The organism is Halorubrum salinarum (genome assembly GCF_013267195.1).
GTDB classification, from domain to species: domain Archaea; phylum Halobacteriota; class Halobacteria; order Halobacteriales; family Haloferacaceae; genus Halorubrum; species Halorubrum salinarum.
Genome location: NZ_CP053941.1, coordinates 276,122 through 332,591, shown reverse-complemented (window position 1 = coordinate 332,591; position 56,470 = coordinate 276,122). Strand labels below are relative to the sequence as shown.

At 65.2% G+C, this 56,470-nt stretch carries 53 protein-coding genes, 2 tRNA genes and 1 pseudogene (1 of these 56 only partly in view); 32 read left to right on the top strand and 24 right to left on the bottom strand.

What is annotated here, in order from left to right; all coding sequences use genetic code 11:
* Window positions 1-318: the 3' end of a metal-dependent hydrolase gene (locus HPS36_RS01740; RefSeq protein WP_173228272.1), read on the top strand. Its footprint begins 360 nt before the window's first position; 318 of the gene's 678 nt are visible here — the last part of the coding sequence; its start codon lies beyond the left edge, outside the window; the stop codon is at window positions 316-318.
* Window positions 319-403: 85 nt separating this feature from the next.
* Window positions 404-1,981, top strand: a complete 1,578-nt coding sequence (locus tag HPS36_RS01735; RefSeq protein ID WP_173228271.1) for a phytoene desaturase family protein — start codon at window positions 404-406, stop codon at window positions 1,979-1,981.
* Between the two features lie 24 nt (window positions 1,982-2,005).
* Here HPS36_RS01735 and HPS36_RS01730 read toward each other — a convergent pair whose 3' ends face one another.
* Window positions 2,006-2,542, bottom strand: a complete 537-nt coding sequence (locus HPS36_RS01730; protein ID WP_173228270.1) for a PAS domain-containing protein — start codon at window positions 2,540-2,542, stop codon at window positions 2,006-2,008.
* 168 nt (window positions 2,543-2,710) lie between these two features.
* On the opposite strand from HPS36_RS01730, the gene HPS36_RS01725 reads away from it, so the two are divergent.
* Complete coding sequence (locus tag HPS36_RS01725; RefSeq protein WP_173228269.1) at window positions 2,711-4,222, top strand: Ig-like domain repeat protein; 1,512 nt, start codon at window positions 2,711-2,713, stop codon at window positions 4,220-4,222.
* A gap of 15 nt (window positions 4,223-4,237) precedes the next feature.
* Here HPS36_RS01725 and HPS36_RS01720 read toward each other — a convergent pair whose 3' ends face one another.
* The 4 genes from HPS36_RS01720 to HPS36_RS01705 all read right to left on the bottom strand — a co-directional run bounded on the left by HPS36_RS01720 (window position 4,238) and on the right by HPS36_RS01705 (window position 7,044).
* The gene (locus HPS36_RS01720) at window positions 4,238-4,558 is read right to left on the bottom strand and encodes a hypothetical protein (protein WP_173228268.1); all 321 of its coding nucleotides are present in this window, start codon (window positions 4,556-4,558) and stop codon (window positions 4,238-4,240) included.
* A 95-nt stretch (window positions 4,559-4,653) separates the two neighbouring features.
* Entirely contained in the window at window positions 4,654-5,793 is a 1,140-nt protein-coding gene (locus HPS36_RS01715; protein WP_173228267.1) for a PAS domain-containing sensor histidine kinase, read from the bottom strand.
* A gap of 172 nt (window positions 5,794-5,965) precedes the next feature.
* Window positions 5,966-6,050, bottom strand: a tRNA-Leu gene (locus HPS36_RS01710).
* 295 nt (window positions 6,051-6,345) lie between these two features.
* Window positions 6,346-7,044, bottom strand: coding sequence for an endonuclease III domain-containing protein (locus HPS36_RS01705; RefSeq protein WP_173228266.1), 699 nt, complete (start codon window positions 7,042-7,044; stop codon window positions 6,346-6,348).
* Window positions 7,045-7,144: 100 nt separating this feature from the next.
* Between HPS36_RS01705 and HPS36_RS01700 the strand changes: the two genes are divergently transcribed.
* The 3 genes from HPS36_RS01700 (at window position 7,145) to HPS36_RS01690 (ending at window position 8,205) form a co-directional block, all read left to right on the top strand.
* Window positions 7,145-7,453, top strand: a complete 309-nt coding sequence (locus HPS36_RS01700; protein WP_121561973.1) for a transcription initiation factor IIB family protein — start codon at window positions 7,145-7,147, stop codon at window positions 7,451-7,453.
* A gap of 144 nt (window positions 7,454-7,597) precedes the next feature.
* Entirely contained in the window at window positions 7,598-8,014 is a 417-nt protein-coding gene (locus tag HPS36_RS01695; RefSeq protein ID WP_173228265.1) for a DUF2178 domain-containing protein, read from the top strand.
* Window positions 8,011-8,205, top strand: a complete 195-nt coding sequence (locus HPS36_RS01690; RefSeq protein WP_137715451.1) for a helix-turn-helix transcriptional regulator — start codon at window positions 8,011-8,013, stop codon at window positions 8,203-8,205. Before HPS36_RS01695 ends, HPS36_RS01690 begins: the two co-directional genes overlap by 4 nt.
* On the opposite strand, the gene HPS36_RS01685 is transcribed toward HPS36_RS01690, so the two are convergent.
* Window positions 8,206-8,844, bottom strand: coding sequence for a fibrillarin-like rRNA/tRNA 2'-O-methyltransferase (locus tag HPS36_RS01685; RefSeq protein WP_173228264.1), 639 nt, complete (start codon window positions 8,842-8,844; stop codon window positions 8,206-8,208). It abuts the gene before it with no gap.
* Window positions 8,837-9,742, bottom strand: a complete 906-nt coding sequence (locus HPS36_RS01680) for an NOP5/NOP56 family protein (RefSeq protein WP_173228263.1) — start codon at window positions 9,740-9,742, stop codon at window positions 8,837-8,839. Before HPS36_RS01680 ends, HPS36_RS01685 begins: the two co-directional genes overlap by 8 nt.
* A gap of 338 nt (window positions 9,743-10,080) precedes the next feature.
* Here HPS36_RS01680 and HPS36_RS01675 point away from each other — a divergent pair, with 338 nt between their 5' ends.
* Window positions 10,081-11,298: a hypothetical protein gene (locus HPS36_RS01675; protein WP_173228262.1), complete on the top strand. Its 1,218-nt coding sequence runs from the start codon at window positions 10,081-10,083 to the stop codon at window positions 11,296-11,298.
* Between the two features lie 9 nt (window positions 11,299-11,307).
* On the opposite strand, the gene HPS36_RS01670 is transcribed toward HPS36_RS01675, so the two are convergent.
* Window positions 11,308-12,933: an HNH endonuclease gene (locus HPS36_RS01670; protein WP_173228261.1), complete on the bottom strand. Its 1,626-nt coding sequence runs from the start codon at window positions 12,931-12,933 to the stop codon at window positions 11,308-11,310.
* 174 nt (window positions 12,934-13,107) lie between these two features.
* Window positions 13,108-13,830, bottom strand: a complete 723-nt coding sequence (locus HPS36_RS01665; RefSeq protein WP_235681725.1) for a site-specific integrase — start codon at window positions 13,828-13,830, stop codon at window positions 13,108-13,110.
* A 3-nt stretch (window positions 13,831-13,833) separates the two neighbouring features.
* Between HPS36_RS01665 and HPS36_RS01660 the strand changes: the two genes are divergently transcribed.
* Genes HPS36_RS01660 through HPS36_RS01650 form a run of 3 tightly spaced genes read left to right on the top strand, consistent with a single transcriptional unit; the run spans window position 13,834 to window position 16,747 of the window.
* Window positions 13,834-14,601, top strand: a complete 768-nt coding sequence (locus HPS36_RS01660; RefSeq protein ID WP_173228260.1) for a thioredoxin domain-containing protein — start codon at window positions 13,834-13,836, stop codon at window positions 14,599-14,601.
* A gap of 49 nt (window positions 14,602-14,650) precedes the next feature.
* Window positions 14,651-15,847: a restriction endonuclease gene (locus HPS36_RS01655; protein ID WP_173228259.1), complete on the top strand. Its 1,197-nt coding sequence runs from the start codon at window positions 14,651-14,653 to the stop codon at window positions 15,845-15,847.
* A gap of 3 nt (window positions 15,848-15,850) precedes the next feature.
* Window positions 15,851-16,747 (top strand): hypothetical protein, encoded by an 897-nt coding sequence (locus HPS36_RS01650; RefSeq protein ID WP_173228258.1) that lies wholly within the window; start codon window positions 15,851-15,853, stop codon window positions 16,745-16,747.
* Between the two features lie 14 nt (window positions 16,748-16,761).
* Here HPS36_RS01650 and HPS36_RS01645 read toward each other — a convergent pair whose 3' ends face one another.
* Together HPS36_RS01645 and HPS36_RS01640 are read right to left on the bottom strand one after the other, a co-directional pair.
* Window positions 16,762-18,072: a hypothetical protein gene (locus HPS36_RS01645; RefSeq protein ID WP_173228257.1), complete on the bottom strand. Its 1,311-nt coding sequence runs from the start codon at window positions 18,070-18,072 to the stop codon at window positions 16,762-16,764.
* Window positions 18,073-18,199: 127 nt separating this feature from the next.
* A complete protein-coding gene (locus HPS36_RS01640; protein ID WP_173228256.1) occupies window positions 18,200-19,945 on the bottom strand; it encodes a DUF2254 family protein in 1,746 nt (581 codons plus the stop codon).
* A 98-nt stretch (window positions 19,946-20,043) separates the two neighbouring features.
* Between HPS36_RS01640 and HPS36_RS01635 the strand changes: the two genes are divergently transcribed.
* Window positions 20,044-21,918, top strand: a complete 1,875-nt coding sequence (locus tag HPS36_RS01635) for a hypothetical protein (protein WP_173228255.1) — start codon at window positions 20,044-20,046, stop codon at window positions 21,916-21,918.
* Between the two features lie 388 nt (window positions 21,919-22,306).
* On the opposite strand, the gene HPS36_RS01630 is transcribed toward HPS36_RS01635, so the two are convergent.
* The 7 genes and pseudogenes from HPS36_RS01630 to lonB form a co-directional block, all read right to left on the bottom strand.
* On the bottom strand, window positions 22,307-24,247 hold the full coding sequence (locus HPS36_RS01630; protein WP_173228254.1) for a sensor histidine kinase: 1,941 nt from the start codon (window positions 24,245-24,247) through the stop codon (window positions 22,307-22,309).
* A 132-nt stretch (window positions 24,248-24,379) separates the two neighbouring features.
* Window positions 24,380-25,045 (bottom strand): sensor histidine kinase, encoded by a 666-nt coding sequence (locus HPS36_RS16845; RefSeq protein WP_235681724.1) that lies wholly within the window; start codon window positions 25,043-25,045, stop codon window positions 24,380-24,382.
* A gap of 165 nt (window positions 25,046-25,210) precedes the next feature.
* Window positions 25,211-25,816 carry a PAS domain-containing protein gene (locus HPS36_RS16840; RefSeq protein WP_235681723.1) on the bottom strand — a complete coding sequence of 202 codons (606 nt, stop codon included), beginning with the start codon at window positions 25,814-25,816 and terminating at the stop codon, window positions 25,211-25,213.
* A gap of 268 nt (window positions 25,817-26,084) precedes the next feature.
* Window positions 26,085-26,363: pseudogene (locus tag HPS36_RS01620) on the bottom strand (NOP5/NOP56 family protein); the annotation flags it as partial.
* Window positions 26,364-26,436: 73 nt separating this feature from the next.
* Window positions 26,437-26,679, bottom strand: a complete 243-nt coding sequence (locus HPS36_RS01615) for a hypothetical protein (RefSeq protein ID WP_173228252.1) — start codon at window positions 26,677-26,679, stop codon at window positions 26,437-26,439.
* A 57-nt stretch (window positions 26,680-26,736) separates the two neighbouring features.
* Window positions 26,737-27,519, bottom strand: a complete 783-nt coding sequence (locus tag HPS36_RS01610; RefSeq protein WP_121561979.1) for a CBS domain-containing protein — start codon at window positions 27,517-27,519, stop codon at window positions 26,737-26,739.
* Window positions 27,520-27,667: 148 nt separating this feature from the next.
* Window positions 27,668-29,944: an ATP-dependent protease LonB gene (gene lonB, locus HPS36_RS01605; protein ID WP_173228251.1), complete on the bottom strand. Its 2,277-nt coding sequence runs from the start codon at window positions 29,942-29,944 to the stop codon at window positions 27,668-27,670.
* 170 nt (window positions 29,945-30,114) lie between these two features.
* Here lonB and HPS36_RS01600 point away from each other — a divergent pair, with 170 nt between their 5' ends.
* Entirely contained in the window at window positions 30,115-30,645 is a 531-nt protein-coding gene (locus tag HPS36_RS01600) for a nicotinamide-nucleotide adenylyltransferase (RefSeq protein ID WP_173228250.1), read from the top strand.
* Between the two features lie 123 nt (window positions 30,646-30,768).
* A complete protein-coding gene (locus HPS36_RS01595) occupies window positions 30,769-31,602 on the top strand; it encodes an SAM hydrolase/SAM-dependent halogenase family protein (protein ID WP_173228249.1) in 834 nt (277 codons plus the stop codon).
* A 39-nt stretch (window positions 31,603-31,641) separates the two neighbouring features.
* Here HPS36_RS01595 and HPS36_RS01590 read toward each other — a convergent pair whose 3' ends face one another.
* A complete protein-coding gene (locus tag HPS36_RS01590) occupies window positions 31,642-32,121 on the bottom strand; it encodes a DUF5793 family protein (RefSeq protein ID WP_173228248.1) in 480 nt (159 codons plus the stop codon).
* A gap of 171 nt (window positions 32,122-32,292) precedes the next feature.
* Here HPS36_RS01590 and HPS36_RS01585 point away from each other — a divergent pair, with 171 nt between their 5' ends.
* The 4 genes from HPS36_RS01585 (at window position 32,293) to HPS36_RS01570 (ending at window position 39,472) form a co-directional block, all read left to right on the top strand.
* Window positions 32,293-33,990, top strand: a complete 1,698-nt coding sequence (locus HPS36_RS01585) for a type II/IV secretion system ATPase subunit (RefSeq protein ID WP_173228247.1) — start codon at window positions 32,293-32,295, stop codon at window positions 33,988-33,990.
* A complete protein-coding gene (locus HPS36_RS01580) occupies window positions 33,987-36,188 on the top strand; it encodes a type II secretion system F family protein (protein WP_173228246.1) in 2,202 nt (733 codons plus the stop codon). The genes HPS36_RS01585 and HPS36_RS01580 overlap by 4 nt, the downstream gene beginning before the upstream one ends.
* A 101-nt stretch (window positions 36,189-36,289) precedes the next feature.
* A complete protein-coding gene (locus tag HPS36_RS01575) occupies window positions 36,290-36,958 on the top strand; it encodes a class I SAM-dependent methyltransferase (protein ID WP_173228245.1) in 669 nt (222 codons plus the stop codon).
* A gap of 60 nt (window positions 36,959-37,018) precedes the next feature.
* The gene (locus HPS36_RS01570; RefSeq protein WP_173228244.1) at window positions 37,019-39,472 is read left to right on the top strand and encodes a methyl-accepting chemotaxis protein; all 2,454 of its coding nucleotides are present in this window, start codon (window positions 37,019-37,021) and stop codon (window positions 39,470-39,472) included.
* Window positions 39,473-39,534: 62 nt separating this feature from the next.
* Here HPS36_RS01570 and HPS36_RS01565 read toward each other — a convergent pair whose 3' ends face one another.
* On the bottom strand, window positions 39,535-39,819 hold the full coding sequence (locus HPS36_RS01565; protein ID WP_137715462.1) for a hypothetical protein: 285 nt from the start codon (window positions 39,817-39,819) through the stop codon (window positions 39,535-39,537).
* Window positions 39,820-39,833: 14 nt separating this feature from the next.
* Entirely contained in the window at window positions 39,834-40,358 is a 525-nt protein-coding gene (locus HPS36_RS01560; RefSeq protein WP_173228243.1) for a DoxX family protein, read from the bottom strand.
* A 218-nt stretch (window positions 40,359-40,576) separates the two neighbouring features.
* On the opposite strand from HPS36_RS01560, the gene HPS36_RS01555 reads away from it, so the two are divergent.
* Window positions 40,577-40,647, top strand: a tRNA-Gly gene (locus tag HPS36_RS01555).
* A gap of 225 nt (window positions 40,648-40,872) precedes the next feature.
* Here the strand turns inward: HPS36_RS01555 and HPS36_RS01550 are convergent.
* Window positions 40,873-41,946 carry an NAD(P)/FAD-dependent oxidoreductase gene (locus HPS36_RS01550; RefSeq protein WP_173228242.1) on the bottom strand — a complete coding sequence of 358 codons (1,074 nt, stop codon included), beginning with the start codon at window positions 41,944-41,946 and terminating at the stop codon, window positions 40,873-40,875.
* Between the two features lie 162 nt (window positions 41,947-42,108).
* Between HPS36_RS01550 and HPS36_RS01545 the strand changes: the two genes are divergently transcribed.
* Together HPS36_RS01545 and HPS36_RS01540 are read left to right on the top strand one after the other, a co-directional pair.
* Complete coding sequence (locus tag HPS36_RS01545; protein WP_121561992.1) at window positions 42,109-42,426, top strand: hypothetical protein; 318 nt, start codon at window positions 42,109-42,111, stop codon at window positions 42,424-42,426.
* A gap of 131 nt (window positions 42,427-42,557) precedes the next feature.
* Window positions 42,558-44,714 (top strand): prolyl oligopeptidase family serine peptidase, encoded by a 2,157-nt coding sequence (locus HPS36_RS01540; protein WP_173228241.1) that lies wholly within the window; start codon window positions 42,558-42,560, stop codon window positions 44,712-44,714.
* 1 nt (window position 44,715) lies between these two features.
* Here the strand turns inward: HPS36_RS01540 and HPS36_RS01535 are convergent, their stop codons facing one another.
* Entirely contained in the window at window positions 44,716-45,396 is a 681-nt protein-coding gene (locus tag HPS36_RS01535) for a metallophosphoesterase family protein (RefSeq protein WP_173228240.1), read from the bottom strand.
* A 385-nt stretch (window positions 45,397-45,781) separates the two neighbouring features.
* Window positions 45,782-46,321 carry a peptide-methionine (S)-S-oxide reductase MsrA gene (gene msrA / locus HPS36_RS01530; RefSeq protein ID WP_173228239.1) on the bottom strand — a complete coding sequence of 180 codons (540 nt, stop codon included), beginning with the start codon at window positions 46,319-46,321 and terminating at the stop codon, window positions 45,782-45,784.
* Between the two features lie 459 nt (window positions 46,322-46,780).
* On the opposite strand from msrA, the gene ribH reads away from it, so the two are divergent.
* The 12 genes from ribH (at window position 46,781) to HPS36_RS01470 (ending at window position 56,456) form a co-directional block, all read left to right on the top strand.
* Window positions 46,781-47,185 (top strand): 6,7-dimethyl-8-ribityllumazine synthase, encoded by a 405-nt coding sequence (ribH, locus tag HPS36_RS01525; RefSeq protein WP_121561996.1) that lies wholly within the window; start codon window positions 46,781-46,783, stop codon window positions 47,183-47,185.
* 25 nt (window positions 47,186-47,210) lie between these two features.
* Complete coding sequence (locus HPS36_RS01520; protein WP_173228238.1) at window positions 47,211-48,365, top strand: pyridoxal phosphate-dependent aminotransferase; 1,155 nt, start codon at window positions 47,211-47,213, stop codon at window positions 48,363-48,365.
* A gap of 130 nt (window positions 48,366-48,495) precedes the next feature.
* Entirely contained in the window at window positions 48,496-48,999 is a 504-nt protein-coding gene (locus HPS36_RS01515) for a universal stress protein (protein WP_173228237.1), read from the top strand.
* Between the two features lie 94 nt (window positions 49,000-49,093).
* On the top strand, window positions 49,094-49,522 hold the full coding sequence (locus HPS36_RS01510) for a DUF5788 family protein (protein ID WP_173228236.1): 429 nt from the start codon (window positions 49,094-49,096) through the stop codon (window positions 49,520-49,522).
* A gap of 77 nt (window positions 49,523-49,599) precedes the next feature.
* Complete coding sequence (gene gatC, locus HPS36_RS01505) at window positions 49,600-49,902, top strand: Asp-tRNA(Asn)/Glu-tRNA(Gln) amidotransferase subunit GatC (RefSeq protein WP_053772279.1); 303 nt, start codon at window positions 49,600-49,602, stop codon at window positions 49,900-49,902.
* Window positions 49,903-51,201, top strand: coding sequence for an Asp-tRNA(Asn)/Glu-tRNA(Gln) amidotransferase subunit GatA (gene gatA, locus HPS36_RS01500; RefSeq protein ID WP_173228235.1), 1,299 nt, complete (start codon window positions 49,903-49,905; stop codon window positions 51,199-51,201).
* Window positions 51,198-51,704: a DUF5797 family protein gene (locus tag HPS36_RS01495; protein ID WP_173228234.1), complete on the top strand. Its 507-nt coding sequence runs from the start codon at window positions 51,198-51,200 to the stop codon at window positions 51,702-51,704. The genes gatA and HPS36_RS01495 overlap by 4 nt, the downstream gene beginning before the upstream one ends.
* 78 nt (window positions 51,705-51,782) lie before the next feature.
* A complete protein-coding gene (locus HPS36_RS01490) occupies window positions 51,783-52,232 on the top strand; it encodes an SHOCT domain-containing protein (protein ID WP_173228233.1) in 450 nt (149 codons plus the stop codon).
* Between the two features lie 95 nt (window positions 52,233-52,327).
* Complete coding sequence (locus HPS36_RS01485) at window positions 52,328-52,573, top strand: YhbY family RNA-binding protein (RefSeq protein WP_173228232.1); 246 nt, start codon at window positions 52,328-52,330, stop codon at window positions 52,571-52,573.
* The gene (locus tag HPS36_RS01480; protein ID WP_173228231.1) at window positions 52,573-53,487 is read left to right on the top strand and encodes a mechanosensitive ion channel family protein; all 915 of its coding nucleotides are present in this window, start codon (window positions 52,573-52,575) and stop codon (window positions 53,485-53,487) included. The genes HPS36_RS01485 and HPS36_RS01480 overlap by 1 nt, the downstream gene beginning before the upstream one ends.
* A 123-nt stretch (window positions 53,488-53,610) precedes the next feature.
* Entirely contained in the window at window positions 53,611-54,948 is a 1,338-nt protein-coding gene (gene trkA, locus HPS36_RS01475) for a Trk system potassium transporter TrkA (protein WP_173228230.1), read from the top strand.
* A 5-nt stretch (window positions 54,949-54,953) separates the two neighbouring features.
* Window positions 54,954-56,456, top strand: coding sequence for a TrkH family potassium uptake protein (locus HPS36_RS01470; RefSeq protein WP_173228229.1), 1,503 nt, complete (start codon window positions 54,954-54,956; stop codon window positions 56,454-56,456).
* The last annotated feature ends 14 nt before the right edge of the window (window positions 56,457-56,470 follow it).

Here is a 56,470-nt window from a genome sequence, read left to right as displayed (position 1 = left end):
CTCCGCGACCGCTTCTTCCGGCTGGACGGCGAGGTCCTCTACTCGACGGCCGACGGGCTCGTCCAGACGTTCGTGGACGTGCGGATCGACCCGGAGACGGGGAGCCGGACCGTCGACGCGGGCGCGGGCGGCACCAGCGAGTCGGTCCACGTCGACAACCCGGTCCAGCCGCGCGACCCCGACCTCGACGTCGCGGAGCCGGTCGACCGCCGGTTCCCGGTCGCGAACAGCGGGTGGCGGCTCTACCTGATCGGGCTGGGCCTGTTCGCGCTGGGCGCCCGGCGGCTCCAGGGCGACGGCGTCGGAGACGACGCCTGACGGACGCGCTGGATCCGACCGACGGCGACGCCCCTAACATGGTATGACCGCAGGGTAAACGTGGTCGGCCGCTTATCACGACGTAATGTCACCCCAACCGGACGCGGGGCGGTCGGACGCGGGCGAGCCGCTCGCCGGGGAGTCCATCGCGGTCGTCGGCGCCGGCTTCGGCGGCCTCGCCGCGGCCAGCCACCTCGCCGACGCGGGTGCGGACGTGACGCTCTTCGAGCGGAACGACCACCCCGGCGGGTACGCCGGGCGGATCGAGCGCGACGGGTTCCGGATCGACACCGGGCCCTCGTGGTACCTCATGCCGGAGGTGTTCGACCGCTTCTTCGAGCACTTCGGGCGCTCGACCGACGACTACTACGACCTGATCGAACTCGACCCCCTGTACGAGGTGATCTGGAAGGACGGCGACCGCGCGTCGATGCCCGCCGACCGCGAGGGGCAGAAGGCGCTGTTCGAGTCCTACGAGTCGGGCGCGGGGGAGGTCTTAGACGACTACCTCGCGGACGCGGCGGAGGCGTACGAGCTGGGCATGGACCGGTTCGTCTACCCGAGCCGCTCGCGGCTGCGCGACATGGTCGACGCCGACGTGCTCCGGTCCGGCCGCGCGCTCCCGAAGCTCCGGGAGATGGACGACTACGTCGGCGACTACTTCGACAGCGAGAAGCTCCGACAGATCGCGGAGTACAAGCTCGTCTTCCTCGGCGGCTCGCCGTACAACACGCCGGCGATCTACACGCTGATGAGCCACGTCGACATGAACCTCGGCGTCTACCACCCGGTCGGGGGGATCGCGAGCGTCGTGGACGCGATGGCCGACCTCGCCGCGGATCTCGGCGTCTCGATCCGGACGAGCGAGCCGGTGGCCGCGATCGAGCCGTCGGTCCCGAAGTTCACCGTGGAGTCGGCGCCCCGCGAACCGGGCGCGTCGCCCCGCTCGGCCCGCTTCGACCGCGTCGTGGCGAACGCCGCCCCGCCGCACGTCGAGCGCGAGCTCCTCCCCGCGGGGACCGTCGACCGCGAGTCGTACTGGGAGTCGCGGACGTACGCGCCCTCGGCGTACCTCTCTTACATCGGCGTGGAGGGCGAGGTGGACTTGGACCACCACACGCTCGTGTTCCCGACCGACTGGCGGCCGCACTTCGACGCCATCTTCGACGAGCCGGGGTGGCCGGACGACCCGGCGTACTACGTCCACGTCCCCTCGAAGACGGACCCGGAGGCGGCGCCCGAGGGCCACGAGGCCGTCTTCCTGCTCGTGCCGCTGGCCGCCGGGCTGGAGGACGACCCGGAGACCCGCGAGCGGTTCCGCGACCTGGTGTTCGACGACCTCGCCGAGCACGCCGGCGTCGACTTCCGCGACCGGATCGTCTTCGAGGAGACGGCCTGCGTCTCCGACTTCCGGCGGCGGTTCAACGCGCCCCGCGGCACCGCGCTGGCGCTGTCGCACACGCTCGACCAGACCGGGCCGCTCCGGCCGGCGCACCGCGCGCCCGGCGTCGACGGCCTCTACTACGTCGGCGCGTACACGAACCCCGGCATCGGGATGCCGATGTGCCTGCTCAGCGGCGAACACGTCGCCGAGGCGGTCGTCGAGGACGCGACCGGGAGCGGCGCGTTCCCGTCGGTCGTCCCCACGTCGACGCTGCGGTGAGCGGCGTGCGCGGCGGTCGCTCGCTCACTCGACGCCCGCGTCCGACCCCTCGATCGGCCGCGGCTCCTGCGCGGCGACCCAGTGCGTGACCGTGCCCGCGTCGCCGAACAGCGGCCGCAGCGTGACGCGGTTCGCGAACGGGGTACCGTCCCGGCGGCGGTTGCGGAGGTCGACGGTGACCGCCGACCACGTCGACAGCGCCTCGCGGAAGTCCGCACGGGCGTCCGCGTCGGCGTCGGCGCCCTGAAACAGTCGAGGGTTCCGGCCGCGGAGGTCGTCGAGCCGGTAGCCGGTCCGCTCGCGGAACCAGCGGTTGACGTAGACGATCGGGGTGTCGCGGTACGCCGGACCGGTGAGCGTGAGCCCGATCGGCGCGTCGTCGAGCGCCCGGAGTCGGTCGACGAAGCGCGCCTCGCGCTCCGTTCGGTCGTCGGGGTGCTCGACCGGCGTCGGAGTCCTCCCGAGCGCGAGGTCGTACTCGTCGAGAAGCCCCCAGAGCGCGGGCCGGAACGAGCCGCGGTCGGCGTCGATCGCCGCGAGCACGTCGCGTCGGAGCGTCACGGATCCGGTTCGCGACCGATCGACAAGGCGGTGTCGTTCCGGCGACCAGCGCGCCGCGCGCGGAGTCAATATCGGAGCGCGCCGGCACGGGACGAGCCCGCCCGACCGGACGTGGTCGTCGCCTGAAACGAAGGTTATGTGTCTCCGGTCCCGAGGTTCCGGTAACCGATGCGTCACGCCAGCGCCGCCCTCGTCGCCGCGCTCCTCGTCGTGCTCGCCGGCTGCGGCGGCCTCGGCGGGCAGTCACTGACCGACGCCTCGCCGACCATCGAGTCCGTCGACGCGCCCGCGTCGCTCGGCCACGACGAGCGCGCGACGGTCCGGGCCACCGCGCGGTGGGCCGCCCTGGCCGACGGCAGCGGCGCGGCGGGCTCGGACGCGCCGAACGCGAGCCTCGATCCGGTCCGGGTGACGGTCCGGATCGGCGACGCGACGCTGCTCGCGGAGAACCGGTCCGTCCCCGCGAACGGGACGATGACGGTGACGACCGTGGTCGACGCCGCGGCGCTCGACCCCGGCGAGCACGAGCTCACAGTGACCGTCGGAGAGGCGAACGCGACCCGGTCGATCGTCGTCGAGGAGGCGCGGGCGGCGACGTTCGCGGTCTCGGGGATCGAGGCCCCGGAGCGCGTCGCGTACGGCGAGGACCTCTCGGTCACGGCGACCGTGACCAACCGCGGCGACCTGGCGGGCGCACAGATGGTCTCGTTCCGGTACGGGACCGCCGCGAGCGCGAACCGGACGGTGACGCTCGACGGGGGCGGGGAAACGCGTGTCTCCGTCACGTTCGCCGACGTGCGATTCGACGGCGGCGACCACCCGGTCGTCGTGACGACCGCGAACCGGACGCGCGAGCTGGCCGTCTCGGTGATCCACCCGAGCCCCTACGGGAAGACGACGCTCGGCCTCTACGTCGACGACGAGGCGGTCGACCGGAACGTCTCGGGCGTCGTCGCGGCCGCGACGGGCTACTGGGAGCGGAACGACGAGCGCTACCTGGGCTACCCGGTCGCGTACGAGCGCGTCGCCGACGCCGACGCCGCGGACGTGATCCTCCGCTTCGAGCGCGTCGAGCGGTGCGGCGTCGAGGACGACGACGCGCGGTACTTCGGCTGCGCGGACCTGCTCGTCGACGAACCGCGGACCCCGATGACCGCGACCGTCGATCCCCGGATCTCCGACGCGGAGATGAACTCGACGATCATCCACGAGCTCGGGCACGTCCAGGGGCTCGAACACGGCGACGAGCCCGCCGGGCTGATGAACGCGACGAGCACGCTCGCCACCAATAGCCCGGTGAAAGTCCACCTGCGCGGGGACGACGGCGCGGTCACCGGCCCCGTCGAAGACGAGGTGGCCGCGGCGCTCGACCACTTCGCGGCCCGCGACGACGTCGTCGGCAACGACGGGTTCGCGTGGGAGTTCGTCGACAGCGCGCGCGACGCGCACCTCCAGATCACCTACGACGAGCGCGGCGAGGTCTGTTTCGCCGACGGCGGCGGGTCCTGTACGGTCGACGGCGAGTACTACGGGCAACAGGACGTGCGGCTGGAGGAGCTCGACGAGGAAGTCGTCGCGTGGCACGTCGGCGCGTCGCTGGCGCCGGTGCTGCTGGACGAGGTCCCGCCGGAGCTCACCGGCGAGGCGGACAGACGCGAGCGCGAGGCCTGGCCGGAATAGCGGTCGAGCGGCGAGCTACTCTCGATACTTCGCTTCGAGCTTCGCGGTGAAGTGGACGTACCGACGCTCGACGCGCTCGAAATCGGTCCCCGGTATGCGGAGCGAGTCCTCGACGGAGCCGGCGTCGCGGACCGTCTCCTCGACCGGTTCGGTGGCGACCAGCCCCTTCGCTTCGAGGCTCTCGATGACCGCCTCGACGTCTCCGTCGCCTCCGAGGACCTGGAGCTGCTCGGCCGGCAGCCCCTCCGCGATCATGAACTCGAACGTGTCACGCTCGACGGCCTCGCCCGCGTCGAGGATCCCCTCGACGAGCCGTTCCTCGGCGTCGGTCAACACGGTCGGCCGGTCGTCTCTCGTGTCGCTACTTCACGGTTCGGGAGGTCTGGTGCCCCCGTCTCGCCGCGGCGGGGTCGCCGAGCGGGCCCACGTCCCTACGACGCGCTCTCGACGCCGGTGACCTCGAACCTCGCTCCGCCGTCGGCGCCGTCGGTCACCCGTACGTCCCACCCGTGCGCGTCGGCGATCTGCGCGACGATGCTCAGCCCGAAGCCGGTGCCGTCGGCGTTCGACGAGAACCCGACGTCGAAGACGGCGTCCCTGTCGTCCGCGGGGATGCCTGCCCCGTCGTCTTCGAGGTAGAACCCGCCGTCGAGGCCGCCGACGGCGATGGCAACGTCGCCGCCGCCGTGTTCGACCGCGTTCCTGAGCAGGTTCTCCAGCAGCGTGCCCACCCGGCTGCGGTCGGCCCGGATCGTGGGGAGGTCGCCGACGAGCGAGACGGCGGCGCCGTCGACCTGCGCCTCGCAGTCGCGGACGACGGCCGCCAGCGGGATGTCGTCCAGGTCGCCGATCTCACTGCCCGCGCGGGCGAGGGAGAGCAGATCGTCGATCAGTTCGAGGCTCCGATCGATCGACCGGGCGGCGGGCGCCAAGTGGGATAGGTCTCCGTCCGCTCGGGCGAGCGCGATACGACCCTGCGCGACGCCCAACGGGTTGCGAAGGTCGTGCGAGACGATGCTCGCGAACTCGTCGAGCTTGTCGCGCTCCCGCTGTAACTCGCGTTCGCGCTCTTTGAGGTCGGTGATGTCGGTCCCGGTCATGTACACGCGCTCGTAGGTCTCGGCGTACGCCTCGGGGACGTACAGTTGGAGGATCTGGTGCCGGCGCTTCCCGTCGAACGTGTTAGCGACCGTCTCGCCCCGAAACCGCGTCTTCCCGGCGGCGATGCCGGCCCAGAGTTCGACGGTGAGATCCCACGCCTCCTCGTCGAGGACCTGATCGACGTTGTCGAGGAGGTGCTCCTTCGAACGCGCCCCGTAGTACTCCACCGCGTTCCGGTTCACGTCGACCGTTTCGACCTCGTCGAAGAGCGCCGCCACTTCCGAGGGGTGCGAGTCGAGAAACGCCGCGACCTCCGTCGGGTCGACTCTCAGCGAATTCAGATACGACTTCGCCGCCGAGAAGTCGTGCTCCCAGATGACGATCGGGTTGTTCTCGAACAGCATCCGATACCGATCGCCGGCAGCGCCGGTCTCCCGGTGGACATCGGCGTCGCCGGGGTCCCCTCCCATGGCTACTCAACGCCCCTGTTAGTATATAACTACTAACACGGATTCGGATGCCGAGGGAATTCGAACCTGCGCCAAAAATGTCTCTCATGTTCGTTCGAGGCAGTATGCGCGGGACCGGATTCGAACCGCGAGGACTCGCTTCGCTCGTCCTCTGGGTTATAAATCCGCTCAGTGCGCGGGACCGGATTTGAACCGGCGGACCCCTACGGGATAGCGTCCTAAGCGCTACGCCTTTGGCCTGGCTCGGCAACCCGCGCGCAAACCAGCGTACGCGAAACCGAGTCAAGAACCTGACGGACCGACAGCGGCGATATGATTTATAAATATCGTGCGCGGCGCGTGCCTGCGAGCGGCCGGAGCGAAGCGGAGGTCGCGAGAGCCCGCGCGAGGGAGTCGCTGGCGCCATCGGCGCCAGCGACGAGGTTGGGGAGGTCTGAGGTGCTGTGCGGGGCGGGACTCAAAGGAGCGGCCGGGGCTTTGGGAGGCGGTCGCCACCGAGCGACCAGCAGAATTCACTCCGAACCGGTCACGAATCGCTCCTTGCTCACCGTATCAGCAGTACTCGCAGTCGCAGTACGCCTCGCAGACAGGGTTGTCGCAGTCCGCGCCCCGCGCGGAACAGTGCTCCCGCCCGTGTCGGATCAGGAGGACGTGAAGCGGGTAGATCAGCTCGTCGGGCACCTGCGCGTCCAGCACCTCGTGGGCGCGCTCGTTCGAGGCCGACTCCGGCACCAGTCCGAACCGCTTCGAGACGCGCTCGACGTGGGTGTCGACCGCCATCGTTGCCTTCCCGAAGTGGAAGTTCAACACGACGCTGGCGGTCTTCGGCCCGACGCCTTTGATCTCCGTCAGCCACGCCTTCGCGTCGTCGGTCGCCATCGCGTCGAGGAACGCCAGCGAGTACGCGCCGCCGGTCTCCTCGCGGATCGCGGTCAGCGCGCGCTGGATCCGCGCGGCCTTCTGGTCGGGGAGGCCGGCGACCCGGATGGTCTCGGCCAGTTCGTCGTGGTCGGCGGCCTCGATGGCCGCGAAGTCGTCGTACCGCTCGAACAGCGCCTCCGAGGCGCGCCGCGTGTTCTCGTCGGCGACGTTCTGCGAGAGGATCGTCGTCACCAGTTGCCTGACGCCCTCGCCCGGCTCCGCGGTCGGGTCCGCGCCGTGTTCGGCGACCCGGTCGACCGGCTCGTACAGCTCGACGAGATCGTCGTGAAGCGCGCGGACCCGCGTCTCGTCCCACGTCTGCGTCGACATACGCGCGCTACGTGCGCGTGCGACTTGAGACCGGCGACCGCGGGGAACTCCGAGCGCGCCGACGCGGGCGTTTATGTCCCTCCCGCGACTACCTCGCCGCGTGTACCGCGCGAGCGACCGAGTCGACAACGAGGCGTGGATCGAACTGCTCGATGAAGCGTGCCGCTCGCTCGACCTCGACGACGAGACGCGCTCGACCGCGGTCGACCTGTTCCTCTCGCGCGCCCCCGACGACGACCGCGGGAAGCGCGTCGCGGCCGCCGCCAGCCTCTACGCCGCCGGACTGATCCGCGGCGAGGAGCGCTCGCAGTCGGCGGTCGCCGACGCGATGGACGTCTCGCGGCTCTCGGTCCAGAAGCGCTGGAAGCCGATCTTAGAGGACGCCGGCTTCTCGCCGCCGTCGTGGTAGCACGGCGGAGCGGCGGCGAACGACTGTCTCGACCCTCGTGAGCCACCGGTGACCTCGCCGGCGACAGTTTTATTATCTAACGTAAAGTGTCCTTTACTGTAAAGCGAGCTTTACACACGGTTCCCGCTCGCTTTACCCCCTACCATGAGCGAACACACCGCCTCCGCGACGACTCGGCCCTCCACACGGAAACGCTACAAGCGCATCGCCTACGGACTGCTCGGCGCCGGCATCGCCGCGCTGTTCGTGGCCATCGCCCTCGATAGGTTCGTCCTCGGCGTCGCCCTCTACTGGGCCGGCGGCCTCGGTATGGGGCTGGTCCAACGGTTCAGCCCCGTCGAACTGTACGACGAGCGCGACAGCACCATCGACCGAAAGGCGAGCCAGGTCACGCTGAACGTCTTCGCGTACGTCTTCGTCCTCGGGCTGCCGGGCGGCCTCGTGCTGGCCGAGACCGGCGCGGTCACGCTCCCCGGCTGGTTCCACGGCGCGACGTGGACGCTGTTCGCGATATACGTCGTGTACGGCGTTGCCGTCGGCTATCACAAGTACCGGTCATGAGGAACGACATCGCCGACAGACGCGCCGAGACCGGCGAGAGCCAGGCCGACCTCGCCGCCGCGGTCGGCGTCACCCGACAGACCATAAACGCCATCGAACGCGAGCGCTACGACCCCTCGCTGGAGCTGGCGTTCGCGCTCGCGGCCCACTTCGACTGCCGGATCGAGGACATCTTCGAACCGGCCGAGTGATCACTTCGGCGTCGCCACGACGCCGAGGTGGTCCTCGTGGAACCGGTCGAGCCGCCGCGTCTCCAGGACCTCGTACGCCTCCCGAAGGCGGTCGAGCGCGTCATCGAACACCGCGTCCGGCGCCGCGGTCACGTCCTCGCTGCGCGCCTTGATCGCGAGCAGCAGTCGGCCGTCGTCGGCGAGGAACCGCGCGTTGCGCACGGCCACGTCGGCCTGCCCGCGCGTGGCCACGTCCTGAACGACCGCGTCGACGTCGGCCTCCACCACGTGCGCGTACGTCTCGGGCCTCCGAGCGTCCTTGAGCAGCGGGAAGAGCCTGTCGCGCGGTTCGGCGGCGTCGAGCAGGTCGCGCGCCGGCCGCGGGGCGAACTCGACCGCGTACGTCGGCCCGGCGAAGTCGGCGACGTGGCTGACGGTCGTCCCGCTCGCCGCGCCGAGGTAGAGGACCGTCTCCCCGCCCGCGAGCCCGGTCTCCAGCCCGAGCTCCAGCATGCCGCCGAGCTTCGACCGCTCGGGGTCCCACGCGCGCCAGCCGTCCGCGGTCGGCTCGCCGTACACCGGCTCGCCGCGGGTCGCCAACCGCTCCTCGCCAGCTATCTGGCGGCGCTCGACCCCGTCGGGAAGGGACGGCTCACTCATCGTCGGCCTCCCCCTCGCTCGCCGCTCCGTCGCCGTCGCGGTCGCTCCCCGCTTCCTCGTCTGCGCGGGCGCGAATCGTCGCCATCCGCTCCCGGAGGTCGTCGTGGAGCTGCGCCCGTCGCTCGCCGGCGTAGTGGTCGGCCCGCGCCGCGAGCGTCAGCTTCCCGGCGAGCGCGCGCGCCGCCGAGCCGCGGTCCGCCGGTCGCGTGCCGCGGACGAACTCGTGCGTGTAGATGATCCCGTGTTTCGGCGAGGGGGCCCGCCCCGAGAGGTGCGCGAACAGCGCGTCCTCGGCGCCGAGCACCTGAACCGTGCCCGAGGGCTTCTTCGCGAGCGACTCCAGGCCGCCCGCGAGCGCGATCAGGCGCGCGGCGAGCTCCGGCCCGGCCATCTCGGTGAGGTTCGGCGCGACCGCGGGCGCGATCCGACCGATCGTCGCCGCGAGTTCGGCCCGCTCGTCGTCCAAGTCGGCCGCGCGCGCCGCGAGCGACACCGCCCGCCGCTCGACCTCGCTCTCCGGCTCGCGGGCCGCGATCGCCCGGGCGCCCTCGACGCCGGACCCCACGTCGTCGAAGAGGCTCCCGGCCCACTCGACGGCGCGTTCGGCGAGCTCGTTGGCCACGCGCTCCGCGTCGTCCATGGCACGAATACTATGTTTTAACTGTTGGTCATCTGATCTTTCTCTTTCTTGTACGGCTCCTCGGGTGGCGTAAATTGTTGCTTCATGGAGTCTATCGTAATATTCCTCTTGGTCTTCCGCGAAGTCAGCCTCAACAGCCTTTGTGGGCCAATCTTTTGGCGTTTCTGTGCTACCGTTTTCAATGGCCTTTCGGGCGGCTTCGAGGTCGTCAGGTGGAACCGATTCAAACCAACCTGAGTCGGGGCCGGCGTCAGTCATATACTGAGTTGTGGACTCGAATTCGTATATGTATCCCGATGTGGCAGTCTTTGAATTCGTCTCAAAAAACGACTGTGTTGAAATATTCCTCATCTAATATTCGGCACAAGTCGGTGACTGAAGCAACTAATGACGAATGTAATATATAAATTTTCCTTCAAGAGTTGGATGGGGGTAAACAGCAAGGAAATTACAATTACTAGAACTACGAGCATGAGCCCTAGAGGAGGGGGCGAGATCTGGTTTTTGAGACGTACAGTTTTGTCTGATTAACAGGATTGGTCAGCATTCCATTGTGTGGGGAAGAATCAATATGTTGGACTGGCGAATCCCGGGTAATGGGAAGGAACAGAGGCACTCTATTCTGTGATTACAATTTCCACGATTTGAAGCGTGAGAAAATGGGGGAAATGGAGGACGAGATTTCATCCCTCACCTCGGGAGAACTGGATGAGAACAGTACAGACTCTCTAGCGATAATTTTCTCTTCCAAATATACGCCTTCTCAAATCCACCTTTATGACGTTATAAAGGAGGACGTAGGGCAGGTTGAGAAAGAAGTTCAAAACCAGACCGGGATCCCAAGCCTTGGTCGAGGCACACCAACGAGAAAATACGAGAGGCTGAAGGTGAAGTTCCAGTTTGACGGAAATAAGGAATTATTCCGTTACAAGCCTAGCAGCTACAACTTCAACCCTCCATTGTACGACAAGCTCAAAAGCAGTGAGGTTGTGAGGTACTTCGATTACCGGACGCAGAATCGTGATGCGGAAGAGGTAGGTGAGGAACTTCGGTCTGATATTGAGGGGTGGAGAGATGATGTCCGCTCGTGGGTTGAGAACCTGAATTCAGATATCAGGCAGATGCGGGAGAAGGCTGAGACCAAGGCTCGTTCAGCGATTGAACGGCGTCGGGGAGAGATTGAAACCAAGACGCAGGTGATGGAGGAACTTGGTGTCGAAACGGAAGGGTCAGGGGATCAGGGATTTGTAGTCCCAGAGAAGAAGCGGAGTATTGAACTTCCAAAACCTGACGACAGCAGTTCTCCGAGTATTATCCCGGACAACCACTATTTGGAGATTCTGAATCTTATCGACGATCTCGGAGTAAATATTGAGCGGTCAGTTGATACGGTGCGTGATCTGGATGAGGAGTCTCTACGTGATATTTTCCTTATTGGCATCAACTCTCACTACGCCGGGATTGCACAGGGTGAGTCTTTCAATCGGAGCGGAAAGACGGATATTCTGCTTCCGTATGAGAACTGGAATCTGTTCGTTGCGGAATGTAAGTTCTGGTCAGGACAGGCCCAGTTCATAGATGCGATGGATCAGCTTTTGGGGAATCTAACAGTCCGTGACTCTCACGCGTGTTTGATGATGTTCTCTAGGAGATCAAGGTTTAACGAGATCCAGGAGAAGGCTAGGGAGGCTACGAAGAGTCACGAACGATTTGAGACAGAGTTACCGGGCCACGACGACCACAATGTGTACCGATTCCAGATTGATTCAGGTACTCCGGTCAAGGTCGCTGTCAAACTATTTGATCTCCAATAGTCGAGTTTTCTAATTTCTGTCCTCCTCAAGCCGCTGAACCTTTTCTAGCAACTCTTTGTTGAACTCGTCACCGTTCTTACCATGGTGAACTCGATAATGGCAGTTGGGGCAAAGTGCTGTAACCGTATCAGGTGTATCTGAGCCTCCGTCGCTCAATTCGTGGATATGATGGGCATGTAGATAGGGTTCTCCAGTCTTGCTAGTGAATGGAGCAGGGTTGTTACATCCCTCGCATGTTCCATCTGCACGAGCCATTACATATTCGCGGATTTCGGATGAACGGGAATACTGAGAGGTCGAATTCGTGGTAACTGCTCCCTGAGATACTTCCTCAACAGCACTTTCTTGTGCTTTCTCTCGAAGCTCGTCTAGATCCTTACTGCCTGATTCTGGAGACGAGGTATTCCTCTGCTGGTCCTGCGATCGACTGGATTCTTCTTCATCTGTGCTAGGTGAATAACGTGAGTTGGTTGCCTCCGGGTTTGTCTGATCTGTAGCTGTTGAAGCATTCAGATCACTAGAATTTATTTCAGAACCGCTGTTTAAATGTGTCCGATATTTATTTGGAGAGTCGTCGTTGGCTATCACATCTTCTGGTTCACTATTATCTACTTCACCGCCTGATTCGTTGGAATCGAAATGGCTAGGATGTGACGAATCTACTTGAGAAACAGTTCCCGGATCTATCTGTTCTGAATCTTCAATTGCTTGTGAAAGGTAATCCCCGGTTGGTTCCAGACGCTCTGGAGGAAACGTGTAATGGTCTGTATTACCGCTGGAGAGAGTTTCCAACGGTATTGGTTTGTCGCCAGTAAAATCTGGATACTCCTCGGTTAGGGTCTTTTCATCGACGACGATGACAACAGAGGCAAATTGGTCATACTGAGGGTTGTCTTCGGCAACCGAAATCTCTGTTTGACTGCCGTGATATACGATGTAGTCTTGGGCCGGGATTGGAGGAAGATTGACGACAACAAAATTTTTTGAATCATCCGCCTCACGGTCTCGGACCTTCATACCAATTTTAAAATTATCTGTAGTGTCAATTAGATCTTCATCTATGGATTTCGGCAGGTTTTTGAAATAGTTCTCTGCTCTTACGGAGATGGTCTTACAGACACCGACTGACGGCCCAACCAGAATCACCGTGATATCAGAGCCTGTAACACCTTCTCGAACCGGTCCAATATTCACAGAACGATCATCTATGTAGACGATTCCATTGCCAGCGTTGCTTCTCCTATCAATTGTGGCTTCATGTAATTCATTAGTCTCCCATGGCGGCACGTACTCGAGGATTCCGTATCCCTTCTCGTGATAATCTAAACCCTGTTTCCCGATAGTTCCGTATGCGTCACCGTAGTCAATAGAGAAATCGTATGGCACGAGATCCTGAAGTTCTTCAATATAATTTGAAGGAAGTATTTTTCTAGGTCTCTTGATTCTCGCATATGGTCCAGGCAGCTTCATTGCTTCAATCCGTTCGCCGACTGCGTCCTGGTCAACCGGACCGAGAATTATGTCGTTTTTACCGGCGGTTTCGATAACTCCCTTCCCAGCGCTGTCAATTTTGTGTATCCGAGAATCGAAGGTTTTCCCGTTACGTGGGGCAGATCCTACAGTATCTCGGTCCATGGAAGTCCTCTAGGAAGTCTTGTGTCAAATAGTTTGGTCGCCAATCATCAGATACGATTGGGAGAATAATTCATTCCCTTCGTCTTATTTGAGAAGTTCAGAATGTAATCATTAGTCGACATTTCATAAATGACCATCGATTATAAATAATCATTTCAACCGAGCTTAGCGTGGCTATATCACCAGTTTGTAAATTCGTTCTCGATAGAGTGGTTCAATATCCTCATAGTAGCTATGGATGTAGTGGTCGATCCCACCAGCAGGATCAGTAGTCCCACCGGCTGAAGTATCACCGCGCATATATTTGATCAATTCTCGGTTCAAGTCTTGCTCAACGCGCCAGAACGTAGTGAACCGGTGACGGCCATAGTGCGATGTTACAGCCCGGTACTGCTGTGTCTCTTCATACTCTGGATGGAAGTGGCGCTTCCAAGCGAGGTTAATCGCCTCATCGTCTACCTGTGAGTTGCTCGTACGAGAGAGGAACAACCATGGCTGCTCGTTGTCAGGCCGGATGAGTAGATAGTTCATCCAAAGTCGGCGAAGTTCCTCGTCGACAGGGAGAATTCGGGGGCGTTTTGATTTATTCCCTTCACGATCGTGAGGGATGTAGACGGCGTTCTCAAACCGAGAGACATGCGGTGAGGTTCCCATTTCCGGGTAATGCTCAGCCACTTCGCTGTTGGTGATGTTCAGTTCGCTTATCTTGATGTTTGCCATCTCACTGGCGCGCAGGCCCAGTTTGAGCTGCGTTACGATGAACGCGCGGTCCCGAATGTGCTTCACGTCCCGGACTACGTCCCGTAGATCCTCAACCGGAATTCGGGGTGGTTCCTTCACCCGCCGAGTTGAGAGAGACATTTTCTTTTTCGCGATCATGAACGGATTGTAGTCCACGGGGTGCGGAAACTCGGCCCCGTTCTGCCAGTACTTGTAGAAGATGACGATCAAGAGCCACAGGAAGGCGAACTGGTCGTCTACACCGACGCCTGGGACGCGACAGGCTGGGGTATCGAACCCGTCCTCAAGAAGTTGGAACAGGACTTCGGCCTGAGTTTTGACCTCTCCTACGAGCCCTTCACACCACGTGAACTCGACAGCAACGACTGGGGAGAAGTGTCTTCCCGGTACGACATGCCCTACGCTCAGGTCGTTGAACTTCCCGACAACACGAAGCTGTCAACGAGTGCGCTACACGTCGCCCAAGAACTGGATCCGGATCTCTTCCGGGATTACCTTCGGCGCTTACGGATCGTTGCGTTAGCCGAAGGTCGAAATATTGAGGATCGTGAGCTGCTCGTCGAACTCGCAGGCGAAGTAGGCTTTGACACCTACGAGTTTGAGGAGAACTGGTACGGGGATATCGACGATATGGGTGAGTCCGAGGCAATACCGATCATGCATGTAACGATCGGAGACCACGAGATCCCGTGGAGCGGTCACCTCGAATATGGTCTTGCTTATGGCGTCTTACTCGACAACGATGTCCTGCCTGTCGGCGACCCATCGACTTACGACCAGCTCGTTGGCGAATACGGCCCGATCACTACCACTGAGATTGCGGACATCACGGGAGACGACCGAGAACAGATCAAGACAGAACTCGAAGAATGTGAGGACGTAGTCCGAGTCGAGTACGGCGACGCCGGCTTCTGGGACCAAGCCTAACGCTTCTGTCTCCCGAGTGATTATACGCTAGAGTTCATCAATACCAGACATGGACGAGCTCGAGTTTGCCCTCGAAACTATCGACGGGCAGCGTTTCGAGGATTTCTCGATGGCGTTTCTCCGTGAGGAAGGGTATGAGGTCCACGAAAGTGGCGGGGCCGGAGCTGATGGTGGCTGGGACGCCCGTATCGAACTCGGTGAGCGGAACGGAATCGCCCACGCGAGTAAGCGGAAGGACTGGAAACGGAAACTACGGGATGACGCCGAGAAGGTCGAACAGTTAGAGGAGAACCGTGACGAGGAGTACGACCTCCTGCTGTTCGTGACTAACCAGCGGGTTACGGGACAGCAAGAGCTGGAGATGGAGGACGAGATTCAGAGCGAATACGGTTGGCGGTTGAAACTCCTCCACCGGGACAATATCCTCGGAGAATTACGTCAGAATCACCAGCAATTAGCGGAGAAGTACCTCGACGCCGATCTTCAACGGGATAGTGACCACATCGAAGAGATCGAGGAGTTGGTTCAGGATCGGCTCAAGCAAATTCGGAATCGCGACGGCGACGCCAGTGAAATTAAATCAGGACCAGCTGTCGTCCTACATATCATCCCCAACGGAATATTTTCGAAGAGAAAGGTCAAGTCAGCAGGGAAGATTCCTGATCCACCGATTCTCTATGAGCGACACAGTTACCCTGAGACTCGAGGGAAGTCCACTATCGCTTACGGGAATCATCTCGGTAGTGATGAAAAGCACTCATACGGACTCTTTCAGAATGATGGGCTATACGAGTCCGTTTCAACATCGGCCATCATAGCCGGGAATGGTGGTGATCAATGGATTCGTGGAGCAATCCAAAGTGGTGCTGGGATAGGACTTGACGCACACATCGTCTTGACTACAAGGGATGTCGTATCCAAGTTAGCAAAGATGGGATTTTCGGGGAGTGCATTCGTTTTCCTCTCATTCTTAGACGCCAGCGAAGTGAAACTTGACCGACCTAACCAAGGCAGAGGTATTCGACTTTCTCATCCGTCGACCTTTGGAACTGACTTCTACACCACAGAGTACGGGACGGTTCAGATTAGATCTGAAGAAGTGATCGGTGACTTGGAGCCTATTCTATCGGAAATATGGCGACAGTTTGGTCACGAAGCCGGTACAGAGAACATTGAGAATGGAAAATGGGATCGGGGTAGTTACACAGTGAATGGAGACACGCTTCTTGAAGAGGGGGATCGCTGACCAATGGTTACGGGGTTCTATGCGGCACTTGCTGGGGCAGCCAGCGTCTTCATTGGTATCCTCACGGCGCTGCTGGCGAGTAACCTATCAAACCTCAACGCGCAACGAGAACGAATCGAGCGACGTATAGAGACAATCGATGCCCGTATTGGGAACTTAGATACTCAGTACGAGCATTTCCAAGATACCCTCGAACAAATTCGGGAACAAGAGGAAGCCAACCAACGTCGCGAGGAAGCAGCAGATCAGGTTGACGAGTTCATCGAGGATCATGTCGGAACCGAATTTGACATCGATCCTGACGACCTCACACCACGAAGGCTACAGCAGGAGTTTGCCGACTACCTTGGAGTAGATCGATTAAACGAAGAACAGCATAACGTCCTTCAGGAACACTTCGAAGATATCCAAGAAGCCCTCACGCCGTCTTCGAGTTGGATGGGGCCCAACATTGACCCTGGCACCTTCACTGACTCAGCGGTCATCGCGAGTAATAATCAGATAGAACATATGTGGCAAATGTATACCAACGAGCGGTACAACCGAAACTATCGTCGCTGGATTCAGACGATGACCGAGATCAGGTCACTACAAGATGAGCGAGAACGGCTCGTTGATCGTCACGAGTCGTTAGATCCGTCACGTATTCGAGGAAGTCTCCGAGCGACGGTTGTAACGATCGTTCTCTCTGTCGGGGTTCCACTATTCGCCTATCTACTTCGGGTGGCGGAGTTCACATTCGTCACGGATGTCCCGGTATGGCTTGAGCCAGGGAGTATATTCGTCATATGGGTCGGTGGATTGGTCTACGTATTTAATCACCTCAGAGAGCAGCTCGACGAAGACGGTGGAGACATTCCTGACGAGCCGGAGATCTCTCTTGACGACGAGAATGTGTGATAACCCTGGAACCGCTACGAGAAGTCCGATAGCAGCGTTGTGACGAACTGAACCTTCTCTTGATATTCGACGCCATGTTTGAGGAACGACTCCATATCATCGATATCCCATTGTCCGTATTTGTCGATGTGTAGGAGTAACAACCCGTCCAGCAGTAATTTCGCACCATTCCGGTGACCTCGGTGAATCTCGGTCTTCAGCCCTTCATGAACGAGTTCGTGGCGTTTCCCCTCTATCTCTTCGATAGCCCGCTTCAATTCGGGACGGAGCGAGTCATCCCTGTCATGGTGATAGGCTAATGCAAATTCGCCACGGTCAACCATTTTGTCGAAGTCGCTGGCGTTCGAATAGTCGCTGGTATTTGAGAGGATCTCGATGCCCCTCCAGAAACTGAAGAAGGATTGCCGAACAGGCCGTTCGGTTATCCCATCTTGATATGCGAGTAGCGCACTGATAATATAGCCCTCGTAGGTTCCCTTGTCAGCATCATAGTCGAACGTTGGGATGTCGCTAATTTCGTCGACATCATCTGTGTGGTTGAAATGGAAGCGACCTATCGAACGCCGATAATCGAAATCCATCGGGCGATACGTAACGAAATCCCCTTCTTGGAATATGAGGTAGAACGGTGGTTCTTGATGTCTGGTCCATTTCTCGTAGGAAGGACGGTCTGAACCCCCCGGTTGCGGCATACCTGCGACCCAGAGTTGATCGAAGAAGTTTATCTCCGCGAAGCGTGTTTCGATGAGTTCAGAGACCCAGTATAGGCCATAGAATTCGTCTCGTGCTTCAATTTCGACTTTCAAATAGGTCCACTCACGGCGTTTCAACGGGTGGTCAGAGTAGTCGTTCGGGAGTTCATCCAAGAAGGAGTCGAAGTTTGACTCATCATCATTTTTGGCCGTCGTGAGATGGTCTTCCCACTTGCTTTCGTCGATTTGCTCTATTTTCGACTCGTAGAGCTCGACCTCATTTGGGAAATGCTTGCTCCGAATCATTATCGGGAAGACAAGCGTGTACGTGCCTGGTGGTGTCCCTAACCAATTCGAGAAAATATTGTTCTTCTTGTTCTGAAAATGAGCGCTCAACTCGTCTTCGGTAAGGTCTGTCCCGTGCGTTTCGGCTATCTCGATGAGTCCTTCTTGAAATTTCCTGGCGAGACCTCTATTCGTGATTCGGTGGTGATCTCTGTCAAGTCCGAGATCCCGGATTGCGTTGTAAAGGTTCGTCTTGAATGCAGATTCCTGACCCATTTGAATACGTACTTCGTCGGTCTTTGGAGGTTCCCAAATTTGCTGATACGCGTCGTATAACCGCTCGTCCATGATAGGAGTCTTGTCCGGTTGCTATGTTAAGTTGGCTCTCAGGGTATATCGCCGTTATCGGATGAGGGTGGAGACCAAGATTCAAAACCAGACACTGAAGGCTGTAGCCGGTGTAAAAACCCGGGCTCTATCCGGGCCTGAGAACTTCATCTCTCAACTGACGAAGGGCACCCGGGTACTCCTCTCGCGTGTTGAGCTCATGGTAGTCGTCGACGTCCACATCGAACTGGTAGAGCTCTTCTCGTTCAGGTTCTTCTTCACCAGTCACGATGAAGTGGTTTGGCGACGGGTCCACTGGTTCGTACGATAGGAGGTTCTCGAAGGCCCGAGAGACGACATCGGAGGCCGTTTTTTCTTCGATTGTCTGAAGTTCTCTGACCCAGTGGCTGACCTCGTTCAGATCCACTGGGTCGATCCCCCTGGCTGTGGGCCGATCAACAGATGGGAGCTTGGCTGTGTTCTCGATAAAGGCCATCTGGATCAGCACCTCGCACAGGTCAACGGCTAAGACAGTGGCACCAGTGTCAGCAGTATCGATTACGAGGTTCTGCCAGGCTCGCCTGTAATTGCCTTCAGTCGGTATCCATCGCCCGTTCTCGATTCGATGCTCGAGAAAGACGCTGGTGAACTCGAAGAGTGCTTGCTGACAATATCGCAGTTGTTCGACTACATCAGGCGGTGTTTGTCTGCCGTCGCCATGTAGGTCGTCGGGCCCGAACTGTTTGAGAGGCTGGTTCTCACCGATTAAGTCGAGCGTATTTGCATGCGCCTCACAGAGGTGCTCGAACAAGACACGAGACGAGTCGGACATCCACCCAGGTTCTTCGACAGTTCTGACGGAATGGCGCAGCCACCGGCGTACGATTCCACGAGCTGTAAGCACGGTCGTGCTCGATTCGACCTCAGAGGCAGCTTCGGCCAATTCGCCCACTCCTTTCCAGCACTGGTTCAGTGAGGCGTACCCGCGGTCGGTATACGGCCCGTCGCGAATCGTGTTCTGGAGCCCCCTCAAGGCCTGATTCGTGACTCGTGACTGTGGCCCAATTCCAACCCCTTGTGTGCCGATCTCGACCTGGCCCCTAATCGCCGTATTCCGTATTTGTGATTCGTCGTTCTCGGCGGCGTGCTGAGCGATGAGGTGGAGATGGTCTTTCAGGACCGGGCCAAACAGTTCCTCCTTAGCGCCGAACTCCGAATCATCCAACAACTCCCGCTCCTCGACCTCGGTGAGGGTCTTCTCTGTGTAGGGGATATAGTGGTCTAACGCCGAGGTAGCAGCTGAATACTCGCCTTTCGACAACGCTGTCATGGTATAGCGAAAAAGCGGTTGTAGCGGGTGTGTGTTCGACTCCGGGCTCTCGGCGTAAGCTTCGACTTTGTCGATGTACTCCTCGAGCGAGACCGTCTGGGTGAACAGTTCTACGAAGCGTTCCGGAATCGATTGAGTGACCATCTCAATCGAGAACAGGTAGATCGATACTAGGACCAGGACGAACAGCACTAGGGTACTGTAAAATAGCCCGGAGAGAAGGGGGTGTTGGGCCTGCCCGAGGGCGAGGTACACGACGAGGTCGAGAGTGATCGAGCCGATGAATAGGGCGAAGGTTTGCCTGAACTGGTCCGTTCGCAGGAGGAGCGTCGACATCCGCGGGGCGTAGTTCGTTGCCACCAGTTGGGTCGCCAGGAGTGTGACTGAGACGACGATTGCAAGGATGCTCGCTTGGGCAGTAACGAGCGTCTGGAGGAGGCCCTGGACTGATTGATCGACAGCGAACAGGCTTGGGACGAGCGCGGCGAGCAACGTAGCCCCGATGGCCACACAGGGGACGACCCATTGGATTAGTGAGCGGAGGTCCTCCCAGTCCAGGCTCATGTATATCTCTTGAATGAGTACAGCATTTTGTAAGTTGTTCTGGAGGATCAGAATCCACCTATGACTATTTTATCCTGAAAATCTTATCTTGAGAAAAGATGTCTGAGCCAGAAGAATCCGATGTCGAATGGTACGCTAAGGGAGGTCGGATCTGGGCGCTGCTTTCTATACTGGACTTTACCACCCAAAGAGACCGGATGACTAAGTTTTGTGACGAAGAAGAGATTGGGTTGTCAGACTTCGCGCCAGGCCATCTACTCTTCTTGGAAACCGGTGTTCGGCATTTTGTCAACATTGCTCAAGATAGTCCCGCTGTGGGACTCGATTCAGACTATATCAGCGATCGAGCAATTCGGCAACTACCTACCCTGGACAAAGTACCACACTCGACTGAGAAACTGGATTTCTCACGAAACGTCCGGGAGGTACAGAAAGATTTGCGGGAGATATCGCCCCCATACGATTCAGCCATATATATTGAGCAATCCAGATCTGCATTGACACCATTGCTAGAAGTAAAAAAGACCCTCTCAGAGAATCTCGAGCCAGTCGATAAAAATCTCGACTTCGAGCAGGTGAAGCGCGATTGCATGGCCCTTTCGCTCTATGTCGCATTCCAGCAGAGCCGAAAAAACCTTCCACACGGCTATGGCCCGTCAAATTACAATACATGGGTCGATACTGGACCACGGGAAAATTCAATATTCGGCTATTCAGCTACCCTACAGGTAGCTTGGTCTGAGCTGGCCCCAGATGACCAGCTCGACAAAGTGGAGCTTGGGAAACTCACCGAAAGTGAAAGATGGAGTCCGCGTGATGCCTGGGAATTGGAGGAAGAAGGACTCAGCAACGAGCCAAAGACGACGCTCAATTCGTTCCGGGTCAAGATACGCGACTCCATCATCGAGAAGATTGATGATCGCTACAATGGATATGAGTCAGCAGGGTCACTTGGCCCCGACGACCTACTGGAGACTTCCAAGCAAAAGGCCCTCAAATCCTATTTTGGCCCTCTACTAAGAGAGACCGATTATCGTGAGCTTGAGGATATAAGTCCGAGCGCGAGGACAGCATTCGGGTTGCATTGGAGTCGGCAAGTCGAGTGGCTCGGGAATGCCACATTTAGCAAGGTCCCTCTGATCGAAACGACTCTGTGGGGACTCGCGATGAGCTATTCGAAGTACGAAGACGAGGAGGTTCCCATCCATGTTACGCGGTTTAACCATCCGGTGGCCGACGAAGGGTCGGTTGTAACGTACGCTATTCTTCAACGTCTTCCTCCGCGAGCCGTTGGTGACCCATCTGGGTGGCTGATATTCGATAGCGTCGGAGCTGACTACGAAATTGAAGGCGAGTGGAAAATCCGTCGGGTAGAAGACCTCATCGATAACATAGACGATTTGAACCCCGTGAAGCGATTGGAGATAGAAGTCGACAGAGACGACTTCATTGAGGAGATATCTCCCCGGCTTTCTGACGACTATCTTGAGATTGCCGAAGCGAACTCGAATCTCATGTCGGGTATCAATTCAGCAAGGTCTACAATAGCTGAACTGGCGTGTGCCTACGTTCTTGCTCGGCGCAACTCCGATGGAGAGGTGTTCTGGAGCCATACAGTGAATGGAGAAGAAATCGACGCCTGGATCGAAAAGCCGGATGAAATCAAAGTCGTCGAAACCAAGGTTGACCTCAGTAATTCGCGCCTCTCGGAACTGACAGCACAGTTAGAGAGGAAAGTCGGTGCCTTCAGCGACAACGACAAACAGGTAAATGGGGAGGTTTGGGCATGGGAAGAGCCGAATGATGAAACGCGGGCATGGCTCTATGAAGAAGACCTCGAGTATTCGTGTATCCAAAATGCCCCAGAGATCGAGCATGCCAGTTCCTCTGAGCTTAAAACTCTCTTTGAGGAGTTTCTCCCAGAAACGTCGGAGAAGCACCCGCTAGACCCACAAGAAAGATTCGGGTACTAGCAATTTGGGTGAAGAGTTGGGTCTACGAGGCACATATTGTAGAGATGCTCACTTTACGGATTGTAAGGGCCGGTAGACCCTAGAACAAGTGGTGGTCGCCGAACCAATTAGGTTCAAGTGTGCCGATCATCCTGGTTAGGAACACTACGCTGGCGCAGTGCGAACACCTGGGTGTGGCTCTGTCGAAATCCTAAAGCGCTGATAGTTTCTTGAGGCTGTGCTGAATACAGGGCGCGTGTCGGGCACCCGAAAAATGAGGTGCCGGCTATTGCTCCGTATCAATAAAGTATGTGCGGTGTAGCCTCAATACTCGCCAAAGTATACAAAAAACCGATTGTAATAACCCTGAGCGTACATACCCGACACGAGTCCTACTACAAGTGATACACTACTCCGACGAGAGGGCCTGTTTACTCTCGAAGGAGATGGGTAGTTCCAATTCGACCGTCGTTCCACCGTGTGTGTTTTCCGCTACGGACACTGCTCCTCCGATACGTCGGGTGAGCCACTGCATCGTCCACAGTCCGATGCCTGTGCTGTGAGCCGTTGGTGTCTCTTGAGCCTTTTCTAACGAGCGCTTCTCTAACTCGGGGATCCCAGGTCCGTCGTCTTTGATGCTGACAACAACCCGGTCCGACCTTGACGACGGCGCGGTCACTGAGATGCTCAGCTCCGGTGCCTCACAGTGTTGGAGTGCGTTCTCAATAGGGATCTGAAGGATCACGCGAAGCACCTCTCGGTCACCGGTCACCGTCACGTCGTCGCCGGTAACGTTGATATCGGCCTCGGGAAACTCTTCGCCGTACTCGGTGACCAGGGCACCGATGACCGAGCTGAGTTCGACATTATCCACAGTGTCGATACGGTCAATTGCGTCGTCAAAAGCACGCACCTTCTCGGATAGCTCTGTGAGGTCTACCGAGGCAGTCCTGATCATGTCAACACCCGTCTCAGCCCGTTCTACAGACGACTGTTGTAGGTCAGCCAATAAATTCTCCAACAGGCGAACCTCGGACTGGAGATCCCGACCTTCTTTTGATGTCTTCTCGATCGAGTCCAGTAGTTCCTGTCGTTCTGTTTTTATTTCTTCCGGGACATCGAGTTTCTCCAGCTCGTCCTTCACCAGATCAGCATGCCCAAGTATGACATTCGCACGGTTCCTGATATTATGTCGTAATACCCGATTCATCACGCTGAGTCGCTGCTCACGTTCCTTATCAACCGTGATGTCTCGGACGACACCGCGGACTTTCTTTGTTCCCTCTTCTTCGACACGCTCTCCAGCCACACGGACCCAGCGTTCGTACCCGTCAGCTGTCCGCCGTCGGGCCTCAATCTCGAACGGAGAGCCTTCCTCCCGACAAGCGGTGATCGCGTCACGTATGTCTCGACGGTCATCAGGGTGATACAGTGTGATGACCTCCTCTAGTGGGAGGGGATAGTCGTCATCTCCGTGCAGTTGGTTCATACCGGCCGTTCCCCTGACGGTGTCTGTCTTGAGATCAAGTTCCCAACCGCCGATGTCCGCCAGTTCCTCGCTTCTAACCAGCCACTCCAGTCGCTCTTCGCGAGACTTCGCGTGAGTGATATCGTCGAGTCCGACCACGACATACTCAACGTCACCCTCCTCGTCCAACACCGGAGCAGAGTGGCTTGAGAGCCACTTTTTTGTCCCATCCGGCAATTCAATCCAATGTTCCAAGCCGAGAACTGGCTCTCCAGTCTGTAGGACTTTCGTCACTGGGTGCTCGTCGGAAGCAATCGGTGTGCCGTCGTCATAGGTTATATTCCACTCTTGATCTTTGTACGTCCGACTGGTAATTTCTTCTCGCTCTAGATCAAGGATATCTTCGGCACGCCCATTCGCCCGTGATATGTTCCCAGACGGTTCTACGACAACGATACCAATGGGAGCGACCTCGAAGACCCGGCTGAGTAGATCACGAGCACGTTGTCTGTCCATCTGCTGGGTAGTGTCCTCGATCGTCAACAACGCAAAGCGGGGCTCTCCGTCACCGACTGGACTCACCGTCCCCTCTACTTGTCTCGTTTTTCCCTCGACGCCGATCTGAATGTCGACCGGCCGTGTCTCTCCACAGTCGAATACCTTTTCGATGGTGGTACGGAGATGCTCAAGCTGAGAGGACCGAAGCGCGTTCCACAGCGTCTTGCTTGTCAGCTCTTCGTCGCCATAGTCGAGTAACTCGTGGTCGCTGTCGTTCCGGAGTTCCTCAACGACAAGACCGTCCGAGTCTATCAAAAGCGCAACCTCGGCTGTGGCGTCAAGAAGGCTCTGGAGAACCAGTCTGGTTGGCGGGGTCTCACTCATGATTTGTCTCGCACCTCAGGTCTCAAAACGACGACTTGCCCAAGCAGACTAAAGTTTTGGCTCTGTTGAAATCGCTGCGCTCAGTAGTTGAGGTCGCACTTCTCAATCATGGGTCGGGAATTATACATAACCTTACACGAACTCTCCTTGTTCAGACATCTCGAACTCAAACCGTGCTCCACCATCGGTTCCATTAGCTACAGACAGCTCCCAGCCGTGGGCTTCCACGATTCGTTTTACGATAGTTAACCCGAAACCAGTACCACCCTGTGCCGACGAGTGTCCCGGTTCGAGCACCTCGTCACGCTTTTCGACTGGAATTCCTGGTCCATTGTCTTCGACGTAGATCCCAAGTTCGTTGTGACAGCCGACACGAACGGTCACGTCGGATCCACCGTGTTCAACAGCGTTTCGGAACAGGTTCTCGAACACGTGGCGTAACCGGTCAGGGTCTGCTTGAAAGGTCATTTCGTCGACAATCTCAATAGTTGCCTCGCCTGTGTCTACTGTCGCCCAGCATTTCCCGACGAGGTTAGTCAAACTGACCGACTCTGTTTCGCTTATTGTATCACCTTGGCGAGCAAGCGTCAACGTATCCTCGACAATCGCCTCCATCCGGTCAAGCGCCTGTAGTAGTGGATCAAGATGCTCGCTTTCTCCCTGCTCAGCAAGGAGTGTAGCGCGACCCTGTGCGACGTTGAGCGGACTGCGCAAATCGTGGGAGATAACACTCGCAAACTCTCCGAGCCGCTCGTTCTGCTGACGTAGTTGTCGCTCACGTTCGACGCGTTCAGTCACGTTCCGAGTGACCCCAACGAGGCGAGTTATCTCACCATCGGAGACTACCGGCGCAAGTTTTGTCTGCCAGAATCGTGCTCCTTCGCTGACCCGGAGTTCCTCCTGATACGAGATCGGTTCGCCGGCCTTGACACAGCGGTGATAGTTCGCCGCTAACTCAGCGCCCTATTCTTCACCGAACACGGCCTGTGGTGTCTGGCCCTGTACTTCCTCGGTAGTAATCCCAGTCTGGCGCTCATAGGAGGGGCTGAGGCGCTCAAACTCGAATCGGACACCATCCCCATCTTCCTCAACATTCATCAGAAAGATGGCGTCCTCCACGCTGTTCAAAACGGCTTCGTACTCTTCGGCAAGCTCTCGCGCTTCGCGTTCGTGCTCTTTTCGCTCAGTAATGTCTCGACTGCTAAGCAGAATCCCATCGATGATATCGTCGTCAACTCGATTCCGCATTGTGGCCTCAATCCAGCGCCACGAGCCGTCGGCGTGGCGGAATCGGACTTCAACAGTCTCGGATTCGGAAGGGTTTGAGAGAACAGCCTCCAGCGCGTCGGCGTTTCGCTCCCGATCCTCGGGATGGACGAATTCGAGTCCCTCGTGGCCAACCAATTCGCCGGGATCGTAGCCGAGAATCCGTGTGATGGCCGGACTAACGTAGGTTATTGTCCCGTCAGTATCGACGACCGTCACGAGATCATTTACCTCCTCAACGAGCGTCCGATACCACTCTGGCTTGTGATTATTATTCTCTCGGTGGGTTGTCTCGTTATCCATCGATTATAATGAGTCTAGTGCACGTGTAAGCATATTAAAATCGTGCACCATCTCCGGTTGAAGCACCACTTTTTGTTCTATATATGGGGGTGGTGGCCAAGATCTTGCTGAGTATACCCTCTATATCCAGCACGCGATTCTGGACAGGTACCGAATAGGTTTCAACACGGATGATGGGTCACTCCCTGTACTTAGCAATCTATGCCAGGATCTGTTGGTTGGGAAGGATTTGAATAAGGCCATCCTTAGAGATATTCTATACTAGTTTTCTGGCCATGTCGTTTATCGCCCGGACCGCGTGGATCAGCTGCGCGTCGTCGGCGCGCTCCCGCTCGCGGACCGCCTCGCGGGTCGCCGCGACGCTCGCCTCGTGGAGCCGGTCGTAGTAGTCGTCGGTCGAGTCGGCGAACCCGGACTCGACGGCGAGGGCCGGCCAGTCTCGGGGCCGGTCGGCCTCGCCGTTCGCGAGCCGGTCGCGGGCGGCGTCGGCGGCGTCGCCCGCGTCGGACCGCGAGAACCACCCCGCGTCGGCGTCGGTGTCGGTCATTGGCCGTCGCTACTCGTTCCCGTCGTATAGGCGTTCCCGAACGCCGACGCGCGGCGGCGCGGCGGGGAGCGCCTCAGTCGGCGGTCTCCGCGCCGTCGGCGTCGTCGAGCGCCTCGTCTTCGTCGGAGCGGAGCGCGTCGAGGAAGCCGCCCGGGTCCGAGCGCACGTCCGCTATCGTCGCGCCCGCGAGCGCGCCGAGGGCGCCGCCGCTGGACGCCGCCTGTCTGCTGATCAGTCCGCCGACCGCGGCGCCGGCGGCCGCGCCGACCGCGGCCAACGCCGCCCGAGCGAGTGCGCGTCGAATGCGTGATCCCATGCCCGGAACGTCTACGTCAACTTACAAAAGCCTACGGACGGGGTTCCGCGCGACGGCTCACTGGAGTCGCTTCGTCGTCTCCACGAGGGGGTGGCGCGCGTAGTCGACGACCTCGATGTCGCCGACGACGCGGAGCCCCTCCTTCTCGGCGGTCTTCGCCATCCCCAGGTCGATCGGGGTCCGCGGGACGATCACGTACGCGTCCATCGTCTCGATGCCTCCCTCGCGGGCGGCCATGGCCCGGTGATGGCCGTCGGCGAGGTAGAGCGTGCCGCCGTTGTCGATGACGACGAGCGGCTCCGCGAGCCCGTGTTCGAGCTCGTACTGCCGCCCTTCCAGCTCGTCTGCGTACACGCGCGCCTGCGTCGGCGTCAGGTCGGCGATGGCCACCTCGCGGCGCTCCTCGTCGAGCTCGACGCCGTGGATCTGCGAGAGGGTCCGCATCAGCTTCCCGACCTTGCCGGGCGTGGCGCGCTCGATCTGCGAGCGGACCACGTCGGTGTTCGAGATGATCCCGACGAGGTTGTCGGCGTCGTCGACGACGGGGAGCCGCTGGATCCCGGAGCGCAGGATCACCCGCGCGGCGTCGGTCACCTTCATGTCCGGATGCGCGACGATCAGGTCCTCCGTCATCACCGTGAACACGGGGGCGTCGTCGTCGGCGAGCAGCAGGTCTCCGGCCGAGACGAACCCCTCCACCGTGCGGCCCTGCGTGACCGGGAACCCGTTGTGGCCGTCGCTGTCGGCCATGCGACGCGCGACGGTCGCCACCGTTTCGTCCGGGCTCACCGTCTCCACCTCCCGGGTCATGTACTCCCCGACCGTCGGTTTCCCGCTCATCGTCCGCCGTAGACGCTCCCGGGATAAAAGAGGGCGGGGCGACGGCCCGCCGAGATGGGGGCGGGGCGACGGCCGGCCGGAAGGAACGTCGGGGCCGGCGCTCGCCGTTCGTCAGTGCGAAAGCGGAGAACGCGGAGAGGGGAGCGGCCTACTGCGGGCTCGGGTTCGACGGCCCGGAGACGTTGCCGTCCTTCAGCGCGGAGCCCGTGATCGACTTCAGCCGGGAGACGAGCGAGTCCTTCTCGGCCTCGCCCTCGAGGGCGATATCGAGGACCTCGCTGATGTGCGAGACCGGGATTACCTCGATCATCTCCTCGTACTCGTCTTCGATCATCACGTCCTGCTCGTTGGCCGCGGGGATGATCACCCGGTCGCAGCCGGCCTTCGCGGCCGCCTCGATCTTGTGGGTGACCCCGCCGACGGGGAGCACGTCGCCGCGGACCGACAGCGAGCCGGTCATCGCGAGGCTCTGGTCGACGCCGACGTCCTCCAGCGCGGAGATGACCGCGGTCGCGACCGTGATGGACGCGGAGTCGCCGTCGACGCCCTGCTGGCCCGTCTGGATGAACTGGATGTGGATGTCCTTCTCGGAGATGTTCTCGTCGGAGAACTTCTTGATGATCGCCGAGACGTTCTGGACCGACTCCTCGGCCATCTCTTGGAGCTGGCCGGTGGCGATCACCTGCCCGCCGCTCTGGGTCGGGGTCACCTCGGCCATCACCGGGAGCATGATCCCGGAGTCCTCGCCCATCACGGCGAGGCCGTTGACGCGCCCGGTGACGTAGCCGTCGGAGACCTGGAGCTCGTAGTCCTTCCGGCGCTCGATGTAGTCGTCGGCGAGCTGCTGTTCGATGGACCGCGAGCGCCCCTTGGCCTGGAGCACGTGGTCGCGGGTCGTGTAGTCGGCGTCCTCGCCTCGGGCGATGTCGCCCGCGACGCGGACCATCCCGCCGAGGTTCCGCATCTTCAGCGTGAGGTGGCCCTTCCGGCCGGAGCGGCGCTTGGCCTCGAGGATGATCTCCTCGACGGCCTCCGCGGAGAACTCAGGCAGGCGGCCGTCCTTCGCGACCTCCTGGGCGATGAACCGCACGTACTTGCGGCGCATCTCCGGGGTGTCCTCGATGGTGTCCTCCATGTACACCTCGTAGCCGTACCCCTTGATACGGCTGCGCAGCGCCGGGTGCATGTTCTCCATCGCGTCGAGGTTCCCGGCCGCGATCATGACGAAGTCGGTCGGGACGGGCTCGGTCTGGACCATCGCGCCCGAGGAGCGCTCGGACTGGCCCGTGATCGAGAACTCGCCCTCCTGGATCGCCGTCATGAGGTGCTGCTGGCTGCGGATGTCCAGCGTGTTGATCTCGTCGATGAACAGCACGCCCTTGTTCGCCTTGTGGATGGCGCCCGCCTCGACGCGGTCGTGGCTGGGCGTCTCCATCCCGCCGGACTGGAACGGGTCGTGCCGCACGTCGCCGAGCAGCGCGCCGGCGTGCGCGCCGGTCGCGTCGCGGAACGGCGCGGTCTTCGTGTCGCCGTTGTTCACCAGCAGGTTCGGGATCATCGCGTCCGACCCGCGGTTGAGGTAGCGGAAGACGAGGTACACCACGCCGGCCGCGATGATGCCGACGAGGATCTGGCCGACGATGATGAGCGCGTAGCCCAGCACGACGGCGATGATGATCCACATCAGCAGCGACCGCATCTGGTTGCGCTTGCGCGCCTCCTCGCGGTGCGCCTCGACGATCTGGTCGCCCTTGCCGGCCGGCACCGTCCGGACCTTCGGCTTGTTACCGTCGTCGGGGTTGTGATACACCAGGACGTCCTGAAGCTCCTCTTTGGGGAGGAGCTCGGACATCGCCTTCGCGAGCATCGACTTCCCGGTCCCGGGCGAGCCGATCATCATCACGTGGCGGCGCTGCTTCGCCGCCTTGATGATCACGTCGCGGGCGTGCTCCTGCCCGATGACCTGGTCGACGAGCCGGTCGGGGATCTCGATCTCGGCCGTCGTGTCGATCTTGAGCCCGCCGAGGAGGTCGTCCTCGTCCGGGTCGTCCTCGATCTCGGCGCCCTCGACCTCGACGGTGCTGCCGAGCTCGTCGATGTCGCCGTCGTCGGCCGGCTCGGCGGCGTCGCCGTTCCGGCCGCCGTCGGGACCTTCCCCGACGACGTCGGTCCCCTCGAACCCGTCGTCGTCGACGACGACCCCGTCGTCCCAGGGGTCCTCGCCGTCGGGGCCCGCGGCCGACTCCCCGTCGGAGTCCGCGGACTCGTCGACGCCGGGCTCGTTCGCCGGACCGTCGTCGGGCTCGGGGTCGCCGCGCGTGGCGTCCTCGCCGTTCCCCGCCGGACTCGAGTCGTCGACGCCGCCGCGAGGCGGTTCGTCGGGGTCGTCGGCCGTCGGGTCGTTCGTGTCCTTCTCGTTGCTCATAGAATCGGGTGTCGCTACCGAAAACGAAGGGTCGGCTACTGATATACTTTCTCCCCCCGGCGGTGCCGGTCCGGGGGCAGTAAACCCCGCTTTGAAGCCGTATATCACCCGATCTGGGGGCGCGACCGTTCCCACGGGGTTTATAAATGACGCCGACGGTACGTAGATTCATGCGGGGGTTCTACATCGGCCGGTATCAGCCGTTTCACGACGGCCACCAGCACATGGTGGAAGAGATCGCGGAGGAGGTCGACGAACTCGTCTTGGGTATCGGCTCCGCCGGCGACTCCCACACCACCCGGAACCCCTTCACCGCCGGCGAGCGCGTGATGATGGTGACGAAGGCGGTGGAGGAACTGGACGCCACCACCTACGTCGTCCCCATCGAGGACCTCGACCGGAACTCCGTGTGGGTGAGCCACGTCCAGAGCATGACCCCCCGGTTCGACGTCGCGTACTCGAACAACCCGCTCGTGGTCCGCCTGTTCGAGGAGGCCGGCGTCGAGGTGCGGCAGTCCCCGATGTTCCGACGTGACGTCTTGGAGGGGACCGAGCTCCGCGAACGCATGATCCGCGGCCGCGACTGGGAGGACCTGGTCCCCGACGCCGTCGTCGACGTGATCCGCGAGGTGGACGGCGTCGACCGCATCCGGCGGATCGCCGAGACCGACTCCAACGACGACGAGCCCTCGGACCAGTAGCCTGGGAGGCGGCGGCTCCGACTCGGCGGCGTTCGACCGGTCGCGACCGGCGCCCGTAGCAACCGGCGCTCGTCGCAACCGACGCCCGTTCCTTTTAACCGCCCGCCGCACGCGGTCTCCGGTATGATCACGCTCACCTCGGACTTCGGCTCGCCGTACCCCGCCGCGATGAAGGGAGTGATCCGCCGGCACACGGCCGCGGAGCTGATCGACGTGGCCCACGACCTGCCGCGCGGGGACCCGCGCGCCGCGGCCTTCTGGCTCCGGTTCGTGCTCCCGGAGTTCCCGCCGGCGGTCCACTGCGCCGTGGTCGACCCCGGGGTCGGGACCGACCGCGACGCGCTCGTCGTCCGCGCCGGCGCGCACGTCCTCGTGGCCCCGGACAACGGCCTAGCGATGCCGCCGGCCCGGGCGCTGGCGGCCGACGAGTCCGACGTCGAGGCGTGGACCATCGCGGTCGACGACCCCGCCAGCGAGACGTTCCACGGCCGCGACGTGTTCGCCCCGACCGCGGCGCGGATCCGGGCGGCGCTCGACGAGGCGACGGACGGCGAGTCGCTCGACGCCGACGCGGTCGCGGAGACGCTGGCGGGCATGGACGACCTGTCGCCCGCGAGCGACCCCGCGGACATCCGCTTCCCGGAGCCGACGGTCGAGCGCGACGAGGGGGATGAGGTGACCGCCGTCGACGGCGAGGTACTCGCGATCGACCGGTTCGGCAACGTGATCACCAACGTCCCCGGCGACCTGGTCCGCGGGCGCGACTGGATCCGCGTCGACGGCGATCTCACGCCGGTCGCGGAGACGTTCGGCGCCGTCGAGCCCGGCGAGCGCCTCGTCACGGTCGGGAGCCACGGCTACGCGGAGTGCGACGTCAACGACGGCCGCGGCGACGGCGCGTTCGACCTCCGGCCGGGGGACTCGGTGCGGTTCGTCCCGGACAGCGTCAGCCTGTGAGCGCCGGGCTGACCGCCCGGCGTCGGCCGCTCGCGGCCGCTACAGTTCGACGCCCGAGGGGATCAGGCTCTCGCTGCGGAGCAGGTTCCCCTCGTGGTCGTACACGAGGAAGGTGTCCTTGTCGTAGGCGACGAGCCGCTCGCCGTCCACGTCGATCTCGACGCGGTACCGGGCGTCGCCGTCGTCCGTCGCGTCGCGCGCGGCGTGGATGAACGGGAGGACGTCCGTCGCCGTCTCGTTGAGTTCGAGGATGAAGTCGCCGGTGTACCGGTTGGTGACGCCGACGACGCCCTCCGGGTCGTCCGCCTCGCCCAGCGGCTCGCGGAGCCGGAAGGCGACGTCGATCTGGTCGGCCGTGAGCAGGTCGCCGTCGGCGGCGTCCTCGCTCTCGCCGCCGGAGAGCCGCTCGCGGAGCAGTTCCTCCGGCCCGTGGAAGTCGATCCGCACCAGCGGGGGCGAGCGGGATCCGGCGCCGTCGTCGACGCCCTCGACGGTCAGATCGAAGTAGTCACGCCGCATTTCCTATCGGATGCTTTGCGGTCCGGCCGTATCAACGTAACGGGCGGACCGGCGGCCCCGAGCCCCGGCGCCGCCGGAATCCGGAGCCGACCCGCGGCCGCGCCCCCGATGTCGGTCGTGATAATTGTCGGGGGTAGTTTAACTTCCCCCCGACTCTATGGCCTCGTATCCATGGCGAGTGACGCCGGCGGGAGCGACCTCGGCGACCGGATCGAGGACCTCCAGCGGCGCCTCTCGCACGCGTGGGAACTGCTCCAGGGGTCGACGCTCGACGTCCGCCCGTTCCGCCCCGGCGAGGACGGCCCGCTCGCCTCGTTCGTCATCCCCGAGGACGAGCGGGAGGTCGACCGGTACTGGGTGAACGCCCCGTACGCGTACGTCGTGATCACCTACGACGAGGCGGAGAGCGAACACCGCTACTACGCGGTCGAGCCCGAACTCGACGCCTTCGAGCGCGACCTGCTCGACCGCGTCGTCGACGACATCCGCGACCCGCTCCTCTACCGCGAGGGGACCGGCAAGACCGACGAGGAGACGCTCAGGTCCGAGCTGGAGTCGCTGCTGGAGGGGTACGGCGTCGAGGTCGGGATGGACTCCTTCCACGCGCTCGCGTACTACCTCTTCCGCGACTTCCGCGGCTACGGGAAGGTCGACCCCCTCCTCAACGACCGCCACATCGAGGACGTCTCCTGTGACGGGTACGACCTCCCCATCTTCGTCTACCACGACGAGTACACGGACGTCGAGACGAACGTCTCGTTCGGCCAAGAGGCGCTCGACAGCTACGTGATCCGGCTCGCCCAGCAGTCCGGGCGCCACGTCTCCGTCGGCGACCCCATCGTCGAGACGACGCTGCCCGACGGGTCGCGCGCGGAGCTCGCGCTCGGCGAGGAGGTGACGCCGCGGGGGTCGGCGTTCACCATCCGCCAGTACGCGGAGGACCCGTTCACGCCCGTCGACCTCGTGGAGTACGGGACCTTCTCGATCGAGCAGATGGCGTACTTCTGGCTCTGTATCGAGCACAACAAGAGCCTCATCTTCGCGGGCGGCACCGCCTCCGGGAAGACGACCTCGATGAACGCGGTGTCGATGTTCGTCCCGCCGCGCGCGAAGGTGCTCACCATCGAGGACACCCGCGAGCTCTCCCTGTACCACGACAACTGGCTCTCGGCGGTCACCCGCGAGCGCCGGTACGAGGGGACCGACATCGACATGTACGACCTGCTGCGCTCGGCGCTCCGTCACCGCCCCGAGTACATCGTCGTCGGCGAGGTCCGCGGCGAGGAGGCGATCACGCTGTTCCAGGCGATGAACACCGGTCACACCACGTTCTCGACGATGCACGCCGACTCGATCGAGACGGTGATCAACCGGCTGGAGAACGAGCCGATCAACGTCCCGCGGGCGATGGTCCAGTCGCTCGACATGCTCTCGGTCCAGACGCTGACGCGCGCCGACGACCAGCGCGTGCGCCGCGCGAAGACGATCGGCGAGATCGGCGGCATCGACCAGCGGACCGGGGAGCTGGACTACTCCTCGGCGTTCGAGTGGGTGCCAGACGCCGACACCTTCCGCCGGAACGACTCCTCGCTGTTAGAGGAGATCGCCGACGAGCGCGGCTGGTCGCGCTCGGAGCTGCTGCGCGAGGTCCGGCGGCGCGAGCGCTTCCTCGAACTGCTCTCCGCGCTCGGCATCGACGACTACCGGACGTTCACCGCCCTCGTCAACGAGTACTACGCCGACCCCGACCGCGTGATGGAGCGGCTCGACGACCGCGCCGCCGCGGCCGACGGGGTCGACGCCGACGAGCTCGCGGCCGAGGAGGAGCCCGCCGCCGGGGACCCGACGGCGGACGCCGCGGACGGATGATAGCGTACCTCCCCCTGGCCGCCGCGGTCGCGGCCTGTCTCGCGCTCGCGCTCCCGCTCGTCGACGACCGGGCGGACCTGTTCGTCACCCGCGTCGCGCTGACGGCGTTCGGCGACTACGTCGGCGAGAACGAGTCGCGGCGGCGGGCCCAGCGCGACCGGATGCGCGCGGCCCACGTCGCCGGCACGACCCACCGCGTCTACGCCTCGCGGACCCTGTTGTACGCCGCCGTCCTCGGGGTCGCCGGCAGCGTGATCGGGGTGTACGCGGCCGCGGGGCTGCTCGCCGCGCTCGACGTGGGCGAGGCGGCGATCCGCGAGGCGCTCCCGGCCGCGGTCGAGTTCGTCGCCGTCGTCGCGCGCCTCGCCGACCTCGGGCTCGGGCGGCTGTTCGTCCTGCTCGCGGTCGTCTCCGCGACCGTCGGCGCCGGGCTCGCGCTCGGCGCGTACGTCGCCCGGTGGCAGCTGCTCGACCAGCGGGCCGCGGCGCGCGCCGCCGAGATAGACGCCACCCTGCCGCGGACGGTCGCGTTCATGTACGCGCTCTCGCGCTCGGGGATGGCGTTCCCCCGCGTCATGGACACGCTCGCGGAGAACGAGGCGGTGTACGGCGAGGCCGCGGCGGAGCTGTCGGTCGCGGTCCGCGACATGAACGCCTTCGGGACCGACGCGCTCACCGCGCTCCAGCGCATCTCGCGGCGGACCCCCAGCGACGACCTGGCGGACTTCTCGGAGAACCTCGCCTCCGTCCTCGGCACCGGGCAGTCGGTGTCGGCGTTCCTCAACGACCAGTACGAGCGCTACCAGGCGGAGGCGGAGGCCAAACAGGAGCAGTACCTGGAGCTGCTCTCGACGTTCGCCGAGGCGTACGTGACCGCGCTCGTCGCCGGCCCGCTCTTTTTCATCACCATCCTCGTCGTCATCGGGCTGGTCTTACAGGACACGCTCCCGCTCCTCCGCGTCGTCGTCTACTTCGGCGTGCCGCTCGCCACCTTCGGCTTCGTCGTCTACGTCGACAGCGTGACCCAGGGCGTCGGCGGCACCGAGGCGGTCGCGGCCTCGTCGCTCGACGACCCGGACACCCCGTCTGTCACCGGGGTGCGCCACGCGACGGACGAACCGGGCGACCGGGGCGGCTCCCCGCAGTTCGACGGCGGCGCGGCGGCCGGTCGGAAGGCGAGCGCCCCGGGCGACGGGCCGGGCGCGACCGACGCGGGCGCCGGCCGCTGGGCCGGGAACCGCGAGCGCCTCCGGGTCTACGACCGACTCCGCTGGGTGCGGCGGCTGGCCGCCTCGCCGGTCGAGACGGTGCTGGACTCGCCGCGGACGGTGCTGCTCGGCGCGGTCCCGGTCGCGGCGGTCGGCCTGCTCGTCTTCGCGTTCCCGGTCACGCTCGGGACGCCGGTGGAGATGGTCGACCAGATCGACGGACCGGTCGTCGTCGCGACCGCGTTCGTCCTCGCGGCGTACGCGGTGGCCTACGAGTTCGGCAAGCGCCGTGTCCGGCGAATCGAGTCCGCGGTGCCGGACTTCCTCGACCGCCTCGCAAGCGTCAACGAGGCGGGGACCGCCGTGGTCGGCAGCGTCCGCCGCGTCGCCGACTCGAACCTGGAGGCGCTGACCGAGGACCTCCGTCGGACCCGCCGCGACATCGACTGGGGGGCGGACGTCTCGACCGCGCTGCGCCGACTGGAGCGCCGGGTCCGGTCGCCGATGACCTCCCGCGCCGTCGCGCTCGTCACCAACGCGATCCGGGCGAGCGGCGACGTCGGGCCCGTCCTCCGGATCGCTGCCGACGAGTCGCGCGCGACCTGGTCGCTCCGCCGCGAGCGCCGGCAGGTGATGCTCACCTACCTCATCGTCATCTATATCTCCTTCCTCGTGTTCCTCGGCATCATCGCGGCGCTTTCGGTGTCGTTCATCCCCGCCATCGAGGCGGCGGGCGTCCCGGGGACCGGCGGCCTCCCGGACGCCGGGACCGGGGTGCCGAGCGGCCCGGGCGGGATCACGGACGGGATCGGCGACATCGACGTGGCGGTCTACGAGCAGCTGTTCTTCCACGCCGCGTCGATCCAGGCGGTCTGCTCCGGGCTTGTCGCCGGCCAGCTCGGGGAGGGGTCGGTCCGCGACGGCGTGAAACACGTCGTGGTGCTGCTCGCGCTCACGCTCGTCGCGTTCGCCGCGATCGGCGTGGCGTGACGCGGCGGTCCCGGTCGAGCCGGTCGCGCCGACGCGCCGTCGGTTAGGACGGACTCGGCCGCGGCCGCACGAGCTAAACCGGTCGCGGTCGACGGGGGCGTATGGACTCCGATCCGGGGGGCGACGCGGGGTCGACGGGCGACCCGCGGGCGACGTACGACCGCATCGCGGCGCACTTCTCGAAGACGCGGGAGTACGCCTGGCCCGAGGTCGAGTCGTTCCTCGACGGCCGGTCGGGGGCGGTCGCGCTCGACGTCGGCTGCGGGAACGGGCGGCACACGGAGGCGCTCGCGGCGCGGGCCGAGGCCGCCGTCGGCGTCGACCTCAGCCGCGGGCTGCTCGACGAGGCGGTCGCCCGCGCTCGCGAGCGAGGGTACTTGGACGCGACCGCGTTCGTCCATGGGGACGCGGCCGCGCTGCCGGTCCGCGACGGCGCGGTCGACCTCGCGGTCTACGTCGCCACGCTCCACCACCTCTCGCCCCGCGACGCCCGCGTCGATAGCCTGAACGAACTGGCCCGGGTCCTCGCGCCGGGCGGGGCCGCGCTCGTCAGCGCGTGGAGCACGGCGCACGACCGGTTCGACCGCGAGGAGGGGTTCGACACGACCGTCGACTGGACGCTGCCGGGCGGCGAGACGGTCCCCCGGTACTATCACATCTACTCGCCGTCCGAGTTCGAGTCCGACCTCGCGGCGAGCGACCTCGAACCGGACCACGTGACGGTTTCGAGCGGCAACTGCTACGCCGAGGTGTCGCCGCCGGACCGCTGATTATCACGAGAGATATCGAAGGAGGTGGATTAAAGAGTCCTTGTCGACCGCCTGATGATAATGGCTGACACCTTCCTCGAACGGGTCCTCCGTCGGGTCGCGCCCGACGCGGTCGCCCGGAGCTACCTCGCGAAGTTCCTCGTCGCCCTCGTCGTCGTCGTCCTCGCCATCGGGGCCGTCGGGGCCGTCACGTACGCCGAGACGACGGACCAGCTCGAATCGAACGCGCAAGGGGACTACACGGCCGTCGCGGAGCTGAGCGCCACGGAGCTCGACGGCTGGGCGAGCGAGCGCCGCTCGGTGGTCACGGAGATCGCCGACAACCACGCGTTCTCCCAGGACCCCGCACAAGTCGACAGCTACCTCTCCTCGCACCTCTCGCGGACCGCCGAGTCGGTCACCGCCTTCCACTTCGTCGACCGCGACGAGAGCGCCGTCCTCGCCAGCACCGACCGGGAGGCCGGCGAGTCGGTCACCTCGCAGGCGTGGTTCGACGACGACCTCCTGTTCGCGGACGACGTGTACACGAGCCCCACCTACATGGTCGACGGCGAGCGCCGGATCGCGTACGTCGCGGCGACCCCGCTGCGGGAGTACCTCGTGATGGAGATCTCGCTCGCCCCCGTCACCGAGGACTTCCGCCAGCCCACCGAGAGCGCGTTCACGACCATCGTCCAGCCCGACGGCCGGATCGCCGCGAGCAACGCCGACTACGTCTCCGGGATCCGCTACGACACCGACGTCCGCTCCGCGATGCTCGACGACACGCGGTCCGTCGGGTTCCTTCCCTCGGCCACGTTCAGCTTCGCCGACGGCGGCGAGTACCTCGTCGCGTACGCGCCCTTGGAGACCGAGGAGTGGTACGTCGCGGTCCACGTCCCGCTCTCCGAGGCGTACGCCCTCTCGGGGATGATCGGTCGGAACCTGCTCCTCATCGTCGGCGTCGCGATCGTCGGGCTCGGCCTGCTCGGCGTGACGCTCGGCCGCGGCACCGTCGCCGAGCTGAACCAGCTCCGGGCGCGGGCGACGGCGCTGGCCGACGGCGACCTCGACGTCGACTTCCACACGGAGCGGCGCGACGAGTTCGGCGACCTCTCCGCGGCGTTCGCCACGATGCGCGACTCGCTGCGCGACCAGATCCAGTCGGCGGAGACGCAGCGGGAGCGCGCCGAGGCGGCGAAGGCGGAGAGCGAGGCGTTCGCGGAGCGCCTGGAGTCGCGGGCGAGCGACTTCGGCGCGACCATGGCGGCCTGCGCCGACGGCGACCTCACCGCGCGGCTGGAGGCCGACCCCGAGGACCCCGAGGCGCTCCGCGACATCGCCGCGGAGTTCAACGACGCGATGGACGAGCTGGAGGCCGCGATCGCGGAGGTCGACGCCTTCGCCGTCGAGGTGGCCGACCGCAGCGAGGCGGTGACCGACGGCACCGACGAGGCCGCGGCCGCCGGCCGAGAGACGAGCGACGCGGTCGACGAGATATCCGCCGGCGCGGAGCGGCAGAGCCGCCGGCTGGCCGAGGTGGCCGGCGAGATGGAGGACATGTCGGCGACCGTCGAGGAGGTCGCGGCCTCCGCCGACGAGGTCGCGACCACCTCGCGGCGGGCCGACGCGCTCACGGAGGAAGGCCGCGAGGCGGCGGCCGACGCGGTCGAGGAGCTCCACGGGATCGAGGCGCGCTCCGAGTCGGCCGCGGAGACGATCGAGCGGCTCGAGTCCGAGATGGCGGAGGTCGACGAGATCGTCGAGACGATATCGGAGATCGCCGACCAGACGAACCTGCTCGCGCTCAACGCCTCGATCGAGGCGGCCCGCGCGGGCGAGGCCGGCTCCGGCTTCGCGGTCGTCGCCGAGGAGGTGAAGTCGCTCGCCGAGGAGACCCAGGAGTCCGCCGCCGAGGTCGAGGCCCTGATCGAGAGCCTCCGCGAGCGCACCGACGAGAGCGTCGACGAGATGGCCGCGATCCGCGACGGGGTCGACGACGGGGTCGACGTCGTCGAGGATGCCGAGGACGCGCTCGAAGAGGTCTCCGAGCGGGTGAGCGAGGCCGACGACGGCGTCCAAGAGATCTCGGGCGCGATGGACGCGCAGGCGGCGTCGGTCAACGAGGTGACCGGCGCGGTCGACGAGCTCGCGGGCGTGAGCGAGCAGACCACCGCCGAGGCGACCACCGTCGCGTCCGCCGCCGAGGAGCAGGCGGCCACGCTCGGCGAGGTCTCCGAGCAGGCGCACGACCTCCACGAGCGCGCCCGCGACCTGCGGGAGATGACCGAGGACTTCGAGGTCGACGCCGACGAGGCCGCCGCCGGCGACGGGGCGGCGTCAGTCGGCGACGCCGGGGCCGAGGCGCTCGACGCCGACACCGCGTTCTCGTTCGGCGCCGACGAGGAGGCCTCCGACGCCGCGCCCGCGAGCACGGACGGCGGGACCGACACCGACGCGAGCGGCTCGGAGGCGGAGTCTGGGTCCGGATCGGAGCGGTCGCTCGACGAGGGCACGGACCGAACAGAAGAGTGACCGTCGTCGTCCGCGACGGCGCGTTCCGCCGGTGTCGTCGCGGTCGGCGATTCCCGCGCGATTCAGTCCGCCATCGTCTCGTGGCTGACGCCCCGGTCGTCCGGGAGCGGCGCCACGAGCCGGTACGCCGCGTAGAGGCCGAGCACCGCGATGCCGGCCAGCACGAAGCCGGTGCGGATCTCCGGCGCGATCAGCGGCGTCGCGACCACGTCGCCCGCCTCGTTCGTCATCGGGACCGGGGCGAACGGCTGCCCGGCCAGCGTCTCGACTAATCCGAGGACCACGATGCCGAACAGCATCAGTCCCGCGCTCAACGCCCGTGCCGCCTTGTCGATGATGTCTGTCATTTTCGGTCACCTCGTTAGCCGAGCAGGTACCGCAGCTTGGGGTTCTGTTTGACGAGCGCCGTCTGTTCGATGAGCGCGTCGAGGCCGTAGTACCGACCGGCCGCGAGCACGATCACCGTCATGAACAGCAGCAGGCCCATCAGGTCGCTGTTGACGACGCCGTGGCCGAAGCCGGCGTTGCCGACCCAGAAGAGGCTCATGAAGATGACCCCGCCGAAGGCGGCGAGCCGGGTCAGGGCGCCGGCCATCAGCGCGAGGCCGATGAGCGTCTCGAAGAGGGGCACCCCGGGCGCGATGAGCCACGCGAGGTTGTTCCCCATCCAGACCGGGATTCCGCCGAGTGCGGTGCCCGTCATCTGTTGCATGTACGCCGGGCCGTAGCTGAACGCGAACCCGTCCGTGATGATCTTCGTCACGCCGGCGTGGAAGAACCACCAGCCGGTGACGACGCGGAGGAACGCGATCCAGTACGTCGCCCAGGGTCCCTCCAGCGCGAACTCGACCTCGCCGACCAGCGGATTGCTCGATTGGTATGACATCGGTCTCACCTCACAGGTGTACGTTGGGTGGGTAGACACATATGTACCGTACAGGGTTCTAAGCGGCTGAAAAGCGTTCTAGCGCGCTGGGAGCGGCCCGCAGTATCGTGGCGCTTTAAGTACTATCGGTGGTCACGGACGCGGCTCGTCCCGTCAGAACACGGAACGCTTATGAAAGCCGTTCCGCCTACGTGTAGGTGCGTCATCGACCGACGCGAGCGCCGGTGGTCTAGTGGTAGGACCTGAGCCTTCCAAGCTCATGGCCCGGGTTCAAATCCCGGCCGGCGCACTCACTTCGTTCGTGCGCCGCCCGTACTCCCACTCGCTCGCTGCGCTCGCTCGCGGGAGTCCCGGCCGGCGCAGTTCTCGGTCACAACGAACGGGAAACGACAGCGACGGGTGAGTCGTGCGTCAGGATGCGCCGAAGGATTTGAACCCTATCAGCCGCGCGCAGTACGCTCTGCGAAAGATCGGGAATCCCGCTTGGCGATTTCCGCTGAAAGGCCGGCGGCGATCAGTCGTCGGTGGCTGGCGCCTCGGCCCCCTCGGCCTCGGCGGACTCGCGCGGCCCGCCCGCGTGCCCCTCGTGGGCGACGGCGGTCGCCATGAGGTGTGACGGGATCGCGGGGACCTCGTCGTCGCCGACGGGGCCGTCGCGCGCGATCTCCTCTGTCGAGCGCGGGAACTCGCGGATCTCCTTGTGGATCGCGAGGCCGGCCTTCGCCCCCTGGCCCATCGCGACCGGCACCTGGTTGTGGCCCGGGGTGATGTCGCCGACCGCGAACACACCGTCCTCGCTGGTGCGGCCGTGGTCGTCGACGGCGATGGTGCCGTCGTCGTTGAGGTCGCAGCCCAGCCCCTCGGCGAGGACGGTGTTGTAGTCGGAGCCGTACATCGCGAAGCCGCCGCGGTACTCGCGGCGCGTGCCGTCCGCGAACTCCAGCGCCTCCAGCCAGCCGGTGTCGGGGTCGTTCTCGACGCCCTCGACCTCCTCGGTGACGACGTCGACGGGGTGCGCCTCCAGCTGCGCGGCGGTCTCCTCGCTCCACGTCGGCTCCTCGCCGCGGGTCAGCACGTCCACGTCGTCGGTGACGTTGAGCATGATCATCGCGACGTGGGCGGCGGCCTCGCCGTGGCCCATCACGTACACCGGCTCGTCGGCGAACATGTAGGCGTCGCAGTGGAGGCAGTAGTGGAGCCCCTTGCCCGTCCGCGGGAGCGGCGGGTCCGGGCGCTCGTCCGAGAAGCCGGTCGCGAGGACGACGCGGTCCGCGACCAGTTCGGCGTCGTTCGTCTCCAGTCGGAACCGGTCGTCGTCGGTGCGCTCGACCTCGGTGACGAAGCCGCGCTCGAAGGTGCCGCCGTACGACTCCACCTGCTCGCGCCCGGTCGCGAGGAACTCGTTGCCGGAGACGTCCTCGGTGACGCCGATCACGTTGTGCGTGTCGGCCATCATCGCCGCGCGGCCGCCGCCGCGGTCGATCAGCACCGTCTCGTGGCCCAGTCGGGCCCCGTACAGCGCCGTCGTCAGCCCGGCCGGCCCGCCGCCGACCACCGCGATCTCGTACTCGTCGTCGGACGAACTCATTACCGTTTGTAGGCGACCCACCGGGTTAAATACCGTCTTGTTGTGCGCGCCCCGCGACCAACCCCGTTCGCTCCCCATCGGAACGACGGGACCGGCGCCCGACAGCGACGGCTTCCGCCCCCGTCCGGAGGTTTATTGGTGCGTACCGCGTTCGCTCGGTCAGTGGTCACTCGTCTCGCCCTCGCCGTCTGCCTCCTCCTCGTCGGCATCGCCGCCGACGTGGGCACGACCTACGTCGCGCTCTCGGGCAGCGAGTACGTCGAGGGGTCGCCCGTCGGCCGTCTGTTCATCTCCCGGTTCGGCCTCCTCGGCGGGATGCTCCTCACGAAGGTCGTCGGCATGGCCGTCATCGGGCTTCCGGTCGCGGTCGCGGGCGGCACGCGGCGGTTCGTCGCGACCCTGATGTGCGGCGGCGTCGGCGCGCTCTCGCTGGCCGTCGCCGCGCGAAACCTGCTGTTCGTCGCGGGCCTGTGGCCGTGAGGGGCCCGGCTGTGAGGGACCCGCCCGTGGCTCGGCCGTAACGCCCGCCCCGTCCGCCGCGACGCGAGCGGATCGGCGGCCTCGGCCGCCGCGACCCCAGCGGTTTTGCGTCGCCGGCGACACCGATCCGTATGCCACGCGAATCCGCTCCGGCCCGCTCTCCGCCGGAGACGCGCCGCGAGGTCGTCACGGAGACGCTCCACGGGGTCGACGTCGACGACCCGTACCGATGGCTCGAAGGCGACGGCGAGGCGGTCGACGAGTGGGTCGACGCCCAGAACGCCCACGTCGACGAGACGCTCGACGACGCGCTCCGGGACCGGCTCCGCCCCCGGTTCGAGGACCTCGTCGAGGTGGCCGACTACGGCCCGGTCGCCGTCCGCGAGGGGCGCTACTTCGCGACGGTCCGCGAGCCCGGGGCCGACCACGCCCGCCTCGTCGTCCGCGACGCGCCCGACGGCGACGACCGCGTCCTCGTCGACCCGAACGCCTGGGCCGCGAACCGCGACGAAGAGCGCCCGCCGCGGTCGATGGCCTGGTACGTCCCGTCGCACGACGGCGAGCGCGTCGCGGTCGGCGTCACCGAGGGCGGCGACGAGAACTACGACGTGCGGGTGCTGTCCGTGCCCGATCCGACTCAATCGCCGGAGTCCGAGGGCTCGGGAGGCTACGGTCCGGGCGTCGAGGAGGTCGCGGTCCTCCCCGAGCGCGGCCGCGTCAACGCGGGGAGCCTCGCGTGGACGGCCGACGGCGAGGGGTTCGTCTACGTCGCGACCGGCGGCGCGGCTGACGGCGCGCAGATGGACAAGGAGATCCGCCGGTTCCGGCTCGCGGACGGTCCAGAGGCGGAGGAACTCCTGCTCGAACACGACGACCAGCACGTCTGGCCGCGGGTCACGGTCGACCCCGACTCCGGGCTGCTCGCGGTCGCCTTCTCCGAGATGGTCGGGGGAACCGAGTGGTACGTCCACGTCGACGGCGACCTCCGCCCCGTCCTGACCGACACCGACGCCGAGACGTCGGTCCAGTTCCACGACGGGACGGCGTTCGTCTCGACCGACCATGGCGCGCCCCGGCGGCGGCTGCTCGCCTGCTCGGTCGATCGCTTCCGCGAGGGCGACCTCTCCTTCGAGGAGTGCCGCGAGCTGCTCCCCGGCGGCGAGGGGATCATCCAGTCGGTGGCGCCGACTCCCGAGCGCCTCCTCGTCCACCGCCAGCGCGACGCCCACTCGCGGCTTTCCGTCCACGACCGCGACGGGACGCACCTGCGCGACGTGTCGCTGCCGTCGTACTGCTCCGTCACGTGGGTCTCCGCGAACCGCGACGCGCCCGAGGCGTTCTTCGGGCTCACCGGCTTCGACCGGCCGCCGGCGGTCCGAGCGCTCGACCTCGACGGCGGGGCGGACGCGGAGGCCGAACTAGCGTCGACGGAGATCGACTCGGTCGACCTCTCCGTCCCGGAGGACCTCGTCGTCGAACAGCGGTTCGTCGACTCCACCGACGGCGCCGAGGTACCCGTGTTCGTCTGCTACCGCGAGGACGCCGCCGTCGACGGCCCGCGCCCGACGCTTCTGTACGGGTACGGCGGGTTCCGGAACAGCATCACGCCCTCGTTCGGGCGGTTCCGCCTCCCGTTCCTCGCGGACGGCGGCGCGTTCGCGGCGGTGTGCGCCCGCGGCGGGTACGAGTACGGCGAGCCGTGGCACGAGGCCGGGATGCTCGCGGAGAAACAGCACACCTTCGACGACTTCGTCGCGGCCGGGGAGGCGCTCTGCGCGTCCGGGCTGACCGACACCGACCACCTGGCGGTCGCCGGCGGGTCGAACGGCGGGCTCTCGGTCGGCGCGGTCGTCACCCAACGCCCGGACCTGTGGGCGGCCGCCCAGTGCGCGGTCCCCCTGCTGGACATGCTCCGGTTCCACCGCTTCCTGCTCGGGGAGTCGTGGACGACCGAGTACGGCCACCCGGAGGACCCGGAGGCGTTCGAGTACCTCCGCGCGTACTCGCCGTACCACAACGTCGACCCCGACGAGACGTATCCGCCCGTCTACTTCACCACGGCCGCGAGCGACACGCGCGTCCACCCCTCGCACGCCCGGAAGATGACCGCGCGCCTCCAGAACGAGGCCGCGGGCGGGCCGTTCCTCCTGCGGACGAAGTCGGCCACCGGCCACGGCGTCGGCAAGCCGGCCTCGATGATCGTCGACGAGCAGACGGACTCGTGGGCGTTCTGCTATGAGCAGCTGGGCGTCACCCCGGACGCCGCGGCGACCGCCGACGGCGACTGACCTACCTGCCCTCATAGAGCCGCTCCGCCGTCGTCTCGGGGAGGCCGGCCTCGCGGACCGCGGCCGCGACGCGGTCCACGTCGTACTCGACGCGGTGCGTCTCGACCGCGTCGCTCCCGTCGGCCGTCGTGTCGAGGACGGCGTACCCGGCCCGCGGGTCGCCGTCGCGGGGCTGGCCGACGCTGCCCGGATTGCACACGAACCCGCCGGCCACGTCGCGGCACCCCTGAACGTGGGTGTGCCCGAGGACGATCCCGTCGTACTCGCCCATGTGCCGGTCGAGGTTCGGGAACTCCTCCGGGTAGACGTAGGCGTCCTCGCGCTCGGCGGCGGGGTGCGAGTGGACGAGCAGGAACCGGCCGCCACCGAACGTCTCCGTCCGCGGGAGGGCGTCGACCCACTCGCGCTGCTCGTCCGAGAGGGACGCCTTCGCGTGTTCGAGGCCGGCCTCGGCCATCCGGTTGGCACTGTACCGCTGCGGGCTCTCGACGGTGCGGTCGTGGTTCCCCCGGACCGTCGCCGCCGCGACCTCGCGCACGCGCTCGACGCACTCGGCGGGCCAGGGGTTGTAGCCGACCACGTCGCCCGCGCAGTAGATCCGGTCGACGGTGGGCATGTCGTCGAGGACCGTCTCCAGCGCCGGGAGGTTCGCGTGAACGTCCGAGATGAGGCCGACCTTCATCAAGCAACGGTTCGATCGCCGGAAGGGAATAGGTTGGGGCGCGCCGCGAGGACTCACATTCGGACGCCGGCGCGTGCCTGCGAGTGGCCGCCGAAGGCGGCCGTGAGGAGCACGCGCGAGGGACGCCGCGAGCGACCGGAGGGAGCGAGCGGCGAGGCTGGGGAGGCGTGAGGCTGCGGTGTGGGGTGGGAATCGAAGGGGCAGTCGGGAGGTGGGCGCAGCAGACGACGTAAGTACTAGAAGGAGCGAGCGAAGCGAGCGACTGAAGCGCGCAACGAGTGTGCGCCCACCTCCCGACTGGGGCTTCGGTGGTGGTCACCGCCGACCCTTAGTCAACAGCTTATAAACGAGTGACTGGGAGTTCGGAAGTTCCCACCGACGATCCTTACGCCTTGACCTTCTCGCGGAACCGCTCGCGGACCTTCTCCACCTTCGGCTGCGCGTGCATCGTACAGTAGGCGTCGGCCGGGTTCTTCTCGAAGTAGTCCTGGTGTTTCTCCTCGGCGCGGTAGAACGTCTCCAGGCGCTCGACCTCGGTCACCACGTCGTCGTCGTAGCCGCCCTTCTCGTCGAGCGCGGCCACGTAGTTCTCCGCGATCCGGCGCTGCTCGTCGTCGTGGTAGAGGACGATCGACCGGTACTGGGTGCCCACGTCCGGCCCCTGTCGGTTCAGCTGGGTCGGGTCGTGGACGGTGAAGAAGATCTCCAAGATTTCCTCGTAAGAGAGCGCCTCGGGGTCGTACTCGACCTGAACGACCTCGGCGTGGCCGGTGTTGCCGGTACACACCTCGCGATAGCTCGGGTCCTCGACGTGGCCGCCGGCGTAGCCCGAAGTGACGGCTTCGACGCCGTCGAGTTCCTTGAACGCCGCCTCGACGCACCAGAAGCAGCCGCCGCCGACCGTCGCGGTCTCGGTGTCTGTCATGGACTCGTGTTGGCGTCGGAGACGTATTAATCACGCGTGGCCGGAAAGTCGAGACTCGACTCGTTCGTTTATTCATAACCGATCGCTGCTAACTCGTCGGGGAACACCTCGAAGCCCCAGTCGGGAGGCGGACGCACGCTCGCTGCGCTCCTCGGTCGCTCACTCTGTTCGCTCCCTGTGGTGCTTGCGTCGCCTGCGCCCGCCTCTCGACTGCCCCTTCGAGCCCCACCCGACCGCACCGCAACCGCACCTCACGCCTCCCCAGCCTCGTCGGCCTCCCTGCGGTCGGCCGACTCCCTCGCGCGTGCTGCTCGGCCGCGGTGCGACCTCGCAGGCACGCGCCACCGCAGGTCGATTCATGACCGATCAGTCGACTGCCCCAGTCCGTCCCGAACAGGTTCGCCCGGCAACCCTGCGGTCGAACGGTAGACCTTTGCCGTCGCCCGCTCCACGTCGCGTATGGTCTCGCTGGGACTGGTGGTGGCGCGGTTCAACGACTCCGTCACGGAGCCGATGGCCGAGGCCGCCCGCGAGGCGGCCGCCGACCGCGACGCCGTCGTCGTCGACGAACTGAGCGTGCCGGGCGCGTACGACAGCCCGCTGGCCGCCGACCGGCTGGCGCGCCGGGACGACGTCGACGCCGTCGCGGTGGTCGGCGCCATCGTCACCGGCGACACCGACCACGACCGCGTCATCGCGAACGCGACCGCCGAGAAGCTCACGCAGGTGAGCCTCGACCGGGACACGCCGGTCACCTTCGGCGTGAGCGGCCCGGGGATGTCCGGCGCGGAGGCGCGCGAGCGGATCGACAAGGGGGCGGACGCGGCCGCGGCCGCGATCGACCTCGCGACGGAACTCGACTGACGGACACGACGATCACACACGACACATGAGCGACGCATACGACTTCTCGGAGCGGATCGGACGCGTAGAGCCCAGCGCGACGCTGGCGATATCGAACCTCGCGGCGGAGAAGGAGGCCGAGGGCGCCGACATCGTCGACCTCTCGGTCGGCGAGCCCGACTTCGACACCCCGGCGAACGTCGTCGAGGCCGGCAAGGAGGCCCTCGACGCGGGCCACACGGGGTACACCTCCTCGAACGGCGTGCCCGCGCTGAAGGAGGCGATCGCGGAGAAGCTCCGCGGCAACGGGATCGACGCCGACGCCGGCGAGGTGATCGTCACCCCCGGCGGCAAGCAGGCCCTGTACGAGACGTTCCAGACCCTGATCGACGAGGGCGACGAGGTCGTCCTGCTCGACCCGGCGTGGGTCTCCTACGAGGCGATGGCGAAACTCGCCGGCGCCGACCTCTCGCGCGTCGATCTGGCGCCCCACGGCTTCCAGCTGGAGCCCGCGCTCGACGAGCTCGCCGAGACCGTCTCGGACGACACCGAACTGCTCGTCGTCAACACCCCGTCGAACCCCACGGGCGCGGTGTTCTCGGAGGCGGCCCTAGAGGGCGTCCGCGACCTCGCCGTGGAGCACGACGTGGCCGTCATCTCGGACGAGATCTACGAGCGGATCGTCTACGACGCCGACCACGTCTCGCTCGCGAGCCTCGACGGGATGGCCGACCGCACGGTGACGATCAACGGCTTCTCGAAGGCGTACTCGATGACCGGCTGGCGGCTCGGCTACCTCCACGCCACCGACGAGTTCGTCGGCGAGGCCGGGAAGCTCCACTCCCACTCCGTCTCCTGTGCCACGAACTTCGTCCAGCGCGCGGGGATCGAGGCGCTGGAGAACACCGAGGCGTCGGTCGAGGAGATGCGCGACGCCTTCGCCGACCGCCGGGACCTCCTCGTGGACCTGTTCGACGAGCACGGCGTCGACGTCGACGTCGGCGACGGCGCGTTCTACATGATGATCCCGGTCGACGACGACGACCAGGCGTGGTGCGAGCGCGCCATCGAGGAGGCCGCGGTCGCCTGCGTCCCCGGGAGCGCGTTCAACGCCCCCGGCTACGCCCGCATCTCGTACGCCGCGAGCGAGGAGCGCCTGCGCGAGGCGGTCGACCGACTCGTCGCGAACGACCTGCTGTAACGCCGCCCGACCGCCCGCAGACACCGCCGTCCCGCCCGCTTCCGACCCGGACGAACTCGCGGACCGGCCGTGAACGGGGGCTGCGGTGCGTTTTTCACCCCGCTCCTCGAAGTTTCAGCTTGGTGGTACGATGTACGACAGGATACTGTACCCGACAGACGGGAGCGCCGGATCGGAGGCGGCGGCGGCGCACGTGGGGGCGCTCGCGTCGCAGTTCGGCGCGAGCGTGGACGTGTTACACGTGATCGACACCCGCGAGGGCGGGCTTGGCCTGAGCGGGGCGTTCCTCAACGACGACCCGCAGGCGATGAGCGGGCGGTCGCCCGACGAGGGCTACATCGGGCGGCACGGGGACGGCCCCGACCCCGAAGAGGTCGAGGCCGGCCTCACCGACCACGCCGAGGCGCTCATCCAGGCCTCGACCGGCGAGGTCGACCTGACGACCGCGGTCGAGTCGGGGACGCCCCACTCGGTGATACTGCGCTACGCCGACGAGGCCGACGCCGACCTCGTGGTGATGGGGACGCACGGACGGACCGGGGTCGAGCGGTACCTGCTCGGCAGCGTCGCGGAGAAGGTCGTCCGGCTCTCGGACGTGCCGGTGATGACGGTGCGGGCGGACGAGGACGCGTGAGGCGGCGGGCCGGACGACCGAGGCGGACGCGGGAGGCGGACCGAGCCGACCGACGGCCGACGATTTTTCCCGGCTCCGTCGACCACGCGAACCCATGAGCGACCCGGAGCGAACGGCGATCGACGACGACGTTCGCGAGGCCCTCCTCGACCGCGTGAACAGCCCCAGCGCCACCGTCGGCGCGAGCGTGCCCGACGAGGTCGAGATAGACGGGAGCGCCGTCGACCTGTCGGCGTTCATCGTCGAGACCCGCAAGGTCGACGCGGTCCCGCCCGCGCTCGACCGGAAGGTGACGGCGGCGCGCGAGTCCCTCAGGGCCGAGCGGGCGCGGCGCGTCGAGCGGCTGGAGAGCGACCCCCTCGACCCCGAGACCGCCGAGGCACTCGCCGACGAGGTCGTCGGCATCGACCGCGCGCTCAACGCCTTGGAGGGGATCCGCCGGCCGGGGTTCGCCGACGAGCACCACGCCGACACGCTGGCGGGCCACGAGCGCTGGCTCGCGTTCGTCGATCAGGTCCGGTAATTCCCGGCCTCGCCTCTTCCGGCGCCGTCGGCCCCCTTCCGAAACCCTTACTCGCCGCCCGCGTGGTACGTTCGGGTATGAGCGACACCGCAGCGTCGGACGACGGCGAGGCCGCCGTCGACGCCGAGGAGGTCAGACACGTCGCGGATCTCGCGCGGGTGCGGCTCGCCGACGAGGAGGTCGACGAGTTCGCGGCGCAGTTCGGCGACATCTTGGAGTACTTCGCGGCGCTCGACGAGGTCCCGGAGACGGAGCGCGAGGAGGAGCTCGTCAACGTGATGCGCCCGGACGAGGTCCGCGAGGGGCTCTCGCAGGAGGAGGCGCTCGCGAACGCCGAGGAGACGGAGGACGGCTTCTTCGTCGGGCCGAAGGTGTCGTAGATGGCGGCCGACATCAACGCCTTCGTCACGGAGGCGACGATCGAGGGCGACGGCGACGGCCCCCTCGCGGGCACGACCGTCGCGGTGAAGGACAACATCTCCACGGAGGGGATCCGGACGACCTGCGGCTCGGAGATGCTTGCCGACTACGTCCCGCCCTACTCCGCGACCGTCGTCGACCGCCTGACCGAGGCGGGCGCGACGGTTGTCGGCAAGACGAACATGGACGAGTTCGGGATGGGGACGACGACCGAGACCTCCGCGTTCGGCCCCACGCGGAACCCGGTCGACACCGACCGCGTCCCGGGCGGCTCCTCCGGCGGCTCTGCGGCCGCGGTCGCGGCGGGCGAGGCCGACGTGGCGCTCGGCTCCGACACCGGCGGCTCGGTGCGCTGTCCGGCCGCCTTCTGCGGCGTCGTCGGGATCAAGCCCACCTACGGGCTCGTCTCCCGGTACGGGCTCATCGCGTACGCGAACTCCCTCGAACAGATCGGCCCGATCGCGGGCACCGTCGAGGAGGCGGCCGCCGCGCTCGACGTCATCGCGGGCGACGACCCGAACGACGGGACGACCCGCGACCTGCGCGAGGTCGAGGGCGCCGACCCCGACGCGAGCTACGCCGCGGCCGCCGACGGCGACGTGGCGGGCCTGACGGTCGGCGTGCCCACGGAGCTGTTCGAGGGCGCCGACGAGCGCGTCGTCGAGACGGTCGAGGCCGCGATCGACGACCTGGAGGCGCAGGGCGCTGAGACGACGGAGATCTCGCTCCCCTCCGTCGAGCACGCGGTCCAGGCGTACTACGTCATCGCGATGGCGGAGGCCTCCTCGAACCTCGCGCGCTTCGACGGCGTCCGGTACGGTCACCGGAGCGACGCGGACGGCAACTGGAACGAGTCGTTCGCGGAGACCCGCGAGGAGGGGTTCGGCGCGGAGGTCAAACGCCGGATCCTGCTCGGCACGTACGCGCTCTCGGCCGGCTACCACGACAAGTACTACGAGAAAGCGCAGGACGCCCGCGCGTGGGTCCGTCGGGACTTCGAGGACGCCTTCGACGACGTCGACGTGATCGCGTCGCCGACGATGCCGGTCCTCCCCTTCGAGCTGGGCGAGAGCCTCGACGACCCGCTGCGGATGTACCTCGCGGACGCGAACACGACGCCGGTCAACCTCGCGAACCTCCCCGCGGTCTCCGTGCCCGCGGGCGAGGCGGACGGGCTGCCGGTCGGGCTACAACTCGTCGGCCCGAAGTTCGGCGAGGAGACCATCGTCCGCGCCGCGAGCGCGGTCGAGGAGCGATGAGCCTCACCGACGAGGAACGCGACCGGCTCGCCGACGTGGTCCGCCTCCAGCCGACGAAGAACGGCGAGCTCCAGGACGCGTGGGAGATGGAGAGCGGCAGCGAGGTCCACGGCTACCTGGAGAACCACCTGAAGGAGTACTACTACCGCGACGACGACAGCCTGATCCGCGCGACTGCGGAGGCGAACGACCTCGTCGACGTGGAGCCGGGCGTCGAGCCCGACGCGGTCGCGCGCGGCGGCGTGCCGGAGACGATCCGCGTCCCCGAGCTGGAGTCGCGGGTGGTCGACGTGCTCGCCCGCCCGGACGAGCGCTCGCAGTCCGTCGTCAGCGTGCTCAACGCGCTCCGGGAGGCGTACGACGTCGACCCCGAGGTCGACGCGGTGCGGCGCGCGCTCCGCAGCCTCGAACGCAAGAACGTCGTCGAGGTCGTCTACCGCACCGTGCCGACGTTCCGGCTGGCGGTCGACCGCGACGAGATAACCGTCGAAATCGAGTCGTAGGCGGTCCCGTCCTCCCGGCGGTCCGGAGCCTCCCGGTCGTCGACACGACTTTGTACCGCGACGGAGACCGTCACGGCGATGGTCGACGACGACGAGACCCTCCGCGACCGGTTCCGTCGCAACGCGAGCGGCATCGCCGCCACGACGGTCACCGGGACGTGGCTCGCCGCCCTCCTGCTCGGGTTCGACTGGTGGCTCGGGTTCATGCTGTTCGGCTACATCGTGATCGTTCCGGTCGTCTCGATGCTGTTCGACGAGGAGGGCGGAGAGTCCGACTTCGAGGAGTACGAGACCGATCCCCTGTGGGGCAGACACGGCGAGACGGCGGACAGCGACGACGAGTCCGCCGACACCGCGGACGCCCTCGAACGGCTGCGGACCCGCTACGCGAACGGCGACCTCACCGACGAGCAGTTCGAGCGGAAGCTCGACCGCCTCCTGGAGACCGAGACCCCCGAGGACGCCGCCGAGTGGGCCGAGCGAAACCGGGCCGCCGACCGGGAGCGCGACGTCGAACGCGAGCGGTGACGCGGGGCGACGGCGTCGCGGCGGGCGGCGTTGCGGCGGCGAGCGCGGCGCGACCGAACCTCAAGCTTCAATGCGCGCGGCCGACTCGACCGCGTATGAGCGACCAGGAACTGCGGAAGGAGGCGCACGACCTCGACGTCACCGTCTGGGTCGGGAAGCACGGCATCGACTCCGTCGTCGACGAGCTGGCGGACCAGCTCGACGACCGGAAGCTGGTGAAGGTGAAGTTCCTCCGCGCGGCCCGCGGGGGCACCACGACAGAGGAGCTCGCCGAGGAACTCGCGGACGCGGTCGGGGCGGACCTGATCGAGACGCGCGGGAACACCGCGGTGCTCCACTGATGAGCGCCGCCGCGGGGCCGGCCGGCGTCGTCGCGGTCGCGGGGACGCTCCGCCCGTACCTCGGGCCGGTGACGGACCTCGTCGTCGACGCCGCCATCTTCCTCGCCGTCGTCGTCGCGACGTACCTGCTCTACAAGGCGGTCGTCACCCCGCTCGTCACGCGGGTCTTCGACAGGCAGGGGCTCGACGAGCACGCCCGGCGCCCGCTCCAGAAGATCGTGGCGTTCCTGGTGCTGTTCGCCGGCGTCACGGTCGCGTTCGGCGCGGCGGGGTACCAGGGGTTCCTGCGATCGCTGGCGACGATCGCGGCCGCGGCGACGCTCGCGATCGGCTTCGCGCTCCAGGACGTGATCAAGAACTTCGTCGCGGGCGTGTTCATCTACACCGACAAGCCGTTCCGCATCGGCGACTGGATCGAGTGGAACGGCAACTCGGGCGTCGTCGAGGACATCTCGTTCCGCGTCACCCGCGTCCGCACGTTCGACAACGAGCTGCTCACGGTGCCGAACCACGCCCTGACGAGCGACGTGGTGAAGAACCCGGTCGCGAAGAAGACGCTCCGCCTGAAGTTCGTCTTCGGGATCGACTACGAGGACGACGTCGAGAAGGCGACGGACATCATCGTCGAGGAGGCCGAGAAGAGCGACGCCATCCTCGACGACCCGGCGCCGTCGGTCCGCCTCACCGAGCTGGCCGACTCCTACGTCGGCCTCCAGTCGCGGATCTGGATCGAGGACCCCTCGCGGGCGGACTTCGTGAAGGCGCGTGCCGACTACGTGAAGGCCGTCAAGAAACGGTTCGACGAGGAGGACATCTCCATCCCCTTCCCGCAGCGGACGGTCTCGGGGCGCAACGAGTGGACTGACCCCGCGTCGTTCGGCGGCGCGACGGGCGGCGCCGGCGGGGACTCGTAGGCTCGGGTTCGCGGGATTCCGGGCATCGAGCCGCGCAGCACGCGTCTCGATTCCGTCGACGCGCGGGAGCCGCCCCGGGGAGCGATAGTAACGAACTTGAGGGTCCGGTAACTGGATGTGCCCATGTACGTGGTCGTCATCGGGGCCGGCGAGGTCGGGACGAGCATCGCCGCCAGTCTCGCGTCGGACCACGAAGTCGTCGTCGTGGACGTCGATCCGGACCGGGCGGAACAGCTCAAGTACGAACTCGACGTCCTCACCATCGCGGGCGACGGCACCTCCTCGGAGATCCAGTCGGCCGCCGAGGTCGACCGCGCGGACATGGTCATCGCTTGTACCGACGACGACCAGACGAACCTCGTCGCCTGCGGCACCGCCAAGACGCTCGGGGACGGGTTCACGATCGCCCGCGTCAAGAGCACCGACTTCCTCCGCACGTGGGAGGGCGGCGAGGGCGCCTTCGGCGTCGACTTCATGGTGTGTACGGACCTGCTGACCGCGGAGAACATCGTCCGCGTCATCGGGCTCCCGGCGGCCGTCGACGTCGACCCGTTCGCCGGCGGCCTCGTCCAGATGGCCGAGTTCGAGATCGCCGAGGGGAGCCCCGTCGCCGGACAGACCGTCTCGGAGGCGGACCGCTTCGAGTCGCTCACGTTCGTCGGCCTGTTCCGGAACGGCGACATGATCATCCCCCGCGGGGACACCGACATCGCCGTCGGCGACCGCGCGGTGGTGATCGGGAGCCCCGAGAGCGTCCAGTCGTTCGCGACCGACGTCGCGCCCGAGGCGACGCCCGACCGCGCCGACGAGATCGTGGTCGTCGGCGGCAGCGAGATCGGCTACCAGACCGCCCGGCTCCTGGAGGAGCGCGACTTCAGGCCGCGGCTGATCGAGCAGGACGCCGACCGCGCGCGGTGGCTCGCTGAGAACCTCCCGGACACCGTCGTCATGGAGCACGACGCGACGGACACGGAGTTCCTCGCCCGCGAGCACGTCGACGAGGCCGACATCGTCGTCACGGCGCTCCGCTCGGACGAGAAGAACCTCCTCATCTCCGTGCTCGCCAAGCGCCTCGGCGTCGACCGCGTGATCGCCGTCGTCGACAGCCCCGACTACGTCACCGTCTTCGAGGAGATCGGCATCGACATCGCGGTCAACCCCCGCACGGTGACCGCCGAGGAGATCACGCGGTTCACCTACGAGAGCGTCGCGGAGAACATCGCCGTGCTGGAGAACGACCAGGCGGAGGTGCTCGAACTCGAACTCACCGAGGGGTGCGGGCTCGTCGGCCGACCGATCTCGGAGATCGTCGCCGACAGCGACGTGCGGTTCGTCATCGGCGCGATCACACGGGACCACCGGCTGGTCACGCCCCGCGGTGGCACGGTGCTTCAGGCCGGCGACCACGTCATCCTCCTCGTGGAGTCCGACTCCGTGAGCGACATCGCCTCGATGGCCTGAGTCCCGTGAGCACCAGCATCCGCGTCGGGTGGCGGGCCAGCGTCGGACTCACCGGCGACGTCCTCGCCGCCCTCCCCGTCCCGCTCGCGTTCCCCCTCCTCCTCGCGTTCTACTACGGCGAGTCCCCCGTCCCGTTCCTCGCCGCGATCGCGGTCTCGCTCGCGCTCGGCGCGGCGTTCCGGTCGACGCGGGACCCGGCGGAGGACCTCGGGCCGCGGGAGGCGTTCCTCGCGGTGGCGCTGATCTGGTTCCTCGTCGCCGCGGTCGGCGCGATCCCATTCGTCGTGGCGGGGGTCGGCACGGTCGCGCACCCGGTCAACGCGATGTTCGAGTCGATGAGCGGGCTGACGACGACGGGCGCGACCGTGCTGCGGGACTTCTCCGTCCACTCGCGGTCCGTCATGATGTGGCGGCAGGTGATCCAGTGGCTCGGGGGGCTCGGCATCCTCATCCTGGCGACCGCGGTGCTCTCGGAGATCGGCGTCGGCGGGGCCCAGCTCATGGAGTCGGAGTCGCAGACCCAGGACGTCAACAAGCTCACGCCGAAGATCTCTCGGACGGCGCAGCTGATCTGGGGGATCTACTTCGGGCTCACGGGGCTGGCGATCGCCGTCTACTTCCTGCTCGGCCTCGCCGTCGACCCGCAGATGGACCTGTACAACGCGGTCGCGCACGCGTTCACCTCGGTCGCGACCGCCGGCTTCTCGCCGGAGCCGCTCTCGGTCGGGGCGTTCCACCCGCTGATCCAGTGGGCGGTGGTCCCGTTCATGGTGATCGGCTCGACCAGCTTCGTCCTCATCTACTTCGCCATCAACGGCGAGCCGATGCGCCTGCTGCGAAACGAGGAGTTCCACTTCTACCTCGGCGCGATGGGGACGCTCGCGTCGATCGTCGCGGTCTCGCTGTTCCTCGACCCGAGCACCGGGTTCGGCGCCGAGGCAACGGTCCGGCACGCCGTGTTCAACGTCGCCTCCATCGTGACGACGACCGGGTACGCGAGCACCGACTACGTGCTGTGGGCGCCCGCGGCCAAGCACATGCTGTTCATGGGCATGTTCGTCGGCGGGATGGTCGGGTCGACCACCTGCTCGATCAAGTCGCTGCGGTGGCTGGTGGCGCTGAAGTCGTTCCGCCGGAACCTCTACACCGCGATCCACCCCGAGTCGGTGCGGCCGGTCCGGATCTCGGGGAAGTCGATCGAGGAGGGGGCGATCCGCGACATCTACGCGTACCTCCTCCTCAGCATCGTGATCTTCTTCCTGCTCGCCGTCGTCATCGTCGTCGACGCCGAGCGGGCCGGGCTCCGCGTCTCCGAGTTCGAGGCGCTCGGCGCCGCGGCGACGACGTTCCTCAACATCGGGCCGGCGTTCGGCGACGCGGGGCCGTACGGCACCTTCGCGACGTTCCCGCTGAGTACGCGGGCCGTGATGGTCGTGCTGATGTGGATCGGCCGGATCGAGATCATCCCCGTCCTCGTGCTGTTCACGAAGGCGTTCTGGACCTCCTGACCGACGCCGACCTG

Bases quoted from the DNA above. Each gene is read 5' to 3' on its own strand.
- HPS36_RS01645 (WP_173228257.1), bottom strand. From the start codon at position 18,072: ATGGACGAGCGGTTATACGACGCGTATCAGCAAATTTGGGAACCTCCA.
- HPS36_RS01615 (WP_173228252.1), bottom strand. From the start codon at position 26,679: ATGGGATCACGCATTCGACGCGCACTCGCTCGGGCGGCGTTGGCCGCG.
- HPS36_RS01575 (WP_173228245.1), top strand. From the start codon at position 36,290: ATGGACTCCGATCCGGGGGGCGACGCGGGGTCGACGGGCGACCCGCGG.
- HPS36_RS01580 (WP_173228246.1), top strand. From the start codon at position 33,987: ATGATAGCGTACCTCCCCCTGGCCGCCGCGGTCGCGGCCTGTCTCGCG.
- HPS36_RS01480 (WP_173228231.1), top strand. From the start codon at position 52,573: ATGAGCGCCGCCGCGGGGCCGGCCGGCGTCGTCGCGGTCGCGGGGACG.
- HPS36_RS01520 (WP_173228238.1), top strand. From the start codon at position 47,211: ATGAGCGACGCATACGACTTCTCGGAGCGGATCGGACGCGTAGAGCCC.
- HPS36_RS01650 (WP_173228258.1), top strand. From the start codon at position 15,851: ATGGTTACGGGGTTCTATGCGGCACTTGCTGGGGCAGCCAGCGTCTTC.
- lonB (WP_173228251.1), bottom strand. From the start codon at position 29,944: ATGAGCAACGAGAAGGACACGAACGACCCGACGGCCGACGACCCCGAC.
- HPS36_RS01570 (WP_173228244.1), top strand. From the start codon at position 37,019: ATGGCTGACACCTTCCTCGAACGGGTCCTCCGTCGGGTCGCGCCCGAC.
- HPS36_RS01590 (WP_173228248.1), bottom strand. From the start codon at position 32,121: ATGCGGCGTGACTACTTCGATCTGACCGTCGAGGGCGTCGACGACGGC.
- HPS36_RS01610 (WP_121561979.1), bottom strand. From the start codon at position 27,519: ATGAGCGGGAAACCGACGGTCGGGGAGTACATGACCCGGGAGGTGGAG.
- HPS36_RS01595 (WP_173228249.1), top strand. From the start codon at position 30,769: ATGATCACGCTCACCTCGGACTTCGGCTCGCCGTACCCCGCCGCGATG.
- gatA (WP_173228235.1), top strand. From the start codon at position 49,903: ATGGCGGCCGACATCAACGCCTTCGTCACGGAGGCGACGATCGAGGGC.
- HPS36_RS01585 (WP_173228247.1), top strand. From the start codon at position 32,293: ATGGCGAGTGACGCCGGCGGGAGCGACCTCGGCGACCGGATCGAGGAC.
- HPS36_RS01685 (WP_173228264.1), bottom strand. From the start codon at position 8,844: ATGAGTGAGCCGTCCCTTCCCGACGGGGTCGAGCGCCGCCAGATAGCT.
- HPS36_RS01495 (WP_173228234.1), top strand. From the start codon at position 51,198: ATGAGCCTCACCGACGAGGAACGCGACCGGCTCGCCGACGTGGTCCGC.
- msrA (WP_173228239.1), bottom strand. From the start codon at position 46,321: ATGACAGACACCGAGACCGCGACGGTCGGCGGCGGCTGCTTCTGGTGC.
- HPS36_RS01715 (WP_173228267.1), bottom strand. From the start codon at position 5,793: ATGGGAGGGGACCCCGGCGACGCCGATGTCCACCGGGAGACCGGCGCT.
- HPS36_RS01690 (WP_137715451.1), top strand. From the start codon at position 8,011: ATGAGGAACGACATCGCCGACAGACGCGCCGAGACCGGCGAGAGCCAG.
- HPS36_RS01600 (WP_173228250.1), top strand. From the start codon at position 30,115: ATGCGGGGGTTCTACATCGGCCGGTATCAGCCGTTTCACGACGGCCAC.
- HPS36_RS01675 (WP_173228262.1), top strand. From the start codon at position 10,081: ATGGGAAGGAACAGAGGCACTCTATTCTGTGATTACAATTTCCACGAT.
- HPS36_RS01510 (WP_173228236.1), top strand. From the start codon at position 49,094: ATGAGCGACCCGGAGCGAACGGCGATCGACGACGACGTTCGCGAGGCC.
- HPS36_RS01565 (WP_137715462.1), bottom strand. From the start codon at position 39,819: ATGACAGACATCATCGACAAGGCGGCACGGGCGTTGAGCGCGGGACTG.
- HPS36_RS01630 (WP_173228254.1), bottom strand. From the start codon at position 24,247: ATGAGTGAGACCCCGCCAACCAGACTGGTTCTCCAGAGCCTTCTTGAC.
- HPS36_RS01735 (WP_173228271.1), top strand. From the start codon at position 404: ATGTCACCCCAACCGGACGCGGGGCGGTCGGACGCGGGCGAGCCGCTC.
- HPS36_RS01540 (WP_173228241.1), top strand. From the start codon at position 42,558: ATGCCACGCGAATCCGCTCCGGCCCGCTCTCCGCCGGAGACGCGCCGC.
- HPS36_RS01490 (WP_173228233.1), top strand. From the start codon at position 51,783: ATGGTCGACGACGACGAGACCCTCCGCGACCGGTTCCGTCGCAACGCG.
- HPS36_RS01485 (WP_173228232.1), top strand. From the start codon at position 52,328: ATGAGCGACCAGGAACTGCGGAAGGAGGCGCACGACCTCGACGTCACC.
- HPS36_RS16840 (WP_235681723.1), bottom strand. From the start codon at position 25,816: ATGGATAACGAGACAACCCACCGAGAGAATAATAATCACAAGCCAGAG.
- trkA (WP_173228230.1), top strand. From the start codon at position 53,611: ATGTACGTGGTCGTCATCGGGGCCGGCGAGGTCGGGACGAGCATCGCC.
- HPS36_RS01515 (WP_173228237.1), top strand. From the start codon at position 48,496: ATGTACGACAGGATACTGTACCCGACAGACGGGAGCGCCGGATCGGAG.
- HPS36_RS01670 (WP_173228261.1), bottom strand. From the start codon at position 12,933: ATGGACCGAGATACTGTAGGATCTGCCCCACGTAACGGGAAAACCTTC.
- HPS36_RS01635 (WP_173228255.1), top strand. From the start codon at position 20,044: ATGTCTGAGCCAGAAGAATCCGATGTCGAATGGTACGCTAAGGGAGGT.
- HPS36_RS01550 (WP_173228242.1), bottom strand. From the start codon at position 41,946: ATGAGTTCGTCCGACGACGAGTACGAGATCGCGGTGGTCGGCGGCGGG.
- ribH (WP_121561996.1), top strand. From the start codon at position 46,781: ATGGTCTCGCTGGGACTGGTGGTGGCGCGGTTCAACGACTCCGTCACG.
- HPS36_RS01640 (WP_173228256.1), bottom strand. From the start codon at position 19,945: ATGAGCCTGGACTGGGAGGACCTCCGCTCACTAATCCAATGGGTCGTC.
- gatC (WP_053772279.1), top strand. From the start codon at position 49,600: ATGAGCGACACCGCAGCGTCGGACGACGGCGAGGCCGCCGTCGACGCC.
- HPS36_RS01705 (WP_173228266.1), bottom strand. From the start codon at position 7,044: ATGTCGACGCAGACGTGGGACGAGACGCGGGTCCGCGCGCTTCACGAC.
- HPS36_RS01560 (WP_173228243.1), bottom strand. From the start codon at position 40,358: ATGTCATACCAATCGAGCAATCCGCTGGTCGGCGAGGTCGAGTTCGCG.
- HPS36_RS01695 (WP_173228265.1), top strand. From the start codon at position 7,598: ATGAGCGAACACACCGCCTCCGCGACGACTCGGCCCTCCACACGGAAA.
- HPS36_RS01655 (WP_173228259.1), top strand. From the start codon at position 14,651: ATGGACGAGCTCGAGTTTGCCCTCGAAACTATCGACGGGCAGCGTTTC.
- HPS36_RS01680 (WP_173228263.1), bottom strand. From the start codon at position 9,742: ATGACTGACGCCGGCCCCGACTCAGGTTGGTTTGAATCGGTTCCACCT.
- HPS36_RS01535 (WP_173228240.1), bottom strand. From the start codon at position 45,396: ATGAAGGTCGGCCTCATCTCGGACGTTCACGCGAACCTCCCGGCGCTG.
- HPS36_RS01725 (WP_173228269.1), top strand. From the start codon at position 2,711: ATGCGTCACGCCAGCGCCGCCCTCGTCGCCGCGCTCCTCGTCGTGCTC.